Source organism: Bacillus sp. FJAT-27231 (assembly GCF_001183975.1).
In the GTDB taxonomy this organism is placed as follows: Bacteria; Bacillota; Bacilli; order Bacillales; family Domibacillaceae; genus Pseudobacillus; species Pseudobacillus wudalianchiensis.
Genome location: NZ_LFZU01000001.1, coordinates 2,223,046 through 2,280,076 on the forward strand (window position 1 = coordinate 2,223,046; position 57,031 = coordinate 2,280,076).

The following is a 57,031-nucleotide window of genomic DNA, read 5'->3' on the forward strand; positions in this document are numbered from 1 at the left end:
AATAAACTTTTCAAAAAAGTGCTGAACAACTTTTAAAAACTTGGTATGCTGCGAGAGTTTTTGCTGCAGTTCCTCCTCACCTAAACTGTCTTCAAATGCAGGTATCACAAGAGGGTCTAGTCCCCGCTCTTTACATTGAGTTTTTAGGGTTTCAAAACACACATTCTTTTTTTCCATTATTCTCTATCCCCTAAATATGTAATTATCCTTTAAAATGTTCTACGTTAAAATAATTAATACCTTCTTTTCCCATTATATTAATAATATATCGAATGTAACAAAAGAGAGCTAAACTATACTTAGTCTCCAATTTTTATACATGTTAGCTCCTAGTTACACGAATAACACTGGTCGCAGAGCCCTCTCATTCATTATGCATAGACCACTTATTTTAACATTGTCTTCACAAGGAAAAAACATCATCCAAACAGATAGATGATGTTTCTCTCTTTCACTTCATTAAATAGTGAGCTATCTCTTAAAATAAGGGCCAATTTCAGAATGATCGTTTAATGAGAGCAATTGTGAAACTGTTACAAACTGATATCCTTGCTTTTCTAATGCTGTTAATAGAGCAGGCAGTGCTTCTGCTGTTGTTGGATGAATATCGTGCATTAATACAATCGATCCTGGCTTAATAGTGCGCAGAATAACATCCGTTACGGCCTTAGCATTCCGATTTTTCCAATCAAGTGAATCAACAGACCATAAGATAATAGGCGTTCCGTTTCGCTTTGCCTCATTTTTAACTTTATCATTGTATGCTCCGTACGGAGGTCGCATTAAGGTCGGCTTTGTCCCAGTCGCTTCTTCAATTTTACGGCTTGCTTCTCCTAGCTCCTGTTGAATTTGCACATCTTTTAAAGTTGATAAATCACGATGATTCTGTGTATGACTTCCGATTTCGTGGCCTTTGCTTAATACTTGCTGGGCCACGGCAGGATAATACTCCACTTGGCTGCCTAACATAAAGAATGTCGCTACGGCATGATGAGCTTCTAATGCACTTAAAACACGAGGTGTAGATTCGGCATTCGGCCCATCATCAAAAGTAAGTGCAATATACTTGCCATTAGGATCCAATTTCACTTGTTTTGGATTTTGTTCAACAGCACTCTTCTTCGGCTGCTGGGAGATGTTCAGCTCTTTTACGATTCCCTCTTTTAAGAAGGGACTTATCTTCTCTAACGGAATCACCGCTTTTAATGAACCGGCTGAACTCGTTGCCGCTTCATACTTATCAAAATATAAGATAAAGGATTGTTTATTGATAGACCATTTCCATTTATGATGGTCTTTCAGTGCTTCATCCAATAAATCGTCTATTATATAAAAAGCTACGTCTTCTTGCCCATTTAATTGTTTTACGACCATGGAGCGGATCTCATCTAAGTTTTCTTTTCCGTCTTCTAAAATATCCGTTACCTTTAAAATCTTTTTCTGGGTAATATCTACCACAAAGGTTTTAATAGCTTCTTGTCTTTTTGATCCTCCCGTATATTGATGGGCGGAAAACACAAGGCTATAGAGATGATCATTCACTTTGTTTGTGTCTACTTCAATCGTCAAATTTGCACGCTTTTGCTTTCCAAACAGCTTTTTATTCGCCTGTACTTCAGTAAAAAACTGCTCTTTTTGCTGCTTAACCCACTGTTGAATAGGCTGATCTATTTTTTTGTCTCCGGCAATAGGCAGGCTGATTGCCAATGTGTAATTTCTTGCTTCACTTGTGCGTGTCTCTAGTTGCAGTCCTGGGTACTTGCTTAACTTTTTTGTTTCTACTTTTTCATTCTTCGCATATGTCCCATTTCCCGTAAACTGATTAAACCCTATCAAAACAAAAAGAAAAAATAAGGTAAGAACGACCCAAGCAGGCCAGCGTAATCGTCTCATTATTTTAAATCCCTTCAATAATAAATAGATCATATGTCTCTCTATAAACTGTCATAATGGCACAAGATTCTTCTAATATCTAGAAAAATATCCATCTTGTAACCTCTCGATTTTATGCTATTTTCCATTAAAGGTCAATGAAACAAATGAAAAAATTCGACAATATCTATCCTTAAATGATCAATTAAGGATATTTTGTCAAAAATAAAAAAAGGACGTTTCACAAAACGCCCTTTAAGTCACAAAACGATTGACCTATTCATCTGGTGAAGACATTCCACCCGCTCCTGATGAATCGGTGTCTGCATGGGTGAGGAAGTTTTTCTTTTCCTCCGGTTGAACAGTTGTTTCTCTTTCAATAATAGAAGGGATTTCAGAGAGCGTGTCTTTGCCGTCTTTCATGTGTATCGCCTCCTCATTGATTTATTTATTTTTTCCCGTTTTCTCCCTTTTCTAAACACGATCATTATTGTGAATTTACACTCAATTTTATGAATGATTGCTCATTCACAAATTCTTTTTCTTACCAGCTGATAGATTAAAATTGATTGATTAAAATTGATTGATGAATGTGTTTCGTGCTTTTTGATAGGATTCTTGCAGCTCTTCTATAATTTGCGATATTGTTTGGACTTTATGAATCGTGTTAATTCCCTGTCCAGCTGACCAAATATTTTTCCATGCTTTTGGGACAGTCCCATTCATTTTTGAAAAATCAACTTTCTCCTTTTTCTCTAATTGATTCGGGTCTAACCCTGCCTGCTTAATACTCGGTTTTAAATAATTGGCGTGTACTCCACTGAAAGCATCTGTGTAGATGATGTCATCAAGTGTAGAGTCGATAATCATCTCTTGGTATTCCTTTTGGGCAAAGCTTTCCTCTGCTGTAATGAACCTGGTTCCCATATAAGCAAGGTCTGCTCCGAGAACTTGGGCTGCGACAATATCTTTTCCAGTCGAAATAGCACCTGATAAAATCGTTATTCCGTTCCAAAATTCTTTCACCGCTCCAATAAAAGCAAAAGGATTGATCGTCCCGGCATGTCCACCCGCTCCCGTACACACCAACACAAGGCCGTCTACTCCTTTCTCAGCTGCTTTTTTCGCATGTGAAACGGTAATAACATCAGCAAAAACAAGACCTCCGTAATCATGGACGATCTTTACGACAGGGCGCGGATCACCTAATGATGTAATGACGATTGGCGGCTGATATTCCTTAATAAGCGCCAAATCCTCATCATATCGTTTATTTGAGCGGTGGGCGATGAAATTTACTGCCCACGGGGCGATGGCTTCATTCGGCCTTTGCTGCTTTGCCTCTTCTAACTCCATCGTAATGGTCTCCATCCATTCCTTTAACACGTCGACTGTCCGGGCATTTAACAGCGGAAATGAACCGATGACACCTGCCTTGCAGCCCTCAATGACCATTCTTGGGCTGGATACCAAAAACATGGGAGCCATGATGACAGGTAAGGACAGCTGTTCTCCTATCCACTTTGTCACGCTTTCTTCCTCCTTTCTTTTTATATGTAACTATTTCGTCAGTGGCTAAGTAATCTCCTGTTTTTCTAAAACAACGATCGTAAAGTTGATTCGTATAAAAGTACAAAAAAGTCTTCCCTAACTAGTTGTATAGAGAAGACTTTAAAGTTTATATTAGTTACTTTTTTCGTATTGCAGCCAATCCGAACCGTTGATTTGGTTGGATACATCGATAATTTTTTTCTTTACTCTTTCTGCTTCAGCACCTTCTAATTTTTTTGGCTGATAATTATTCCGGTAGGAAACGGAAGAGATAGAGAATGGCACAACGTTGATTTCCTTCTTGTCTGTCAGCTTCCCATTCTGCAAATGGAATGTCTGCTGGAACACATACGTATCTTTGTCACTTGGATTCCGATTGCCGCCGAACATAAAGTTGCCGAGGCTGTAGACTATGAACTTGCCGTTATATTCTTCTACCCCTTGGACGACATGAGGGTGATGTCCAAGGACTAAATCAGCACCGTGATCAATTGTGTAATGAGCCAATGTTTTTTGCGATGCTTCCGGCACATATTGTCTTTCTACTCCCCAGTGGAAATGAACAAGAACAATTTCCGCACCTTTTTTGCGAAGTTCTTTAATGTCCTTCGCTACTTGGTCACGTAGTTCAGCCGTATCATCCCAGCCTTCGTAACCGAGAGCTCCTACTTTTACCCCTTTTACTTCTGTTAAATATTTATTCTCGTAGCCAAAGTAGCCTATATTCTCTTTCTTCAACGTATCAATCGTATCCTCATAGCCCTTTTGCAAATAGTCGTGAATGTGATTATTTGCCAGGTTTACAGACTCGATTCCGCCAAGCTTTAAAATTTGCGCATACGATGGATCGCCTTTAAAACGAAACTTTTTAACGGCTTTTTCTTTAGCATTCGTTAACGTTGTTTCTAAATTGACTGTTGACAAATCGTCCTTCTTAAAAATATCATCTAATTCCGCTACAAAATAAGAGAGTCCATTCTTATTTGCCTCATCTGGAAAAGAGCCAGCATATTGAAATGTTTCATCTGTTCCTAATGTAAAATCCCCAGCAGCACTGATGGTGATCGCTGTTTCCTTCGCCGGTGCCGGTTCTTCTTTATTCGCTTCTATTTGTTTAGCTTTAGCCGTTCCTTTATCGACTTCGCTGCCGCTGACTGTCTCAGCGGAATCTAAATTAAAATTATATATGGAGACACCAATAACCAGTATACATAGGACAAAAAGTGTGATCTTGACCGATTTCTTTAACCGTTTACTCTTTCTTCTCCCATTGCGGCTGTTCAAATCTTTGTTCATTTTATTGCCAATATCCCCTTTATATGATTATTTTTCCACCTCCTAAAAATATACTACAACTTTTGCTAAATAACTATCACTATTTTAGTAGATTCTTGGAACTTCCCTTTCCCTTTCTAGTTATTTTTTCGCTAGCTTTCTAAGGACAAACTCATACATGCCAATAACCATGCCTGTGCCAATTAGAACTATCATCCACAGGAGAAACTTTACACTAACATTCCCCATAGGGCTTCGGCGGTGAACAATGGTATAAAGCCCTTCCGAATGATCAGCTATAACTAACAACAGCAATGAAAGAAGCGGAAAGCCCACCATTGCTTTCCATGATAAAGAGTGCAGCGAGCTGTCTTTAAAAAAAGCAGCAGCCGTCTGGCCGATCATCACAACGAACAAAAGTACGGCAAACAAAAGACTTTCCTTAACAGCCTGCAATTTTATTAACGCTACATGTAAGCTATTGTAAAACCGATGCCGAACAACATAAGGGTCCCCCCTAAGAAAGGCATAGCCAAGCGTTCTTGCTGATGGCTGTCGTTTATAAACTTCACACTGATCGACCAGCCAAGAAGCATGATTACACCCATTAGCCAATACACTTTAACGAAAGAACGTCCCCAGCTGTAAAAAGGCTCTATTAACTTTTCCTCTCCATATGAACCTTCCTCTAGATGAAGAACCATCATCCCCCATCCGATTGCCAGCGGAATAATGAGTAACAAAAGATTAAATATGACAACTCCCCATGAAAAAGCAACTTCATTCTCAGCCGCCGCCCTTTTCTTTTCCTGAAAAGCGTCTTCCCTTCTTTTTTCTTTATTCATTCTATGTTCCTCTCCCTAGTTGTAAAGCTTTCTAAAACAATACAACAGATCTGTCTCTGACAGACAGATCTGTTGGGCTTATCTTCTATATTTCTTTTCAGGACCGCCTGCAAAATTGATCTCCAATTCCACTGATCGAGCATCTTTAGGAATATCAAAGGCTTGTTCTACACTTTTTAATACTTCATCGTCAGGCGTTCGTTCGTTAAAAGCGAAGGAAGAGAATATTTCATCCAGTTCTTTCATCGCTGCATCGCCTTGTAAGTTTTGATTTTTTGTTTGATTTACGTATGATGCTTCCGTTCCCTTTTTATCCTGATCATAGTCAACATCAATTGCATCGTCCTTCCCGTTCAAATCAACATCAAGATCAAAACTTGTAAACGGATAGCTGGCATTAGCCCCATCCCCTTTTACCGGTGCTTTTTCCGGCTGAGTCTGCACTTGATCTTGATCGTTATTATTATCGTTATCATTATTGGCACAGCCCGCGAGCAGAAAAGCGGACGCCAATAAAACAGCTAGGATTATTCCTTTCATGCTGTTCACTCCTTCCAAGGATGCTTCTTTTTCTTATCTCCTCATCTTCCTGTTTTTATTCATTATTGTTTGGAAGCAGCCTCTGAAAGAGCGACCTTATATCCCTTTGCCATGATATTTTTAAATCGAGCGGATGGAGTATCCGCCTGACAGCCGCAAAGGCCTTCTTCTGCTTTAGCTGTCAAATTATAAACCGATACTCTTTCTATCCCCGCTCCAATAAAGATTCCTGTTCTCGCCGACTGATCGATGACAACATTTTTAATATGAACATCATCCGCTCGTTGGCCTCCCCCAAATATTTTAATGTCCACTCCTGCCGTTTTAAAATCCTTTATTTGAACGTGATGCAAATGTACATTTCGCGACCGGTATTGGATCGCAATAACCGGTTGCTGCTTGTAGTCATAGTTCGGGTCACCGATAACAGCAAAATAATTAATGATTACATTTTTATAGGCCGATACGACAAGTGCCCTTGGCTTCGACTCTCGATAGAGCGCTGTCCTAATAGGAGCAATGGAAACAAGGCGCACAGCTGTAATATTGTAAGCAGTGAGAGACTCGGGATCTGCCGCACTATGATGGCCAATATGCCTGAAGTTAAATGAACGGTTATCGTTGACTGATACATGCCCAATAATATGAACGTTATTAGCAGCAGATGAGGTTTCGTGAGCTTTTATTTCTACGCCGCCAAAGCACCTGGTTGTTGAGTTATTTAACAGCCAAACGTTTCTAGAACCATCATCTATCTCAATACCATTTGAATTGGAGAACCCTTCCTTATGGGCTTTTCCACTCGGATCACACATATGCGAGTTAGAAATAAAAATGAAATCACTATGGTGAGTCGTAATGCCATCATCTCCAAAACCATATCCTTGGAGATGGTCCAGCCAAACATATTTACTGCCGCCGCGTGCTCTCGTTCCATCCCCTGAATAACTATATTTTGTAGAGGAAACATCAAAGCAGTGCAGCCCCGGGTTCATCGCTTTTACTCTTTTAATCCAACCATACGTAACATGGGCATAAGTTAAGCAGCTTGAACGGTTGCCTCCTGTGCTCGTTCGCGGAATATCACCGAGGCGTTCGACATTCCAATCAAGGGTCATATTTTCTACAGAAAGATGATGGTTTCCTTTTTTATGATCTGAATTTGTGATGAGCCAGCTGCTTTTCGGAGCCTTATCATGAAGCTTTAAAATTGTTCTATCTTTATCTGCTCCAACAAGATACGTAAAGGAAGGAAGCCGAATCTCCTTGACGATAAACACCCCTTTTGGAACATGCACCTTCACTTTTCCTTTTCCAATCGCTTTTCGGAAAGCTTCTGTACAATCTGTTACCCCATCGCCAACAGCCCCAAATTGCTCGACGTTTACTTCTCGAGTTACTTGTTTTGTAAACGTTTCATACTCCTTGTCTAACAACTTTTTCCACGCCGGAAAAACATTTCCCGCTTCGTCTACCAACGTTTCTGAAGAAGCAGCCGGTCTGGAGCGCTCTGATGGCAAGAGGAGATTAATGAAAAAAGATGCCGCTTTTTGAAAAAATCGTCCAATAGAAAGGGAGCGGGTAGTCTCTATATTTGAAGGGATGGGATAGTGTTTTTTGTACTGGGTGAATAAATTGTTTGTTTCCTGAACAATCTGTTTAATAGATGGCTCATTAGAGAAAAATTGGGAGATGAGCTGATCATTTTTGGCAGGATCATGATTTTTACTTAAATGAAGCATACCGTTACACCTGTCCTTTCCAATATCCTTTATATATTGCTATAAAATGTACCCTTGTTTTTTAGATAAAATCAAGTCTCGACCATTCTCTTCTCGGCAAGAGGATTAAAGAAAGAAAAAATAGGGTATAAGTCCGTTTGACAGAATTTATAAAGCAGCCGATATTATACCAGCTCGATCATTTTTTTCTTTTCATTTTTCTGTCAATGCGGGGCATACATAAAAAGAACCTACCCTTTTACACAACAGAATCAATTTTATGAAGAGAAGAGGCGGAGAAGTGTGAATACCATTTCAATCATCATACCAGCTTACAATGAAGAAGATAATATCTCACTAATTTATGAAAGTATCAAAAAAGAATTTACAAAGTTAGCGTATGATTTTGAAATATGTTTTATTAATGATGCAAGCACTGATAACACATTAGAAGAAATTAAACAATTGGCAGCCAAAACACCTAAAGTGAAATTTATTTCGTTCTCCCGCAATTTTGGAAAAGAAGCTGCACTATTAGCTGGCTTGCAGCATGCTAATGGTCGAGCTGTCATCATTATGGATGCCGATCTTCAACATCCTCCCTTTTTAATCCCTAAACTATTGAAAGGTTACGAAGAAGGCTTTGACCAGGTCATTGCGCGCAGAAACCGCGACGGCGAACCGACCTTAAAAAAGTTCCTTTCCTCGGCTTATTACAGGTTGGTTAACCAGATTGTCGATGTTAAATTGGAGGATGGAGTAGGTGATTTTAGATTACTTAGCGAGAAAGCTGTGCAAGCTGTGCTTTCCTTAAATGAAGGTCAGCGTTTTTCAAAAGGGCTGTTCTCCTGGATCGGCATGAATCAAAAAATCATTGATTACAACAATGTGCTGCGAGAGCATGGTGAAACAAAATGGTCGTTTTCTAAATTATTGAACTATGGACTGGACGGCTTTATTTCGTTTAACAACCGGCCCCTGCGGATTTGTTTTTATTCAGGAGCGATCGTTTTGTTTCTGGCACTTATTTACAGCGCTATTACATTTATCCAAATCTTAAATAATGGTATCGATGTGCCTGGCTATTTTACCATTATTACAGCTGTCCTTATTTTAGGAGGCATTCAACTCGTCAGCTTAGGTGTCATTGGGGAATATATTGGCCGAATTTATTATGAGACGAAAAAGCGGCCGCCTTATTTAATTCAAGAAACAAACTTTATGAACGGAGCGCAGTATGAAAAGAACAAGCCAAGAATTTATCAGATTCGTCATAATAGGGGGAATCAATACCTTTAATTATTATGCTGTCTATTTACTGCTTCATATGCTTCTGGGATGGCTTTATATGCCATCCCACGTCATTGCCTTTTTAGTCAGCTTTATTATTTCATTCTTCTTAAATTCTTATTTTACATTTAAAGTGAAGCCGACATTAGCTAAGTTCTTAAAATTCCCGCTATCTCAAGTCGTGAACTTTACAGTGTCTTCTCTTTTTATGTATGTATTTATTGAATACTTCCAGATTAACAGTATGATTACTCCTATCTTGGCTGTATTCGTTGCCTTGCCTGCTACTTTTGTTGTAACGAGCAAAATTATGAAAAAAGAGAGTGTTAGTGCATGAGGAAAAAAAGTGTCACGGTTCTTATTATTAGCAGTCTGCTTTTATCGGCGGCTGCTCATTTCTTTTTTATCCAGGAATGGTTCAATGGTCGATTTATGATCGGTCCAAACGACGGCTTATCACAAATGGCTCCTTTTAAAAAATTTATCTATGATCAATACAGTCAGGGGAATTTTTTTTACTCTTGGTCGTTTGGTTTAGGCGGCGGGTTCTATAGCCAGCTTGCTTATTACTTTTCTACTTCTATTATTTTTTTCATGACGGCTGGAATCGTTTTTTCACTCGAAACCATCGGGCTTATTTCCCACCCTGATTTATTATTTTGGATGAATACGATACTGCCTGTCAGCATTATCAGGCTGTCTCTCATTATCTTAACGGCGGCTTTTGCTTTTAGATATATGGGCATCCGCACGACGGCGGCTTTTACTGGTGCGGCTGTGTATGGCCTATCCGTCATGTACTTCCGGCATGTCGTGTTCTGGGAGTTTTTCACCGATGCTATGCTGTGGCTGCCTCTTCTTGTGATAGGGACAGAAAAAATTATCCGCGAAGGAAAACCAGGATGGTTCATTGTCGCCTGGTCACTTATGTTTTTTAACAATTTTTATTTTGCTTATATTCATTTGATCTTTTTATTTATTTACATAGCATTTCGCTGGATCGTTCCATTATCTCGACAAGAGTACCCGAAGCATAAACAGTTGTTTCTCTTTTTCTTAGGAGGAGTGATCAGCTTTTGTATAGGCGCTGTTTCCTTTATTCCAGCTGTTTATGGATTTCTACATAATTATCGGCCTGCTTATGAGGAACAGATCCCGTTCTTCTTTATTACTGACAACATTTTACATGCAAGCAAGTATATTATTTTGCCAGCTATTTTAGTATTGTTTCTCTTTTTAGTTCCTTTATATAAAGAGCGTACATATCGTTTTTTTGCCCTGCTTACTATACTGTTTATCGTTTTTCACTTTAGCCCATTAGCAGCAAGTGCATTTAATGGATTTTCTGCCCCGCAATACCGTTGGGAATACTTACTTTCCTTTACAGCAGGCGGATGTGTGGCTGCAGGTCTGCAGTCTTTGCATAAAGTCCGGATGAACCAGCTGCTTTTATCGATTATCATCTCTTTCGGCCTTTATTTGTTTATGGCCGAAGCGATGACATACGTTATGGGCCCAAAGCTGATCATGATGTTTGAAGAACAGATGGATATGATTATCCAGCTATTTTTTCTGGCAGCCCTTTTGCTCTGTCTGTACGTATGGAGAAAGCACGCTTCTGCTTTCTTTTTATTACAGCTTGTCATTATCATCTCCGGCCTTGTCATCGTCAATGGGTACGAACAGATGACCATGTCAGAAAAATTCGGCGTTGACCGGGTTTCCCGTGAAACTTTACAAGACCCTGCATACAACGGAGCTGAACAACAACAGCTGATCAAAAAGATCCAACACTCCGAACAGGACCCGCTTGTCAGAATAGATTGGATGAATCCGCTTAGAAACAATACGCCTCTTGTCCAAGATTTTAATGGAACAAGCTTGTACTCCAGCATATTTAACGAGGAGCTGCTATTTTTCTATTGGCGTGATTTACAGATCGATATGGGACGGGAAAGTGTAAGCCGCTATGCCACTTTAGGCAATCGGGCAAACCTTTATGGCCTCTTGCAAACCAACTATTGGATGCGGGAAAAAGCTCAGGCTGCGAATGTCCCTTATGGTTTTGAGCCTTTTGCAGAATCCGCTCATTATGTCGCGTACAAAAACACACTTCCACTTCCTTTTATCCGGACTGCACGCCATGTATTTTATGAAAAAGACTTAAAAAACCGCTCACCGCTAGATAAAGAGCACGCGATGCTGTCGGGAATTGTATTAGATAAAAAGAACGGTAAAAGTGATGTTCTCACAACCGAAAAGAATATAATCGATGCGGCTATTATGAAAGAAAAGAATGCAGCCTACAAAAACGGGCAATTGAAGGTAACCAAAGACAATGGCGGTATCGTCATCACTCCCCGCCTCTCTTCTGAAAAAACAAAAGACTACTATGTCCAGTTTTATATTGAAAACGTTCATGGCAAAGGTTTCGCTGTCAAAGTGAATCAATACCGGACGACAAGAAAGCGAGCCGCTTCTATTTATAAAACGGGCATTCATACTGTGCTTATCCGGGTACCAAAAGAAAAGCACATTGCCATTCAATTGCCTAAAGGCACATACAAGTTAAAACATTTAAAGCTGTATGAAGAGGATTACCGTGAACTCCAGCAAGCAGCAGCCGAAAAAAGGACCCCTGCTAAAGTGAATTGGAACAAAAATAAAATTTCTATTACGTATGACAATCATACCGGTGAACGATATATGGCATTGCCAATTCCTTTTGAAAAAGGCTGGCAGCTAAAAATAAATAAGGAAACAAAAGAGATAGAAAAAGCGAATTTTGCCTTTATTGGTTTTCCTTTAGAAAAAGGCACCAATCATATAGAACTTACCTATCGTCCACCTTTCTTTAACGTGTCGCTCGTCTTGCTGGTTCTCGGATTGCTGGCTGCCGTCTGGCTCATTAGAAATCAGGCAAACAAAAACCAAACGAGCTAAGCTTTTTATGTTTAAAGTAAAGAACTTAATGGTAAACATATAGAGAATATAAAACTCAGGAGGCAGATAACATGGTTACAACAAAAACAGTTGAAAATGCATTACAAGCAAAAAATGAGATCGAGGGTTTACTCGCTCAAGGATATTCTTTAGATGATGTCTATCTTCTAGCCCACGATGAACACCGTGGTGAGGATATATCTGAAGCTCTTCACACGAATGAAGTTGGGATGGAGGAACAAGGAGTATTCAGCAGCATGAGTAACATCTTTAAATCACGCGGTGACGAATTACGAAGCAAAATGGAGTCCCTTGGCTTATCTCAGCAGGAAGCGGAAACGTATGAAAAAGAACTAGACAAAGGCAAACTAGTTCTCATTGCAAACAAACATTAAACACAGGACAAACGAAAAAAGCTGTCATAGAGTGGATATCCCCTCCATGACAGCTTTTTCTGACGTATTTTGCGGCGGAAAGACGGCTGGCCACATCCAGACGTTCTGCCAAAGGCAGGCTTCCCGGCTTACGCAAATTAGCTCATCGCTTGATTACTATAACATACTTCTACTGTATGGAGCAATCTATTTTTTTATTTTACACTCTGGCTCATCCGTCACTAATAGCACGTAACAGTCACACCATCAACTAGACGCGTGTTTATCTTTTAGGCTTCGTTAAAGATGATCGTTGTTTTTTCAATAGTGAATTAGAGCAGAAGGCGTCCGCCTGCAGCAAAAATCAACAATCAAGTATAACAGAGCCATTTTTAAGACAAAGGCCGCAGTGAATAAAGGAGAACGATCGATATGGAAAAAGAAACAAAAACAAATGATGAATTATCGGAACGTTTTGAAGCTGCTTTTAATCGTATCCACAACAGACTAAAAGCAACCGTTAAACAAAGTGACAGTGATGCTTTTGTCGAGCTGCTTCACATCAGTGCGCGCAACCACGCAAGCGTCCGGGCTCACCTTGATGAACTAAAGCAATATGCTAAGCTAAGAAACGCTATCGTTCATCAAAAAACAGAAGCCAACTATTACATAGCTGAACCTCATCAAGAAATCGTAGAACGTATTGAACAAATTGACAAGATGTTATCCGAACCAGCAGAAGCGATGTCCATTGCCTCTTCCCCCGTTCACATTGTAGAACTTGATACTCCGCTTGTACAAGTGCTGGAAATGATTCGCGACGATAAAATGAACGAATACCCTGTATATGAAAAAGGCAAATGTCAGGGCTTGTTAACCGGAAAAGAAATATTGAAATGGATGGCTAATACACATGCTAATGGGAAAATAGATATTGCCTCGGTTCAAGTAAAGGACATTCTTCCGGAAAAGAATGAGTACATTATTGCTTTTGTGAAAAGAGATGCGAACATTTTTGATATTGAATTTACATTTGAGGAACATCAATCCCGTAATAAAAAACTGGAAGCGATCCTTATCACCCCCGATGGAAGTTCAGATGAGCTGCCGGTCGGCATTATTACCTCTTGGGATTTGACGAAAAATAATGATGTTATTTTGGAACAATAAAAAAGACAAGCGGCTATCCAGCTTGTCTTTTTTATTGTTTTCAGATATTTCCATTCCGATCAACAGGGTTTATAGAGGTAGGATAGTCCTCTAACTATACCTGTTTTAAAAATAAAACGCTTGAGGTGGCTTAATATGTTTTTGCTCCTATGTACCGCTTAGACCAATATGTACTCTTCAGTGAGCTGATCGTTACCCCTTCTGAAGTTGAGCTATGTATAAATTGATTTCCGCCTAGATAAATACCAGCATGTGAGGCGCCTTTTTGATAGGTTTCAAAGAAAACGAGATCCCCAACTCTTGGGCTGCTTACCTTTGATCCTCTGGAATAAATGCCAGCTACTGTTCTAGGCAAGGAGATGTTAGCGCTATTTTTATAAACATATGTTAAAAATCCGCTGCAGTCAAAACCTGCTGGTGTTGTACCGCCCCATTTATAAGGAACATTCATGAACCGTTTCGCATAAGTTATCGTGTTCGCCTTGCTTGATGCACTTGTCGTTGGTTTTGCTGAGGCAGTTGATTTACCTAATACTCTAAATGTGTTCTTTCCGACTATACCATCCGCTGTCAGCCCATGAGCTTTTTGCAGCTTCATAACCGCTGATTTCGTTAACGGCCCAAAAGTTGTATCGAGTGAAGACTGATAATACCCTTTTGTTTTTAATACTTGCTGAAGTTCCTTTACATCTTGATGTTTCATCCCGCTTTTTAACGTTTGATCCCCTAATGCTGCTTCTCCTGCAGCCGGGCTTGCCAATAAAGCACCGGCCATCGTTGCTGCTACTAACCACTTTTTCACACTTCTAACCTGCTTTCTTTCAATATATTTTCTATTTGTCTCCTATTCTACCATTTAAAAATTTCTACTATATTTTAATTATATTACAAATATATTAAACGCTTGGAAAAGTTTTTCATCTTTTCACTTTCCTTCCTTGAAGTCTCCGCATAGAATGTATCGAGACAAAAGTCCAAGATAAAAAGAAAGGTGGAATCATTGTTGAGTCAAAAAGTAAATCCTGCTGATCCAAACACCATTCCAAAGTTCGTCGAAGAAGTAAAAAAACCTCCCATTGCGAGACCAGCCGCTGGTGACTCTTATTATGAAATAAGGATGAAAGAAGCAAAACATCAATTTCATCCTGCTTTTCCACGAACGACTATTTGGGGCTATAACGGCGTCCTTCCAGGACCAACGATTGAAGCGCGCAAAGGAAAAACCGTTGAAGTAAAGTGGTTAAATAATCTTCCCAAAAAACACTTCCTGCCTGTAGATTACACATTGCACGGAGCAATCGGCAACCCGGAGGTTCGATCAGTAGTTCACCTTCATGGAGCTAACGTCGATTGGGAAAGCGATGGCTATCCAGAAGCCTGGTACACAAATAACTATGAATTTACCGGACCCGCATTCAGAAGAAAAGTGCATGCTTACACGAATCATCAGCAAAGTGCCACTCTCTGGTACCATGATCACAGCATGGCACTCACCCGCTTAAATGTGTATGCCGGCCTGGCGGGTTTTTATCTGCTTCGGGATACCAATGAAGAACGGTTGAATCTTCCAGCGGGTGATTACGATATCCCATTAATGATCCAAGATCGCTCCTTCAATGAAGATGGCTCTCTCTTTTATCCAGATACCCCTGATCCTGATTTGCCAGTCTTCCCTTCTATCGTACCAGGATTTCTTGGAGAAACGATTACAGTGAACGGAAAGGTTTGGCCTTACTTACGGGTAGAGCCACGTAAATACCGCTTCCGGATTTTAAATGCTTCTAACCGCAGAGAATATAAGTTTAGTCTGTCAAACGATGAATCGTTCTACCAGATCGGAACAGATGGCGGGCTGCTGTCAAACAGAACGGAGCTTACTTCCTTTGAATTGCTGACGGCTGAGAGAACGGATATTGTGATTGACTTTTCTAAATGGAAAGGAGAACAAATTACCCTTCTTAACACGAACGAAGCGGAAGACAGCCACACGAGAACGGTCATGCAATTCCGTGTAGATCTTCCGTTAAAAGGAGAAGACAAAAGCGAAGTACCAGAAAGATTGTACCCGAATATGGATTTACATGAACATATGGCCCATACTATTCGCAATCTGCCGCTAGGTATCTCCTTCGATGAATATGGACGGCTAATGCTAATGCTGGACGGAAAAATGTGGCATGATCCCGTTACCGAAAAGCCTTCGCTTGACAGCATTGAAACTTGGAACATTATAAATGCCACTCCTATCCCGCATCCAATTCATATTCATTTAGTCCAATTTAAAATTGTCGAACGAAGGCCTTTTAATGTAGATTTGTTTAATCAAACAGGTGAAATAGAATTTACAGGTCCACCTGAAGAGCCGCGAATTTACGAGCGAGGCTGGAAGGATACAGCCAAGACAGATCCCGGCATGGTGACAAAGCTTGTGATGCATTTTAAAGAACATACCGGAAACTATGTGTGGCACTGCCATTTCCTCGAACATGAAGACCATGACATGATGCGCCCTATCCGCATTATTAACGATGCTCATCCAGTCGCACCGCCCCATGCAGATGAGGAGCCTCATCAGGATGACGCGCCTTCAAATGGCAGCTAGTAAATAACAAAACAGGAGAACTCCGTAATGAGTTCTCCTGCTCTCTCATCTATTGTTTATCTGCAAAGTTGCTAGGCATGACGACAGCAATGACCTCTCCACGAGCACAAAGGATGTCATTAGCGAATACTTCTGTCTGCACTTTCCACTTCTTCGGATGAATTTCCTCTACCACTCCAACTGCTTTTAATGGAATACCTTGCGGAGTTGGCTTCATAAAGTCAACATGTAAAGACCCTGTCACAAACCGCGGCGGCTCTGCTCCATCTCCTAGCTCATGTCCATTTTTCCGGTGCAAGGCTAAAGAAGCTGAACCCGTCCCATGACAATCAATTAATGATGCAATAACCCCTCCGTAAACAAATCCGGGAATAGCCGTGTGATCTTGCTCTGGCGTATATACTGTGACAGTCTGCTCCCCTTGCCAGCCCGTCCGAAAATGATGCCCCGCTTCATTCAACCGGCCGCACCCGTAACACCAAGCAAAATCATCCGGGTACTCATCTTGAATCGCTTTTACGATTGTTTTCTCCATTATCATCCCTCCCTTCAAAATAGTATAGCACATTTCCAATTGATGGGTATTTGTTCATTTCCAATAAAAAAGAACTGCACACAAAAAAGCCGTTCCATCATAGCGGAACAACTTTTCTTTATTTAAAACGAAGTGCCCTTACTTGGAAGATTTCACATATTCGTGAACCATTTCCGGTGTCACCAATTTACGCGTAGGAATCAGTCTTTGATTGGCAAGAAGATTGATTTGCTCGGTGACTTCGTTGATTTGCTCCGTTGTGAATTCCTTTCCTTCCTTGCATAAAGCTACTGCTTCTTCAATATACTTTTCTCTTTGCTGATCAAGGCTGACAAACTTCTTATATAATTGGTTTTGCTTTTGGGCATGAAGCTCGAGATCCTTATGTACACTCATCCTTTGTCCACTCCTATTATATAGATATTCACTCTACTTTATATTAACAAGTCCCGCTAAAATACTAAAGAAGGAAATGTTAGGTCGTGGCAATCCGCAAAGCATATGTGGCGTCTCCCTCTTTCCACTTCGCGTGGATACTAAAAATATAGGTTCCTTTTTTCTTAGGTAACATAATGTTATTATGTTTTACTCTCTTGAAATTTGCTTGTTCATTTTTCAAAATTCCCACCTCGAGATCATCAGGACGGTATTTAAAATCAATAACTAACACCGCACCTAGAGGAACAGCAACAGCATTTATGTGTTTGACAAGCTCTTCCGGCCCGGCTGTGTCGACTGCAATGCCTTCCCCATTTTTATGCCAGGAATAGGGGCCGATTTCATACATGATCTCTTTCTCCCCTACCGTTAAAACAGGCTGGGGCGGCCCTTGAATTCCTGCTTCACATGCTGATAGGAAGATACATAAAAGAACAGCCAACAACCACTTCTTCATTTTTACCCCTCCTTCACTTCTTGAACGTCCACACAAAATGCAGCTTTATTTTACGGTTCCGCTATAGATGAAAAAATAGACGCCTATTAAGTACTGCACTTTCTTAACGGGCGTCTATAGTATTAAACTTTCTTGACAAATTCGGATTTCAATTTCATGGCCCCGAAACCATCAATTTTACAATCGATATCATGATCCCCATCTACAAGACGGATATTTTTTACCTTTGTTCCTATTTTTAGAACGGATGAACTCCCCTTTACTTTAAGATCTTTAATCACTGTCACCGTGTCCCCGTCGCTTAAAATATTTCCGTTCGCATCTTTTATGATCTTTTCCTCTTCTGCTTCTGTCTCCAGCGTCCATTCATGCGCACATTCAGGACAGATGAAAAGCGCTCCATCCTCATACGTATACGCCGAACTACATTTCGGGCAATTTGGTAAATCAGACATGATATATTCCTCCATTCGATGATTTTCCATTATGTAAACAACTAACGTTGAAAGAATTCTATGTGCCATTAAACAGGGCCATAAACACATAGGTAATTCCTCACATTCTTCTATACTGTCATACTATTCGCTCGTTGACAACTCTTCCTTTGTAATCCTTTAAAGGAGCATTATGACAAATAAAAATAAACGGCCCCAATCTGTTCTGCCTCATCCATTTTTAGAAAAAGAAGCAATTAACGACTGTTTAAATTGCTTTACTTCAGGTGTCTCTATTTTTGTCACGACATATGTGAACGAGTTAGGAGGGATGACGTTATCCGGCTGTATTTCCAGTACTCTTTTGTTTTGCAGCTCTTCTTCAATCATGGATAGAGGTAAATAAGAAACGCCAAGCCCTTCTTCAATCATCTTCTTCGTCACTTCAACCTGGGTGACAGGCATAATGCGGGTTCTTGGATAATGTTTTTTAATGTTACGTAAAAGCGGTTCCCAGTAGGCTGGATGATTATTCGTCAAGAGCCGATAAGAGTGGAGCACCTCTTTTTCATTCCTATTCGCCTTTTCACGATAGGGAGCGACAAAAATGACTCGTTCTTCGTGAACTGTTTCACAACAAATTTCCATCTGAATCGGCTTTAACCTCGTTAAGCCAATATCCGCTTGGCCACTGCTTATTTCTTCCCCAATCTTAAAAGAACTTACGACATTTACGATCACTTCAATATTTGGATAATCATGTATAAACGAACGCAAAAAAGAGGGCAGGACAGAAGCAGCAATTTGTGGAGCTGCAGCGATCGTCAGCTTGCGATGATATCCTTGCTTCCATCCCTCAAATCTCTCCATTTCCTCTTCATATTTCTCCACAATTTCTACCGCTGATGAAAGAAATGTAATGCCGGCAGAAGTAAGAAAAACATGCTTTCCTTTCCGCTCAAATAGCTGAATATGCAAGTGCTCTTCTAATTTTTTAATATGTTTTGTTACCGCTGGCTGTGTTAAAAAAAGTTCTTCAGAAGCCTTGCGAAAGTTTTCATAGTTAGCCGCTGCAATAAATGTTTTCAACCACTTTATATCCATTCCATTACCGTCCTTTTCCTTAATAACAAATCGTTATTAAAGATGAGCAATTTTGTTAATTTTCATTGTACTCTTATTACTTTATAATTCATATCACACTAACTAGTTGTATCTTTACTGAAGGCGCTGTTATATTTCGTTATTGTTTTTTACTGCAGGCCAACACCTTATGCTCTAATCAACCTCTAAAAAAGAATGATAAAGGAGGAAGTAGAAATGAATGATGTAAAAAACCATGTGAAAGAAAAGTTTAATGAGAATGCCCCGTATTATGACCAGCAGCGAAGAAAATTAATTCCTTGTTTTGATGACTTTTATTCTGTTCCATTATCGTTGATCAATTTTGAAAAAGAGCAGCCTTCTGTGCTGGATATAGGGGCAGGTACAGGCTTATTTGCTTCCTTTGTGAAAGAGAAATGCCCTGGTGCTCACATCACGCTCATTGACTTGTCCGAAAACATGATGTCTCTCTCTAAAGAACGGTTTAAAGGGGATCCACAGGTCGATTATGTGATAGCTGATTATACAGTGCATGAATTTAATAAACCATTTGATCTCATTATCTCTTCACTTTCGATTCATCATTTAACCGACACAGAGAAGAGAAAATTATACGATAAAGTGTTCTCCCTGCTTCACCAAAATGGAATCTTTATCAACGCTGACCAAGTTCTTGGACATACCCCGTTTATTGAGTCTCTGTACAAAAGAGATTGGAAACACAAAATTGAAGCTAGCGGTTTAACCACAGAGGAAATTCAAGCAGCTTATGAACGGACAAACCTTGACCAAATGGCCTCTCTTCAGGACCAACTAAGCTGGTTACAGGAAAGCGGCTTTGTCGATGTGGATTGCATTTATAAATATTTTAATTTTGTTGTCTTGTTTGGAAGAAAGCTCTAAGCTGAAAAAGAAGAACATTTATTTCTCTATTCAAACTGCTCGGCTAATCATGTAAATAAAACCAGTTTTCATTTCCAAGGCTGATTGCAAACGTTTGTCTTTCGAGGAGCGACAAGACCGAGTGTTTGTAATCAGCCTGTAGCCTGAAATGCTCATTTCTTACTCAGCTGTTATCACAAAGCTTGCATACGGTTCTTTATCAACCGTTACGTTTATTTTCCACTTACCTGACTGATCAAGCACAAATTTTGCCCCGCTTTGTGCATTTTCAATCACCGCTTCGTAAAGCTTAACCTTTTTTCCTGTCTCCTGGTGCAGAGCCGTCATATTGTACAGTTTCCCATTTACTTTTTCAGCGTCAGCGAGAAAATACAGCTGATAGTGCCGGCCTTGTCCGACGGCAAACGCCGGCTCTCCGCTTTCTCCGTTTAATTTAATCATCCCGAACTTTCCCTCTTCCCCATATAAAGTCTGGCCATCCACCTCAAATACCGTGCCTGGCTTTCTCTCCTTGGCTGTACTTGTTGTGTTCGTTTCCGTGCACCCTGCTAGCATACATACGAAAGCAAGCAACAAAAAGCCTATTTGTCTTATCTTTTTCATTATTTCCCTCTCCTTTTTCATTTCGTAGATAAAACACTAACTGCCTTGACGACAAACTTCCATTTCCTGAATGAGAAAATCATTCTTCATACGCATATTAAAACGTTTATCTACATAGAAATGAGCAAAGCTTTATGTTGGACAAGAAAGGACGAACTCAATGAATAAAAAGTTTACTTTTTTCCTGTTCCCGGCTCTCTTTATTCTTCTTGCAGCGGCATCCAGCTTCGATTTTTCCTCTCGCAGTCTCTTGGAAGAAAAGACCTCTTTAACTACTATTGAACCAGATAGTGAACCTGTGTTGGCTGAATCAACAGACCAAAATAAATTCATTCAATCTAAAAATTTCAAAGTAGAGGAGGAATTAGTTCAGCGCGAGGAAGTAGATGATTATATGGTTGAAACCTATCGTGAATATGAGGTCTACACTGATAGTCAAGGGACTGAACAAGAAAGGATTCCAACCTCGAATTACAGCTACATCCGCTATCATAAATGATTCCATTGATGCTTAGTTACGTAACACGATGATCCTTTATTTGAGTTTTGTATATGTTGACGACGGCAATAAACTATTTAAGGGAGTTACTTTTTTCATGAACAGTAAACAAAATGCTCAGAGTTCTTTATTCTCTGAGCATAAAAATATACCTCTAAAAAAGACAAAAAACTTAATGATTCCTTTTCTGCTTAATAAGGACATACAGATTCACTTTGCATTTCCCTTCTGGATCTTCGACGGGGTTATTTAAATTAAATTCAAGATTATCCCGATCTTCATCTGCCTGATACACACTTTTGAGCAGCCACTCTCCAAACATATATTGATAAGCTTCGTTCAACTTCTCAGCTGTATCATAAAATGAATACAAAACATATAAACCGCTATCTAATGTTTTAAATTGCATTTCTTTATATTTTTTCCTTTCAACATTTTTCGGGATGGTCACACAAGCATCATGACGGCGCTGCTGCTCTTCGACTAAATCACGATTGTCTAAGGATACTCCTATAAAAGACTGCTGGGGCAAAAAAGCCCATTTTGAATAGCCCAATTGATCAATGTTCCCCAATGGTCTTGAGACTCAAAATAACTTCCAGTACGGCGAATGAACGCTACTTCATATTTGGGTAACCATCTGATTTTTCTCTCCGTTTTTTAGCCCCCTGTAAAATCGTTTCATTGTCCTCTTTACTTTTCTATAAGAAGGGTGTCCTATTATTTGATTGCAGTAGCGATATTCTCTTTATGAAAGACGTTCTCCTGTTCAAATGCAGTCATTTCACAATAAAAAAAGTACTTGCCGACCCATTTTCATTCAACCAAGGAGCATCAATTTTGCAATGCGGATACCTTTTTTCTTCATTATTACATACGCAAATTTCTACGTTTTATGACATTTTCGTCTGGCCGCCATGTCGACTATTCGCCTCTGTCAACGTATAGGTTGTGCAGCTCCAATGATGCCGATCGGTTTTTTTGTTCCCTTGCCAGTCTGCTTTTAATAGTTCCCGGGCAATGAACTGATTAAAAACTCCGTGTCCCACTAAAAAAACGTGTTCATATTTGGCCGCTAACATGATTAAGCGATCACTCGCCTTAGTCGCTCTTTCTTTTATTTCCTTTATAGATTCTTTCTCTCCTTTGTATCCCATCAGCCAAGCACAGCGGTGATAAACCGCCCAAAAAGACGGAGGAGCCTTTACATTAAAAAAAGCAAATTTTGAAACGGGCATTTCCGCTTCCCGAAAAAGTGAATCTGAAATCATCAAACAATTTGTATCAAGCCTCACTGCTGATTGGATAGACCGACATAAAGTGCTGGAGATCAGCAGCTTTGCTTCTTGTGCTTTCTTTTTCGTTTGTTCCGGCACAGCGATTTCTTGAATAATCCCTGCTTTATCATAATCATCAACCCATTTGGCAAATTCAGAACAAGAAATAGCTGACTTGTCTGTGTGACTGGATTTCCCATGCCTCATCAGCGTAATTTCCATCCTCTCACTTCCCTTATACCTTTTACTTAAAAAACATTTCCCGGAAAATATTGTTTGAATATTCTTTCAAATTTATCTAACTTTCAATTTTAATTTTAGATTTCACTGTATTTATTTTCCGATACTGGAAACCATTTTTCAAGGATATGCTCGCTTATTTGTATTTTTCTTCTTCCATTATGTTTGTTCTAAAGTCTACCGGGAATAGAGTAATATTCCTTCATTTAAATTTAATAACTAGGAGGTTTTATCATGAGAGACAACGGCATGGAAGATAAACTAAAAGGTATGGGAAACAAAATGAAAGGTGAAGCAAAAGAAGCTTGGGGAAATGCGACAAATGACGAACGAACAAGGGCAGAAGGAAAAGTTGATCAGCTAAAAGGAAAATTCCAAGAAACAGTGGGAAAGGCAAAAGACAAACTAAATGACTAACCCTAAATAAAACAGCTGTTTTAAACATCTTCGTTTAAAGCGGCTTGTTTTGTTTTTTCGACATTTTATTCATCATTGACGGATTAACTCGAAAATTTTCCTCTTAAAAAGCCAATCTTGAGAACGGGCTTTTTTTATTTTTTGCCTTATAATAAAAAAGAATATGGCAACTGGAGGAATGTTTATGGCTATTTGGGAACGCTTTAATTTTTCACGCACAGCAACAGTGAACACATTAGAGAAAATTGATGAAAAGAAATGGGATCAGCAGCCTGATGGGTTTTCCAATACGATCAAATGGAATGCTGGTCATATTTATCTCGTTATGGAGGCTTTAATAACGAAAGCTGCTCCTGACTTGGAAACAAACATTCAGGAATACGCTCCATTTTTCAGCCCGGGTACGAAGCCTTCGGAATGGCCTGATACGGTACCTTCAAAAGAACAAGTGATCCAACTGCTCGTTGATCAGCAAAAACGAATTCAAGAACATTTTGAAGGCCGTCTGTCAGATCAACCAGCCAATGAAATTATGATCGGCCCACTCAAACTGGAAACCATTGATGACTTGCTGAATTTTCTTTTGTTCCATGAAGGAATGCATTTAGGAACGATACAAGCACAAATGAGGCTAGTATAACAAACAAAGGCTTGCCTGGAGAAACGTTCTTTCCAGGCAAGCCTCTTCATTTTTATTTACCCTTTTATCCCTTGAAGCCACTCAGCGTAACACTCTGCACACATCGTTTCCTCGCGCTCTTTATTTTCGTAAAAAAAAGAAATATGGTGGACTCGCTGCTCCTTCAAGTCGTCGTCACAATAAAAGCATGTATGATTCATTTTGCTATCATCCTTTTGTATGAAATGTCTTTGGGAGGACAACTTTATTTTTCCCGTTCTGTTTCGAAAAATTACAGAAAAAAAGGGTTTCATAAAAAGGGATAGCCATATTGACTAGTTACATGCGCATGTCGACGTTGAATCAAAATGTAAACCGCCAAGAAAGGCAACTTGAAAAATTTGGTCAATGTCACCGTATTGAAAACAAAAAGATCATCATTTTACCCATTAATTGTTTAGGACAAGGGTAAGAGGAAAATTCGGCAGACTCCTTATCCCTGTTTGTATGGACGCTTATACTGCCCCGATTTATCCTACTCATTTTGAATAAAAAGCAGAGCTCATTCACATATGAATGAGCTCTGCTTTTTATCCAGTCAATCCCTTTCTCTTGCCCTCTGCGTATCTCTAATATTCTTCTGAATCGTGATGGCTGAAAATAAGCTTAAAACAAATGCCATACCATAGAATCCCTTTTCACTTAAAACAATACTAGTCGCATTGTATAAACCGATGGCCATTAAAGCAACAGATATAATAAATGCAAACCAACTAATACCATAATAAATATTTGTGACTGGTATTCCCTCATACTTATCTCTTACTGCTTTTTGTAAGGATACTGCTGAGTAGAGTCCGAATACTAAAATGGCAAAGTAATATCCTTTTTCATTCAGCTGCATCGACGCGTTATACAAACCAATAAGATAAGTGACAGCCCCTACTAATAGCGCTGCCCAAGATGCGCCTTTAAAGGCTGGAGTCGGTTCTCCCTCTTTTCTCTCTACTTTCATTTTTGTATCATCTTGTTTTCCCTTATCTAATAAAATCTCATTTTCATTTGCCATTGAATGTTTCTCCCCCATCTTTTGATCGAATGTAGATCGAAGCAGTTACTTTTTAACGCTTCTTCTTGGATCTACCACATATCATCCATTTGCAATGAATACATTCTTTTCGCTTGGCGATGCATCATCCAAATGGCTCACTTTCTCTCATGTTTTTCAATTTTTTCAAAAGAAAACCACTTTTTCTTTATCATATCAATATTCTTTTTAGATGGGTACCTTTTTATGGATGAACAGTTATTTTATCCTATAAAAAGCATATGAGAATGGAGATAAAGTCTATCTTCCCTACTACAGGATGGCTGAAAACGTTTGTCTTCAAGGCACGATACTTGACGAGAAGCAAAGTGATCATAATGGTCACGAGCCACGAAGAAAGCGAGTATTTGCCAACAAACTGAGCGCATCACTTCTACTTGAGAAGTATGCGCTCTGTGAAATTCTCTCTATCTTTAGTTGTGTTTTTTATGATCCATTCCAGCAATTCCGTTTTTGATTTAGGAATGGTTTCCACTTTTTGTGTTTCTTCCATTTGAAGAGCTGCGTACACTTCCATAATCCACGGTTGTTCTAAATGGCAGTCTGCTAATAGTTGATAATCGCTGAAGATATCGACTGCCTTCCCAAACGCCCGGATGCTTCCTTGCTTCATCACTAATACTTCATCAGCCCATTCATAAGCAAAGTTCACATCATGGGTTGAAAGCATAATCGTCGTCCCCTCATGATGCCAGTCTGTCAGCAAATGCATGATTTTTCTTGCATAGTATGGATCAAGACCAGCTGTCGGTTCATCAAGAACAAGAAGCTTAGGCTGCATGGCTAGAACGCTCGCGATCGCTGCCCGCTTTTTCTGGCCAATGCTTAAAAAGTGAGGTGGTTTATGTTGGAAGCCTAACACCCCCGTCTGCTCCATCGCCTGTTTTGCCGCCTGTTCTATACGCTCCTGCTCCCATTCTAAATTGCTCGGCCCATAGAGAACATCCTCACGAACAGTTGGCGAAAAAAGCTGCGTATCAGGATTTTGGAAAACGAATCCGACTTGTCTGCGCAGTTCCTGCAATTGCTTCCGTTTGTAGGTAAAAGGCGATCCATTAAATAAAAGCTGGCCTTCCGTCGGCCGAAGCAGCCCATTCAGATGAAGAAAAAGCGTCGACTTTCCTGCCCCGTTATTGCCAAGCACGGCGATCTTCCGCCCCGTCGTAATCGTTAAAGAAACCTCATGAAGCGCTTTTGTTCCATCTGTATAGTGATAACTAACCTCTTTTAATTCGATCATTTTATGCCATCCTTTATCGATTGTTAGAAAAATAACCCGATGCTGCACGACAGAAAAAATAATACTAAGATGAGCCCGCATGCAAGAGGATGAAGCGTATATTTAGACGCTCCTTTTTTCTTTACGTCCTCTCCTCCCCGCGCATCTACTGCCATCTGAACCGCTTTAGCTTCTCTCATCGTTTGCACAAATAAATTAGCTGTTAAACTAGACAAAGAGTGGAGCGAAGAACGCCAGCCGCTATAGCCAGCCCGTGATTTTTGTGCTTTATAGGTTTCCTCGGCTTTGACAATCAGCACGAAGATAAATCGGTATGTAACAGCTGTCAGATCAATAAACACTTGGGGAACTCGTATGGTATGCAGAACGAGCTCAATCCCTTGAAAAGGCGTCGTTAAAATAAAAAAGTACATACAGCTAACCGCCGCATAGGCAGACAAGCATAAAACAACCGCCTGTTTCAGGGCGGAAGAAGAAATATAAGCATGCCAGCCTAGAATATCATTGCTTTGAATGAAGGCATCTGTATTGGTTCCGCTCGGAGCGATGGACACAAGGAGAGGCAGAATGCTCATGAGCAAAAAAACGAGCGGCAGGCTCAGTAAATGGACATAGCGCCGCCAAGGAACCCTCGCTCCTAACACGGCAGCCATACCCATTAAAAGAAAGACAAAGATGGACACTATTGTATCTTTTAAAAAGAGTACTAAAAGCAAATGGGAAAGAGCAAATAATGCTTTTTCCACGGGGTGCCAGCCTGCTAAGCGATTATGATGAGCAAAGTAATCAATGGTTCTCATTACAGGCGTTCAGCTGCTTTCTCTTCCAATTTCTTTTTCATCCGGCTGGCGCCAATAAAGTAGCCGATAAATAAAGCACCGACCGTTGCTTGCAGTACAAACAGCAAGCTTTCAACTTCTCCGCTTGGCGGCTCCCAAAGAGTGTCAAACCAAGGTGTGTAACCTGGATTCATTTCTGTAATGGCTTCTTCTGCTTCGCCGTCTGCCCCATTAAATTCAGCAGCTCGATTCGTGACGAGCGGTGCAGCGGCCAGGAGAACGACGAGCATGAATAAAAGAATATTTTTCATGATTTACGCTCCCTTCCCGACAATGCTCAGTTGTTTTAATTCATTTTCGTTGTATTTCATCAGCCAATTCATCACGATCACAGTGAGGATTCCTTCACATACTGCAAGCGAGATTTGCGTAAGCGAGAAAATACCAGCAAACTTAGCAAATGAAGAGAATACGCCGCCAACCTCAGCTGGAAAAGCAAGCGCCAGCTGAAATGAAGTCACTGTGTATGTACCTAAATCGCCAAAAAAAGCAGATAGAAAAACAGCAGCCGCAAAGCTGATATGGAATTTTCTGCATCCCTTATACACAGCATACGTAATGAGGGGCCCCGCGACCGCCATTGAAAATGCATTGGCGCCTAGCGTTGTTAATCCTCCATGGGCTAGCAGCAGCGCTTGAAATAACAAGACGATCGTCCCAAGGACAGTCATGGCCAGCGGGCCGAATAAGACCGTACCGAGTCCTACACCGGTTGGGTGGGAACTGCTCCCTGTAACAGACGGAATTTTTAAAGCAGATAATACAAAAGTAAAGGCTCCCGCCAGACCGAGCATCATTTTCGTCTCTGGATGCTGTTTCATTGTTTTCTGAATCGACCTCACGCCTGCTGTGATAAAAGGAATGGCTAAAACCCACCAAAAAATCGCCCATTTTAACGGAAGAAACCCTTCCATAATATGCATAGCGGCCACTGGCTGCAGTGAACTGATCCAAAAATAACAGGCAAAAGCGATTGTTGCAATGGCTAATTTATGTATATTACGCATATCGTCACCTTCCAAATAGATAAATGTGTGTTTAGAGGCTTATCGGCTGTTTTAAGTTTATTGACTCAAACCAGCTGATTTTTTCCCTAAGCTGAACGACTTCCCCAATGAGAACGATGGCTGGATTTGTAATGTGATGTTCTTTTGCTTTTTGTTCAAGCAACGAAAGCTCTCCGGTAATGGTTCTCTGCTCGGCGGTCGTTCCCCATTCAATTAGAGCAGCAGGGGTAGAGGGCTTTTTTCCGTGACGGATAAGCTGCGTGCAGATATGCGAGAGGTTACCGACCCCCATGTAAAATGCGATCGTATCAATTCCTTGAGCAAGCGCCTGCCAATTAATGTGGTCTTCTCCCTTTTGTTCTCGTCCGTGTGCGGTCACAATCGCAAAGCTTGAAGCGTGATCGCGATGGGTAATCGGAATCCCAGCATAAGCAGGGGCCGCGATCCCTGCTGTAATACCAGGGACGATTTCAAAAGGAATGCCGCTGATCGCCAGCTCCTCCGCTTCTTCGCCCACTCGGCCAAACACACAAGGATCTCCTCCTTTCAAGCGAACAACGATCAAGCCCTGTTCTGCTTTTTCTACGAGAAGCTGATTAATTTGCTCTTGAATAAGGGCGTGCTTACCAGGAAGCTTGCCGCAGAAAATCAGTTCCGCTCCCGGCTTCGCATAAGCGAGTAATTCTTTATTCACTAGCCGATCATATACAATCACATCCGCCTTTTGCAGACATTCCATTCCTTTTACCGTAATCAATTTAGGGTCACCCGGACCGGCACCCACTAAAAATACTTTTCCTGTTGTCATTGCTTTTCCCTCCAATCACGTACGATATCTGTCAATAGCTGCTTTCTTTCAGCAGGAGACGCTTCCTTCACTTTTTTTTCAAAAGCTGGACTGGCCAACTTTTTTAACGTCATTTGTCTGCCAGAGGGATCCGAGCATAGTCGTTTAACGGCAGCCCGGCACTCGTCCAAAAAGGTTACATAAGAAATATACGAATCATCGAACTGCTCCTTCAGCTCCTGAATGATCCTTTTGCTTAACGCCGGACTCGCTCCATGTGTGCTGACAGCTACACATAGCTGATCTTTTTTAAATGAAGCCGGCACGATAAAGCTGCTTTCTTTCGAATCATCCACCCGATTGACGAGCTGATAGGAGGAAGCACTGCGCTGAATAAGCTCGTTCGTTTCCTGGCTATTAGTAGCAGCCATTACGATAAAAGCATCTGTCAAATCAGCCGGTGTGAACTCTTTCTTTCGCCACCTTATGTTGTGATCATTCAGCAACTCCTCCATTGCTTCCGCTATCTCGGGACTGATCACTTCCACTAGTGCCCCTGCTTCGATGAGAGAACGAGCTTTTCGAGCCGCAACCGGTCCTCCTCCCACGACGACTGCTTTTTTGCCGGCAATGTTAAGCATCACCGGATAAAGCATAGCCTTCACTCCCAATACCTTGTTCTTCCTTATACTTCTCACATGCTGCCACAAACCGACCAGCCATTTCCGGCGAAGAAGCAAAATGAAAATGAATGTAACTCGCCGCTACATTGTGAACGAGACAGCCTTCCGCTTTCGTCCCTCTTCTTCCGGTCGATTGCCAAGCAACTGGCAACGGATTACTCGTTGTAAAAGTTGAATAGTGAAATTCATGCCCTCGCGCCTTTTCCCCAACAGGCAAGAGAAAATTCGGCTCTAGTCCCGTTAACTCGCGATAGCCAAGAGCTGCGAGCTTCCTTTGCATCTTGACCTTCCCTGGAATAATGCCTGCCATCGGATACAACTGTCCTTCTGTATCCTCAATCGACTGAGTTAGATACATAAAACCGCCGCATTCAGCAAGTACTGGCATTCCTTTTTCTACAGCTAAACGGATGGATTCTTTTACATGTTGATTTTCAGCGAGCTGGGCAGCAAACTCTTCTGGAAAGCCCCCGCCAATATATAAACCAGCAGCCTCCTCTGGTACAGGTTCACCGGCAAGCGGTGAGAAAAAAGAGAGCTCGGCACCATTTGCTTTTAACAGCTCTACATTTTCCTCGTAATAAAAATTAAAAGCCGCATCTCGGGCAACAGCCATCTTAACAGCGGCCAATTTTTTCTTTGTAAAGATCGAACCTTCCTTCTCTTCTATTAGAGTGGTTTCGGCTATTTTCCAAACTTCATCTAGATCGATCGTTGCCGAAATAAGCTCACCAAGTGTATGAAAGAGCTTATCCAGCTCTCCTCTTTCTACTGAAGGAACTAAGCCGAGATGGCGCTCTGGAATAGCGGCGGCTGTGTTTTTCTTTAAATAACCAACGACCGGCAGCCCGCATTCTTGTTCAATCGCTGCCTTCACAATTTGGTAGTGACTCTCACTTCCGACTTGATTCACAATCACACCGGCAATATTTCCTGCCTTATCCATCACTTGAAAGCCTTTGACGATGGCAGCCGCACTGCGCGCCATGCTGGCACAATTAACGACTAATAAAACTGGGCAATCAAGCAGACGGCTCAAGTCAGCCGAGCTGCCTTCATCTGTGAGCGGATCGCGGCCGTCAAAGTAGCCCATGACCCCTTCTAGAATCGATAGATCTGCTCCGGCTGCGCCTCTTGCATAAACCTCTTTGACGGTTTCCTGATCCATCATCCAGCTGTCAAGATTGCGGGAAGACCTGCCGGTGACTGCCGTATGGTAAGCCGGATCAATATAATCAGGACCGCATTTAAACCCTTGCACAATCTGGCCTCGCGCATAAAAAGCCGCCATTAAGCCAAGGGTAACCGTTGTTTTGCCCGCGCCACTGCTCGTCCCGGCGATCATTATTCTTCTTTGATCCACATTCCTTCCCCCTTCTAATAGGAAATGAGTCCAACTGAAATGGTGACATTTCCTGATTTTTTCTTCGTAAGCAACAGCTCATCATTTCCGCTGCAAAGCATAGCAGCCGGTTCGCTCACTCCGTAAGCACCCGTGAATTTATAGACCGTTTCGGACGGTTGAGAAATCTCTTTTTGATTCAATTCATCTGGCCTAAAGTATGCGAATTCCCACCGGTATTTCCGTACCACTTCAAGCAATCCGGCTTCATCCTTTTTCAAGTCAATCGTTGCGATCGCTTTGACGCTTTTGATGCTTACTTTTAACTCACTCAATGTTTCTTCGATCACTTGTTCAATTTCCTCTGCAGAGGTACCGCGATTGCAGCCAATACCAAGAACGAGCACTTTCGGGCGAAACAACACGCCGTTCGTTAAAATGACCTCTTCTTCTTTTTCCAGCTGCCGGTGCGTGACGACAAGAGCAGCTGCCGGTTTTTCGGCCAGTGCTTCCTGGATGGAAGAGAAAACATGGATCGTGTCCGGCATCGGAGTATCATGCATCCACCAGTTTTTCTCACCGGATTCCTGTACGACTGCTACTTTCTCTTCGTTCACCACCGATGCACTCACTGGCGTCAGCTTTTCATCCGACTCCCAAACCCAGCCGAAGCGGCGGCCGAATAAATCAACCGGAATGGTTTTTTGCACATCAGAAGCAGTGGTAACAACCGGATAGGCTCCAATGAGGGCAGCCACTTCCCGTGCCAGCTCGTTCGCTCCACCGATATGGCCGGAGAGAACACTAATCACATGCTCCCCTTTATCATCAACAACAACCACACCCGGGTCTGTTTTTTTATCCTTTAGAATAGGGGCGATCATTCGGACAACGGCACCGAGAGAAATAATGAGGATGAGCCCTTTATACTTGGCAAACAGCTCCGGCAGCATCAAACGGACAGAGCCTTCGAATAGGGTAATCCCCCGCTCGTTTTCATCCCCCTGCTCAAACTTCTTCATGTAATAAAGGTCGCTGCCGGGAAAGACAGCTTGAATTTTTCGCGCGAGCTGCGTCCCATGCTTCGTAATCGCCACAACGGCATAGTCACCTGCTGCTCTCACCTCTGGCAAATGGGAAGTTTCTGTTTTGACCGTCACGATTTCACCCCCCGGCGGTAGCCGTGTGTGAACTCTTTATCATATAGCTTAGAACGAAAATCCTTTTCATGAATAGCTGGGTCAAGCGCCCAGCCTGCTAAAATCATCGCTTGTTTGCGAATGCCGTTTTTTCTCATATCTTCATCCAGTTTTTCAACTGTCGTACGCACGATTTTTTCATCCGGCCATGTTGCTTTGTAAACGACCGCTACCGGCGTTTCCGGCGCCCAGCCTGCATCCATTAATTCCCTTATTACTTTCTTTGTCAGCGTGGCGCTAAGGAAAAAAGCAATGGTGCAGTGATGCTTCGCTAAATCGGCTAATTTTTCCCGATCCGGAACCGGCGTGCGTCCTTCTGCCCTCGTTAAAATAACGGTTTGGGTTAAATCGGGAATCGTTAATTCCGCACCCGTACTGGCCGCCGCTGCGAAAACAGAGCTGACACCAGGCACGATTTCGATGTCGACGCCTTTTTCTTTTAACAGCGTCATTTGCTCCATAATCGCCCCGTACACAGCCGGGTCGCCCGTATGAAGCCGAACGACTTTTTTGCCCGCCTGCAAATGCTCAATCATCACGTCCACCATCTCTTCTAAATGCATACCGGCTGTCTTTAAAACTTCTGCTTCGGGCTTGGCTTCTTGAAACACGTCTTCATTTACGAGGGAATCAGCGTATAAAATGACGTCCGCTTCTTTGATCAGCCGAAGCCCTCTAACTGTAATTAAATCGGCCGCCCCTGGACCCGCTCCGACGATAAACAGCTTCATTTTCTCACCACCATTAAAGTCAGATACTCCGGCTCAGTGCCTTCGAGTTCTTCCATGCTCCATACAATTTCTTCTTCTGATGTTACTTTGGAAACGACTTTTGCCTTGTCAGTTAAATTCAACTCTTTTAAAATCTGAAGCATTAAATCTATTACTTTAGCGACTTTAATAAAGATAACGCAGTCATGCTCTTCAATCGCTTTTTTCATTGCTTCATAGTCATCCTTCGCTGGCACAATCGCAACGAGATCATCGCCGTCCGCAAGCGGCAATGAAAGCCGTGCGGCTGCTCCGTTGATAGAGGAAATGCCCGGAATGACTTTCATGCTGACGTCTCCGTAGCGTTCCTTCATCACATTCATCATATGTATAAACGTACTATAGAGAAGCGGGTCCCCTTCCGTAATAAAAGCGACATCTTTTCCTTCACTCAGTTTTTCCCAGACCGCTTCTGCTGTTGCCCTCCATTCCCGCTCTAAAATCGCCGGATCCTTCGTCATCGGAAACACAAGGCCGAGCATATCCTTTTCGGATGGATTCACATAAGCATCAATGATTTTCCGGGCATAGCTTTTGCTGCCTTTTCTTTTTTTCGGGTAAGCAATAACCGGTGACTCCTGCAGCGCACGGAAAGCTTTTACTGTAATCAATTCCGGGTCGCCGGGTCCTGCACCTACTCCATATAATGTGCCTGTCGTCATGACTGGTCCTCCTTCAGCCTCTTGGCTGTGATAATATAAACCGGGTTTAACCCTTCCATTCTCGTTAAATGTAAAATCGGTTTGCTTCTCGCTATTTGGGCGAGTGTGATGTCTACTTGAAAGCCGCGTTCTTTAAGAGCCTGCTGTGCCTCATACAAATTTTCAAGAGTGACGACATTCATCACAATTGTCCCGTCATCTTTTAAACGGCTGCAGCACTCATCAAAAATCCCATCGATATTTCCAGCCGTCCCGCCGATGAATACCGCATCTGGATCAGGAAAGCTTTCCAATCCTTCAGGGGCTTTTCCATGCACTGCTGTAATATCTGTCCGGAATTTCGCGAAATTTTCTCTGGCATTTTCAAGGTCTGCTTCATTCTTTTCAATCGCATAGACAGCCCCTTCTGAAGCAATTTTGGCAGCTTCGATGGCAACTGAGCCGGTACACGTGCCGATATCCCAGACGACACTATTTTGATGAAGGTTCATCTGGCCAATCGTGAGCACCCGGATTTCCTTTTTCGTCAGCAAGCCTTTATCCGGCTTTCTTTGGGCAAACTCTTCATCCGGAATCCCGAGCGGCCATCTCCTCGGCTTCTCTTCCTGCTTTAAAATGACTACGTTCAATGGCGCGAATGCTGCCTTTTCCATCTCTGCTAATGACAGCCAGCGGCAGCGTTCCTGTTCGCCGCCAAGGTTCTCAGCTACGAATGCTTTATACTCGTTCATGCCGAAAGAAGTTAAATATCGGGCAATCGATTGAGGAGAATTCACTTCATCCGTTAGCAAAGCGACCTTTTCTTTGCCATCGATCCGCTGGGCAAGACCTGTTATCTTACGCCCATGCAAGCTGATGACGGCTGCATCGCTCCAGCTTTCGCCCATTCTGGCAAAAGCGAGCTGCACAGAGCTCGGCTGCGGATAAATATCCGTTTCTGCTTCTTTGGACAAATAACCGCCTACTCCGTAAAACAGCGGATCTCCCGAGGCGAGTACCACGATTTTTCCTTGCTGTGGTTCTCGCAGCTTTTCTTTTAACTCCCGCAAATTCCCTTTAATCGTGAAAGTCTCTCTCTCATAATCAGGAAAAAACGCTAGCTGCCGTTCTCCTCCGGCTAACAAGTCTGCCTCGTTGATCCATTTTTCATAAAGAGCCGGCAGCCCTTTGCGGCCGTCGTCCCCTATTCCAATTATCTTGATCCGTTCCCTCATGACGTTCCGCCTTTCCTAAACATTCACCTTTAAACGTGTATAAAGTAGTTTCAATTTCCAGCCCGCCGCCTACTTCCTTGAGCGCATGCTCACAACAGCTGGCGCACAGAATCTCGAAAAAACGATAGTGGCCGGCTGCCGCCATTAACTCCCCAGCATGGGAAGCGGTATTTGCTCCTCTTACCTCTTCTGCTTCCTCCGGGGAGGCTCCAGCCTGAAGTGCGGTTTCAGCCAAGAAGTTAAAATCGACAGGCGCGCTTTTTGAATGGACCATCATCACTCCCTGGGCAACTTTAGAAAACTTGCCCATCATGCCGACCATGGATACCCTCTTGATGCCGAGCCGTTTGCAATGTTTGAGGGTAAAACCGATAAAGTCCCCCATTTCAATGAATGCTTCTTCTTTTAATTCCGGCAATTGCTGGATGGCGTATTTCTCGCTCCGCCCGCCTGTTGTGATCGCCACATGATCACAGCCGCCAGCTCGTGCGACTTGCACCGCCTGAATAATGCTCGCTTTATAAGCGGCTGTAGAGAAAGGCATGACGATCCCGCGTGTGCCTAAAATCGAAATGCCGCCGATAATGCCAAGCCGTCCATTGAGCGTTTTCTTGGCCATCTCTTCACCGCCGGGCACCGAAATAATGATCTTCAACCCTTCTGTTCTATTGAAATCCGTTAAGATTTTCTCAGCTTCGGATAAAATCATTTTTCTTGGCACCGGGTTAATCGCCGCTTGGCCGACCTCGACGGCCAGCCCCGGCTTCGTTGCCCGGCCCACTCCTTCGCCGCCGTCCAGTTCAATGCCGGGTTCTTTTTTTAAGATCACTTCCGCATAAATAATAGCCCCGTGCGTAACATCGGGATCGTCCCCGGCATCTTTTTTAATCGCCGCTATCGCCCGGTCTTCTTGTACTTCGCACTGCTCAACGGCAAAAGTGGCGAACACTTTTGCGGGAAGATAGATCGTCGCTGTTTCCTGTTTTTCTCCGGACAACAGGGAAACGAGTGCCGCCTGGACAGCAGCAGTAGCGCAGGCACCGGTCGTATAGCCTTTTCTGAGCGGCTTTTCTTCTTTCTTTTCTTGCGCTTTCATTGTCATCCTTGTTGTGCAAGCAGGGACAAAGCGTTGACAGCAGCCACTGTCACTGTGCTTCCGCCTTTTCTTCCGATGTTCGTGATAAACGGAATATCGAGCTTTGCGAGCTCTTCTTTTGACTCAGCTGCTGAGACAAAGCCGACAGGCAAACCGATAACCAGGCTTGGTTTGGCGATTCCCTCTTTCACAAGGCGAATCAGTTCAAGCAAAGCGGTCGGTGCATTGCCGATCGCATAGATACCGCCGTCCGCTTCCGCTGTAGCTTTACGCATGGATACAATCGCTCTCGTTGTATTCAATTTTTTCGCCTCTTCCATAACGTCTTCATCAGAAATGTAAACGTGGATACTGCCTCCGAACTTTTCAATTCTTGGCTTGCTGACACCTGACTGTACCATTTGCACATCGCAGATGATTCGTTCTCCGTTACGGATGGCTTCGATGCCGGCTTGGATGGCATTCGGATGAAACAGCATGCTTTTTCCAAGCTCAAAATCAGCTGAAGCATGCACGACACGCTGTACGACTTTGTATTCTTCAGCTGTCAGTGAATGCGGGCCAAATTCCTCTGTAATCATGTCAAAGCTAAGTCCTTCAATTTCCATCGGCTGAACCGTTTCCGGCTTAAAATCTGTTTTAAAATCCAACTCGTTCTCCCCCTTTAATCTCCAATGCAGAAAGCATATCCCGTACTTCTTCAAAGCTTGAACAGCGGTTTTTGTAGTCGATCGCCGGCCGTTCGATCACAATCGTTTCGATTCCCAGCTCTTTGGCCGCTTCGATTTTTTGATCAACCGATCCTCGCTGTCCGCTCGCTTTTGTCACCATGCATGTGACGTTGTATTGTTCGTATAGTGCCTGATCAAAGGCTTTCGTAAAAGGCCCTTGAATAGCGACAATGTTTTTCTGCGGCAAGCCAAGCTGTTCACATTTCTCCATATTGTCTTTTCGCGGCAGCATCCGGCACACAAGGCGAATGTCCTCAATCGGCAGCAATTTTTCAGTGAAAATTGCCAATGTCTTGCTGCCTGTCGTCAGCATGACCGTTCCTTTCGTCTTGGCTGCTCTGTCAGCGGCTTCTTCATATGTAGACACGTACGTAATGAGCGGTGATTCTTGAAAATTTTGTTCTTTTCTTTCAAAGCGAATGTAAGGAACGCCAGCTCGTTCTGCCGCTTCCATCGCATTTTTAGACGCTTCTTCTGCAAATGGGTGGCTCGCATCCACAATAGCCGCTGCTTCTTTTTCTAGAACAAAGGCCTGCATCGCTTCGGCATCCATTCGCCCAGCAAAGGCCGGAACAGCCACCTGCTCTAATTCTTTCACCGCATTCTCGGTTACGACAGAGGCAATGAGCGGATACCCTTCCTGCTGCAAAGTGACCGCAAGCTCCCGCGCATCACTTGTCCCCGCTAAAAAGAAAATCATTTGACTGTTGCCGCCTCACTTTCTCCCTCATGGCTATGATCATGATGATGATCGTGGTGGTGATCATGATCGTGGTCATGATGATGGTGATGATCAATATGCTCCATCGCTTCAAATCGGTATTGGCATGTATCGCAATTCATGTACACTTCACCTTTCAACACTTCCTCTACTCGGTCTTTCACGACGATTTTTAACTTAGGGTGAAAACCAAAGTACTCGGCAAGCGAGAAAGAAATTCCCGGATAAGCTACACGAAACTGCTCTGTCATATTCTCCAGCCGCTTGATTAAAACACCGGTAAACAGGAAGTAGGGAAGAATAATCACTTTTTCTGCACCAAGACGGATCGTTTTCTCTACTGCTTCCTCCAAGCTTGGCGACGTGACGCCGATAAAGGCCGTTTCAATAATGGGAACTCTCAGCTTCTCCCACAACAACCGGGTGATCTTGAATAAATCACTATTGGCATCGGCATCGCTGCCGCCCCGTCCGAGTAAAATCACAGCCGTCTTCTCATCCGACCCTTCTTTGTAATCACCCGTTTCTAGCACACGGTTTTTACAAATATCCACCGCTTCGTAATGAATCCCAATTGGCTTGCCGTATGTAAACCGAACCGCCGGGTATTTCTCCTTCGCCTCGTCGATTTCATGAGGAATATGTATTTTAGAATGTCCCGCCGGCAGCAGCATAAGGGGAACAAGCGCGACAGACGTCGCTCCTTTTGTCACGCATGTATCGATCCCTTTTGCAATGTTCGGCTGCTCAAATTCTAAAAAGCAAGTTTCGTAGATGACATCCTTCTCAAGCTCTGGGATAAGCTGATCAATAAATTGCCTGATTTGTTCATTTCCTTCTCGGTCCCGGCTTCCATGGCCGACAAATAAAACTGCCTTCATTTGCTTTCCGCTCCTTTAATCCCCACACGGTGCAGGTTCAAGATTTATTTTTGGTTCCATATCACGATAATCAAAGCTTTGAATCTTTTTCACACGTTTAAAGTATTTAAAAAAACGTTCATTCGGATGGCCTTTTTCTTTATATTCCGCAATAATCTCCTCCAACAGCAGAACGAGGGCTTCTGGTTCCACTCCTTCAGCAACAGGCTGTCCAGCGTGAGCTGTCCGGCCGACGGTCTTGGCTCCTAGGAATAAATCAAACTTTCCTTTGCGAAATACGATGCCGATGTCATCTGTCACTGCCCCGTAGCAGGCCATTCCGCAGCCGTTCAATCCAATTTTCAGCTCTTTCGGCATGTCTAGACCGTCAAACTTCTCATGCAGCTGTTCAGCGTATGGAATCGCATCTTTCTTTTCGCCATCACAGAAGTCACAGGCTTTCACCGTTGCAACATCCCCAACAGGCGAAAGCAAGAAGCCGACATTCTGTAAGGAAACGGTTATTTGCTCGGGAGCTTCTGTCGGCACGCGCAAAATTACTTGATGATGAGGTGTGTACTCGATAGACCCTTTTTCTCCTGCTGCCTTTGAGAGCACGAGCAGCTGCTCAGCTGAAAACATCTTATTCGCTACTCCCGGGCTAACTGCTACTTCGAAAATGGATTCAATTTTCTGCTTGAACAGCGGCTGGCTCGTCTCCTGTTTCTCTTTTCCATCTAAAAGACGAAGTGCCTGCATTCCGAGCTTGTACAAATCTGTTTTCTCCTCTTGGCCTCCGTGAAGAGCCCATGGCTCATTTTTCGGCTTTAATCGTTCATGCGGTCTTAGCGGCTGCTTTTCCGATGTCAATGTATATTTACGCTGATAGCCTCGTGGCGTGATCATTTTGTTGTCATAAAGGAACGTTGTTGAATTACCGATGATGACCGTGGTCAGCATGCCAATATCGTGATCGAGCATATTCTTAAGATCGGTTATGACCACTTGCTCTCTTTCCCGGTAAGCACTTTTTACGAGGCCGACCGGTGTGTCCGGTGAACGATGCGTTAGTAAAATGCGCTGTGCTTCTGCAATTTGTCTCGTTCTTCTGCCGCTCTTCGGATTGTATAGGGCGATGACAAAATCTGCTGCACCGGCCGCATCGATCCGCTTGGCAATTAACTCCCACGGTGTTAAATGATCACTTAAGCTAATCGTACAAGCGTCGTGCATGACGGGAGCGCCAAGGAGAGAGGCGCAAGAATTAATCGCTGAAATGCCTGGAACAATTTCTACGCCGACACCCTCTGCCTCTTTCCAGCCTTGTTCAACGAGCACTTCATAGACAAGTCCTGCCATGCCGTACACGCCGGCATCTCCGCTTGAAATGACCGCCACTGTTTTGCCTTCTTCCGCTAATTTGACGGCTGCCTGTGCACGGCTTACTTCCTCTGACATTCCCGTGCTGATGATCTCTTTTCCTTCAGTAAATTCTGCAATTAAATCGACGTATGTTTTATAACCGATAATGCAGTCACTTTCCCTAAGTGCTTCTTTCGCCCGTTCTGTAATGTGTTCTGCGCTGCCCGGTCCAAATCCGACAACTACTAATTTCCCCTTCACTCCGTTCGCCTCCTGTACTTACTTTACTGTTTGCTTTTCTTTCTCTTTAGCTACACCGGTTACACGTTTATTTTGAAGAATCATTCCCTTTTCCTGATAAGTGTATGTCAGAGCTTCTTCAACCGGCTTGCCTTCTTGAAGATGAGCGGCAACAATTTTCTCCGCGAGCTGTTCATCCACCTCGTGGTACCATGCGCCTTCCGGATAGACGATGACCACACAAGCATCTTTGCAGCGGCCATTGCATCTCGTTCTCGTCGTGTGAACACGGACATCCAGCTCCCGTTTTTTAATTTCCTCCCTGATAGCCTGTGTTACTTCTTCTCCGCCTTTTCTCATACAGCTCGATCCGTTGCAAATCAATACGTGATGGTTTATTTCTGACAAGTCCCATGTCGCCATCTTCCCCACTCCTTTTTAGAAAAAATAAAAAAGTCCTTAACTTCAGAAGAAGTTAAGGACTAAGCGCTATGTATGCAAGCTACTAAAGGAACAAGTAAATAACCGGGCATGCCGGTACCGTTCCATGCAGTCATCCTATTCTTCCCTCCGAAGAATGATGGTTCGAAGAAGAAAGCAGGTCTCCTGGCTTACGGATCGCCTTACTCTTGTCCCTTCCCGGCCTTACGCCAGTGGCTGTTGACAATTTCATCACCGTTTACAGTAGCGGGGGCTGCATCGGACTTTCACCGATTTCCCTATTATCCCGGGGATTGACTCTCCGGGCACTCTCCTCTTGTTATTCAATTTTTATGTAGGTCATCCTAATTTTTCTAAATCTCAAACTCCTTTATTAGATTAGCAGGAAAGTCTTCTATTTGACAAGTACATTTTTTAAATGGGTCTAATGACGCTTCTCCAGCCTCTTGTTTTTAAATGGAATAGGGGTCAAAATAAACGGATGCCAGCCAGCAGTTTGAGCAATGAGCTTTTTTATTTCCTTCATCTTTTTGCCGAGAGAACGATCTTCTTTGTTAAAAATCAAGCCTATCACAGTCCCGCTGTGACCAACGACCACTCCTGCTTCAAAGCGAGCAGCCAGTTCAGCAAAAAGAGAAAAGAAAGGCTTTGGCAAGAAACGCTCATTTAGTATGGCACTTCTTGTACTAGCGGTCAGCACATCTTCAGTTTTGCCGAGAGACAATCCAGCATACATTTGCTCGTACACTTGCCGCATCTCTTCACGCTCTGCTGCTGTGTATTCTCTTTTTATTTCATAACAATCGGCTGTATTTACGCGCCCGCCGCTATCATAGCCAAGCAAAAACAACTCTGGCGGAGAAGAAAAAGATTCTAACAGTTCACCCGTCCGCTGATTGAAGGAAACAATCCCTTCATACATCACACCATCAGTTGGTTCAATGGCAGCTGCAATGCCAGCTATATCAGATGCCTTAAGCTGAACACCAAAACTGTCAGCCGCGGACCGCACTGCCGCTGTAATATCAGCCGAGCTGCTCGCCATTCCTTTTCCAGTTGGCAATTGTGACTGAGCATAGAGCCTGCCGCCAGCACAAACGCCCATCCGGTCAAGTGTCAGTTCCACGGCCCGTATCATTTTTTCCTGTTGGGGGCGGCTGCTTGTCACGACAGATGCGATTTCTGGGACAAACACAACCTGGCTTCTAAGCGGCACCGGCAAAGTAAACAAAAAGGGCTGCTCACCCACTTCCCCCTGCGCCAGTTCACCAAACGTGCCAAAGCACCTGCCTACTCCTTTTTTCATCAGCTGCTTCCCTCCTTCAGAAAGAATGAAAAATTTTGCGATAACTTATTATAGTCCGTTTCTTTCTCTATTCCAATTACGTATTACCTGTTATTTACTAAAGGTTTGTTTTTAATTTGAATTTTACACATAATGAATTAAGATAAAATAAAATATCATTGACACAATAAGTCGCCACTATTTAAAATAAGGTTAACATTTATGGATTGTTCTATTCTGCTTGGAGGGATATATATGTCTGCTCAACATGAAAAATTAAGAATGATGTTAACAGCGGCTCTTTTCGCTGCGATCATCGGGATTTTCGCTCAAATTACCATTCCTTTACCGCTCGTTCCCATTACAGGACAAACGTTGGCGATCGGTTTAGCAGCTACCATTCTCGGCTCTCGATACGGAGCGCTGTCAGCTCTTCTGTATATGCTGATCGGAGCAGTCGGCCTTCCGGTTTTCTCTGGTATGTCTGGCGGAATGGGCATTATTTTTGGACCAACTGGCGGGTACATTATCAGCTTTATTCTCTCTGCCTTCTTTATCGGCTGGTATATCGAAAAAACAAAGCCTGCCGTTTTCCACGCTTTTACCGCTAATATCATTGGCATGATCATTAATCTAGCTTTTGGTACAGTCTGGTTAAAGATTTTTGCCCAGCTCGGTTGGGTAGAAGCTTTTGCGGCCGGATTTGCTCCGTTTATCATTGGCGGAATTATTAAAGCATTGCTCGCTTCATGGATCGGTATCCAAGTTCGGAAACGTTTAACTTCAGCACGTCTGCTTCCGCAATCAGTTCGTAATCATACCGCTTAATGACGTAAAAGAGCTGTCTTACAAGTCAGTCGTTTAAGACTCACTGTAAGACAGCTCTTTTTATTTAGGTTTTATTTGAAACTGAAAGGTTTTTTCTCCAACAAGTTTACCTTGAAGATACGTTCTTTCCGCAAATGTAACGTGATTTGTCCGATCTATGATCAAAACGGTCGACGATCTTGTACCGTAGTGTTCACTGTTGATAAAAAGCGGTGAAAGCTTTCTTTCCCACTCAAGCGACACACCCGTCTTAGGCAGCTCCTCATCTAGAGCCCATTCGTCGTCCTGCAAGAACGAAAACAAACACTCCGGATCAAGCGTCGATGAGTGATGCAAGCATTGTTCAAGATACGCTTTTCCTTTTTCCGATTTTGGCCATGGCGTATTCAAAAAGGCATTGCTTAAGCTGTGTGTGCCGGGAAGAACTGTCTCTATCCCAGCCTTTTTATTGCTATAATACCACAGCTCATCCGCTGTGCCAGCGAGTACATTAAAGCCTGGATATTGATCACTTTGCTGCTGGAGTTCAGTCATGAATATTTCTGGCGGCTGTGAATCAGCCAAAAAAGAGCGGACAATCTCCCCGCGAGATCGCTTTCCCTCCATCTTTTCCGAAGGGTCACGAAAATTTGTGAGTGCCGCAATTCGACCACCTGTTGTGACACCGAGCCACGTCCCCATCTTTTCAAGGTCACGCCCGGCTAAAATACGAGGCGTGTCCTGCCAATAATGAGCTTGTTGGGTAGGACGCACGAAAGATTCATCCCGATTAGCCGCCATTACCAATTTATATCGGTCGTTCGGCTGAAAACAAAAGTTAATTAAACACATAGATTTGCACCTTTCTGGCGATTATGACGGCTTCACTTCAATCGGCTGCGAAGCTAGGCGAATATTATTTTTTTGGAATAGAAATGCAATCGCGTGGCGAAGCCTGCTTTCAATCTTCTGCTTAATTACAATACTTTGTACAGGCACCTCTACCTTAAACACCATCGCCTCATTGCGAAAATCTATGAAACGAACATTTTTAGGGCCTCGCGGCTCAATTTCCTTCTCAGCAATGACTTTATCAGCCGCTTCGTATAACAATTCTTCCACCTTTTCTGTATCTTGTCCAAATGTTACTTCGACTACTACTTCTGCGATGACTTCCGCGCCTGAACGATTCGGCACAATCTGCTCAATGAAATACTGATTCGGCACGATTAAAGAGCCTTCTGTTGCTGTTTTGACAACAGTGGAGCGAAGCCGGATTTTTTCCACTTTGCCAAATTTGCCGTTTACTTCCACGACTTCTCCAACTTCAATCGGCCGTTCAAATAAAATAATAATCCCTGAGACAAAATTCCCCGCTACATTTCGCATCCCAAAGCCAATTCCGATGCCAAGCACACTAAATAAGGCAGCGGCTGCTGTTAAATCAAGACCGACAGTTGCAAAGCTGATGGCCAGCGCAATAATCATAACCGTATAATAAATCAGCCGGTTAAATGTATACGCCACTCCGTTGTCTAAATCATAAAAATCATACACCCTGCTCATCACAAAACGATTGAACAGCTTCACGAGTCTTTGGGCAAGCGACACCGTCAAGATCGCTACAAGAATCAAAAAGACGGTTACTTCCGCATCTCCTGATGTATAGAGCGGGTAAAACAACCATTTCTCTTTGGAGAAATAATAGAGAAATAACAACAGGATGCCGTAAAAAGTAAGCCAATTTAACGTCGTATTTAAAAGCGGAATCAGCTCTCTTTTCCAAGAACCCGGGGCATGTTTCTTTCTTTTAACGACTTTTATAACGAGCCACTTAACTGTTAAAATTAGGGTAGAAAATAGAGCGAAGTCTAAAGATTTGCTCGCTAAATTTTCCGATGAAAAAATGTTTACGATGTTCTCCATATGATCACCACTACTTTATACTCTCTTTCTTTTCCTTTACCTTCATAAAGAAAGTTTAAACAAGAGAGAGCGGCGGTAGCGCAGCGTATCTTACTCAGCGTATAAATGTTCTCCTTTTTCGATCATGGCCTTCATTTCTTCTTCTGGCACGAGGCTGCCTCCTGTTGACCAGACGAGATGAACGGCGCCTTTTCGCTGGTCTTCTGTTAAATGGCTGTCCAGCCACCCGCTTTCTTTTGCACGGATAGGCCCTTCTATTCCCGCCAAGGCAGAAGGCTCCAGCTTTTTACCTTCGAGCGCGGCCATTTGCTTCAAATAAACAAAGAGCGTGTCGTCCGACACCGTAAAAACTCCATCTAAATCATTCGCTACGGCTTTGCCGACGAAGCTTGATGGTCTGCCGACAGCGAGTCCGTCTGCCTCCGTTCTTAATTCAATGCCTATATCCTGTACCGCAATTTCATCGTGCAGTCCCGTCATTAAACCGAGCAGCATGCAAGGAGCTTGAACTGGTTCAGCGAAAAAGCCGTAGACGTGCTCGCCAAACACTCGTTTTAAACCGGTGAAAATCCCTCCCGGGGCACCACCTACGCCACATGGCAAATAAACAATTAACGGATGGTCTGCATCCACAAAGATACCGTTCTCACGAAATTGCTCTTGCAAGCGAAGGGCGGCTGTTGAATAGCCTAAAAATAGCTCTTTTGAATGTTCATCATCGATGAAAAAACTGTTTTCCGTTTTAGCACTCAGCTCTCTGCCTTCTTCTACAGCACGGCTATAGTCATCTTCATACTCGATAACGGTTACGCCTCTGTCCCGAAGCCGTCTTTTCTTCCACTCTTTTGCATCAGCAGACATATGAACCGTCGTCTGAAATCCTAGTGCTGCTCCTGTCATGCCAATGCTTAAGCCTAAATTGCCGGTAGAGCCGACCGCAAGGGAGTAACGAGAGAAAAAAGCTCTCATTTCATCACTAGCTAGTTTACTATAATCTTCTTCTGTCGATAAGAGACCATTCTCGATAGCAAGACTTTCAGCATGCTTCAACACCTCATACATACCGCCGCGTGCTTTTACAGAGCCTGCAACCGGCAACAAGTGATCGGCCTTCAAATACAGGCGGCCCTCCATCTTTTCGTTATGCTGTTTTTCAAGAAAACTCTTCATGTGAGGGATTTCAAATAAAGGTGATTCAATAATGCCGTCTGTTGCTTTCGTTTCGGGGAACACCGTTGCCAAAAAAGGAGCAAATCTTCTTAGCCTGGCATCAGCCTCCTGTATTTCCTCGAGTGTAATCGGCAACTGGTCAGTTTCGGCTTTTAATGTTCGTTCGTTCAGCCACGTAACTTCTTCACCAGCTTTCATCTCGGTGATTAACGGCCATTGCGTCTCAAGACTATTCAACTGTTCATCATTCATTTATACTCCCCCTCTGTACTTATAATGAAGAAATTCCAAGAGAGGTCTCTTGGAATTTTTTCAACTTGTTCTTAAGCAAAAACCGTTTGCTGTAACAATACTTTTACTTCATCCCCTAGTTTCTCATACTGTTCCTGTTCCGCTCTTTCCTGCTTATTCACTAAAGTAAAGGAAGACGGATCATGTAAATTCACCTCAACTACGGCGTCATATAAGTAAGTGGCGTTACCGATCAAATCAATCCAATAGTCGCCGTCTGCTTTTTTGTGAGCGACACAGCGGACTTTGCCGCCATTATTGAATACCTCAATGGTTTCTTCCAGTTTGTTTAAATCAAGTAAGCACGTCACTAAACTTGAAGCAGACATCGCCGTTCCGCAAGCATTTGTAAAGCCAACTCCGCGCTCAAAGGTTCTCACATAAATTTTCCCCGGCTCCATTGGATGCACGAAGCTGACATTTACCCCATCAGGACAAATATCATTTGGGCCGTTCAGTCTTTCAGCAATTTTTTTTTGCTCGTCGGAAGCGATTTGCGCTTGATCCACCATGGCAATTAAATGGGGGTTGGGCACCGCTGCGGCTGAGAAGGCAATGGAATCCGACAGCTCTGGTACCACTTCATTTAATAAGGTGTCTTTGCCTCCTAGATGCATCGGCAGGCTGGACAGCGAAAATAAGACCGGTGAAATTTCCACCCGATACGTTGGCACATCCTCGTACAGCTCCTCATCCTTCGTTACCTGTAAATCCGCTTTCATCGTTTCAACGACAATCTCATCTTTTTTCAACAATTCACATACGTAACGGCCTAAACAACGGAGCCCGTTTCCGCACATTGACGCTTCGGAACCATCGGAATTGAAAATCCTCATCTTCGCATCCGCCTGCTTGCTTTCCATTACGAATAAAATGCCGTCCGCTCCAAGGCTCGACTCTCTATTACATAAAGCGATCGATAAGTTTTTTCTTTCTTCCTCTGTAAAGGAATAACCGTTTGTCCACTCATCTATTAATAAAAAATCATTGCTTGATCCATGACATTTAATCAACTCAATCTGCATGTCTTCTCCCCACAATCCGCTTATGCTTTTTTTATTAGCATACAAAAAATTAAAGCGTTGGTCTATGCTTTCTTATAAATATACAATCGTTCTTTTAATTGAAAAAGCGAAGCCTGGTAAAGCAAGTAGTCCGGATCATATAGCGAAATTTAAATATACAGGTTAAAGAACACACTCAAACAAGTTAAATAACAATATAAACAACACACAAAAAAGCTTTGGAAATTTGAAGCTCTTTAGATTTTATGTGCAGTTTTTATTGAATTTTTTAGTTTCCGTGCAATTAATAGTGATTTATTTTCTCAATAATTATTTGTGTAAATTTCTCCTGTTCTTCATAGTTTGGTGAATGAGCAGATTGCTCAAAATACACCCATTCTTTACTTGGTGCCTGAAGATGATTGAAGAATTCTTGTGTTGGCTGAGGAGGGACTGTTAAGTCATGCCTGCCCATTATGATAGTGATCGGAACATGGACCATTTTTATTTCATTTTTTAAGTCAAATTCTCTTAATTCGTTAATCATAGCTTTCATACTAAACAATTGACCATTCACAAGTTTTACCACATCAAATATCGTGTATTCTTTACTTTTAAGTAATTTCTTCGCCATATCTTTTACTAACTTTCCATCACGAGAAATCCCACCGCCCAACATCTCCAGGTATTTTTGGTGTACCTTGTCAAATTTTAAATTGTCCCAAGGCGGTTTTCCTATTTCCTTTAGCTTTTTTATTGCTTGCTCATTGTTCAGTTCGTTTGCCCTTTTTACCAAAAGGTCATACGATAAAGCTTCCGCTTCGCTCATGCTTACAACCTGAGAAACACCGAAATAGTGGAAGTAATGCTCAGGGTATTTATTGACCGCTAACATACCGAGGATACTTCCCCATGAATGCCCTATTAGAAACATTTTCTCTTTTTGAAATTCTTTTTTTAAATAAATTGTTAGTTCGTTTAAATCATTTAAAAATTGGGGGATATTCATCGTTTCCGTTGGAATTTTTTTTGAATAAGATAAGCCGGCACCCCTTTGGTCCCAATTAACCACAATAAAATGTTTTTCTAAGTCCTGTTGATAATCTCTATTAAAACCAATTTGTGCAGCTCCAGGTCCTCCGTGAACTAATAACAACAAAGGATTGTTTTTATTTTCACCTCTAATTAACAGCCATTGCTCAATTCCGCCAATGATGATTTTTCTTAACTCAGAAATAGCGTTTATATCCTTAATTTTAGGAGTAGTTCTTCTAAACAAATGTTTCTCCCCATTTCTGTCTCAACTTTATTATCTATGAAAATCCATAAGTTTTTTTGCATTCCCAATTTTCAGGTAATTTCACTTATAATACCTAACGTTTATTTCTCTCTTGTTTATTACTTTTTATAGTAATAGATTACGTGTAAATTAAAGGAATTCCTTCTTCTAGTGACTTTTGTTAATCGTTAGCATAATTTTCAAAACCTTATTTTCATTTCAATAAAAAATGTAAATAAATTCAAATGGTTTGCAATTGGCATGAAAAATAACAAAACAATTAGCATCCTAATTCACACGATGACAATTGTCATCGTGTGAATTAGGATGCTAATCAATATGCTAAATCATATAACTATTTACAATGTTTCTCCCCGATAACTGAACTACTTACCAGTAAAAATCTCGCTTTTTGTTATGCATACTGCAAGATAAAGTTGAGCAAAAACAGCAGAGAAACGACCCACAATAATTTGGATACTTCCCGGCCTCTGCCCATCGTTATTTTTAAGATTGGATAAAGAATAAAACCAGCAGCAATGCCATCGGCAATGCTGTACGCAAATGGAATTATCACAATAATAAACAGCGCTGGTATGGCCTCCGTTAAATCCGACAAATCCAAATGACGGATATTTTGTATCATTAAGCTGCCAATCATCATTAAAATCGGAGCAATCGCCATGTCTGGAATCAGCTTCATATAAGGGATTGCAAACACGGACAGCAAGAATAAAACGCCTGTTGTCAACGTTGTGAGCCCGGTCCTTCCCCCGACGGCAATCGCCGCTGAACTCTCTACCGTGGAAACCGTTGGACTCGTACCGAATATACCTGAGGAAAAAGCAGAAAACGCATTGGCCTGCAGTGCCCTTTTAAACTTATCTGGCCGCCCTGCAAATTCCGTATGTCCGTGTACAAGACCGATATTCTCAAAAACGAGCACCATCGTCAAAGAAAATACCGCAGACCAAAATGGAACCGTCACCCACCCTGATAAGGAAAAGGCTGCAAACACATCAGGATATATTCCAAAGGAAAAAGATGTTTCTCCCACTTTCGGCAACAGCCCCGCTACCCAGGCAGCACCAGTGCCGAATAAAATACTCCATAAAAAGCCGCCTTGAATCCCCTTCAAAAAGACAATCAAGGTGACAATTAGCGTCAGCACTGTAATGATGACAGATGGATCACCTAAATTGCCGAGCGCCAAAATCGAGTGCTCTCCCCGCACAATCAGCCCGCCTTTTTCGAGGCCAATGAGCATCAAGAAAAAGCCCAATCCTACTGAAATCGCTTCTTTTAAAATAGACGGGATGGAAGCATTTAGCCAATCGGCCAGTTTTGTTACGGTGACGATCACAAAGATCAAGCCCGATATTACCACGACTCCAAGTGCTTGCTGCCAGCTTAATGCCATCGCCTGAACGAATGTGTACGTGAACATCGCATTCAATCCCATGCCCGGCACAAGCAAAATCGGGGCATTCGCCCAAAACGCCATCACGACACAGCCGACAAACGATGCCAGTATCGTTGCGATGACCGCTCCTTCAAACGGCATGCCCGCCTCCGACAAAATGAATGAGTTAACCGCTACAATATAAGCAATTGTAAAAAAACCGATTACTCCTGCTGTCACTTCCTGCTTTACAGTCGTTCCGTGATCAGCTAATTGAAAAAAACCTCCACTCTTATTCATCAATCATATACCTCTCGTACATCGCCCTCTCCCTACCCGCTGTTGCTGCCTATACAGCTCAGCCACAAAGGGTATTGTACCAAAGCCTGTTAGAAAGAACAACTTCGATGGCGGCCACCCAAAAACAAGCCCATAAAAAAGAGCCAGTCCCTTCACCGCTTTAAAATGGCAGGGGACTGGCCTCTTATTAACCTTCGATTGACCTTACTAAGTTCGCCATTTCAATCGCTGTCGCAGCCGCTTCCCAGCCTTTGTTGCCGGCTTTTGTGCCAGCGCGTTCGATGGCTTGTTCAATCGTATCTGTTGTCAGTACGCCGAAGATCACGGGTACGCCTGACTGCATAGCCGCTTGGGCTACCCCTTTCGTCGCTTCGTTACTGACATATTCAAAGTGAGCTGTAGACCCGCGAATGACTGTGCCGAGTGTGATAACGGCATCGTACTTGCCGCTGTCCGCCATTTTTTTAGCGATTAACGGAATTTCAAATGCGCCCGGTACCCAAGCAATATCCACATTTTCTTCTTCCACTCCATGACGGCGCAGCGCATCTTCTGCTCCGCTTAATAATTTGCCTGTAATAAACTCATTAAAACGGGCCACGACGATGCCCACTTTCAAACCAGTGCCGATTAAATTTCCTTCAAATGTTCTGCTCATGTTCTTCTCTCCCCGATTAAATAGTTAAAAAATGACCTAATTTTGTTACTTTCGTTTCTAAATAACGGCGGTTCTCATCTTTCGGCGGCATTTCTAACGGCACGCGATCGACAATTTCCAGTCCGTAGCCTTTTAAGCCGGCAATTTTACGCGGATTGTTCGTTAACAGCTTCATCTCTTTAATGCCGAGATCGCGTAAAATTTGAGCACCAATCCCGTAATCACGCAAATCGTCCGGAAAGCCAAGCTTCTCATTCGCCTCCACCGTGTCATAGCCTTCTTCTTGCAGCTTGTACGCTTTCAGCTTGTTAATCAAGCCGATTCCACGGCCTTCCTGGCGCATATAAAGCAGCACGCCCCGGCCAGCTTCCTCAATTTGCTGAAGCGCTGCATGCAGCTGCGGGCCACAGTCACAGCGGCAAGAACCGAAGACATCCCCAGTTAAGCATTCAGAGTGAACGCGAACGAGAACAGGGTCCCCATCGCGTACATCTCCCTTAACGAGAGCCACGTGGTCTTTGCCCGTCAAATTCTCCGTATAGCCAACCGCTTTAAAATGACCAAATTCCGTTGGCAGCTCGATCTCCACTTCCCTTGTCACAAGTTCTTCCTTCTTGCGGCGGTATTCAATTAAATGCTGGATCGTCACGATTTTCAAATCGAGCTCTTCTGCCATCAAGAATAAATCTGGAAGTCTGGCCATCGTGCCATCTTCCTTCATAATTTCGCAAATGACACCTGCACCTTGCTGTCCAGCGAGCAGGGCTAGATCCACTGCTGCTTCCGTATGGCCCGCTCTCTTTAAAACGCCGCCCTTTTTCGCAATTAACGGGAAAATATGGCCTGGCCGTTTAAATTCAGCCGGTGTAGCATCTTTCTTCATCATTTCCTGAATCGTCGTCGCCCGTTCAAAGGCGCTGATGCCCGTGTGAGTCGATACGTGGTCAATGCTCACAGTAAAAGCTGTGCCGTGGCTGTCCGTATTATGATCGACCATCATATTCAAACCGAGCTGTTTTGCTTTTTCCTCTTCCACTGGGACACAAATAAGACCGCGGCCTACCTTTGCCATGAAATTCACCATTTCAGCATCGGCAAAGTCTGCCAGGCCGACAAAATCACCTTCATTTTCACGATCTTCATCGTCCACGACGATAATGACTTTCCCTTTTTTAAGGTCTTCCAGTGCTTCTTCTATCGATGCAAACATCTCTTTCACCTCGTTTATGTGGTTAGGCAAAGCCGTGTTTTTCCAATAGCTCCATCGTTACATTTGAAGCTGGTTTTTCTGCTTTACGATTCAGCATGCGCTCTACATATTTTGCGAGCATATCGCATTCGATATTTACCGGATCACCAATTGCTTTTTTCGCTAAAATCGTTTCCTCCTGCGTATGTGGAATGAGCGAAATCGTTAATTCTTTTTCAGATACATAAAAGATCGTTAACGACGTGCCATCGAGCGCTACTGATCCTTTCGTCATCAAATATGGCGCGAGCTCAGACGGATAAGCAATATCCACATAAAGAGCATTTTCAACTTGTTTCTTACCCGTTATCGTTCCCACACCGTCTACGTGGCCTGAAACAAAGTGTCCGCCAAAACGGCCGTTTGCTGCCATTGCTCGCTCTAAATTCACCTTTGATCCTCGATTTATTTTACTTAAGGAGGTATCCTGGAACGTTTCCGGCATGACATCCACTGTAAAACGCTCAGCGGTAAAACTAGTGACAGTCAAGCAGACGCCATTGACTGCAATGCTGTCTCCAAGGCGGACATCCTCCAACACTTTAGAAGCCGCAATCGTCAGCTGCAGCGACTGGGTCCGGGCGAGCACTTCTTCAATCGTGCCGATTTCTTCTATTATGCCAGTGAACAATATTGTCACCCCTCTTTCCGTGAAGCCGTAATCTTAATATCTTGTCCGATCATCTCGACCTTATCAAACGTTAAGGGGATAGACTCATCCATCGTCGGGAATCCTTCTCCCCCAAAAGGTGTAGGAGCCATTTTGCCGCCGATCAGCTTAGGTGCCATATAAATGATCATCTGTTGAAAAGCTTTTTCCTGGAAAAAGGAAGCATTCACTTCACCGCCGCCCTCTACAAGCAGCGTCATAATGCCTTCTTCTCCTAGCTTTTTTAACAAAAGAGGAATGTGGACATCAGCTGTTTCCAAGCGAATCACATCGGCTCCTGCAGCGGTTAACGCTTCTTCCTTTTCAACAGAGGCGTCACAGCCGCAAATAATAATCGTATCAGCTTGTTTGTTTTCAATTACTTTTGCTGTAATAGGTGTACGTAAATGAGTGTCTAAAATGACTCGAATGGGGTGTTTTCCTCCGTGGGGCAAACGGGTGGTAAGGAGTGGGTTGTCCTGAAGAACGGTATTGACACCGACTAAAATTGCGTCATGCTCATGTCTGAGACAATGAACATCTTCTCTTGCCGGCTCATCCGTTATCCAGCGGCTATGTCCTGTGTAGGCGGCTGTTTTGCCATCGGCTGTAATGGCTGTTTTCATTGTGACGAATGGGGTTTGATGTTGAATAAAATGAAAAAATGGTTTTAACAAGCGGTCTGCCCGTTCTTGGCAAACGCCAATCTCCACTTCGATTCCGGCAGCTTCTAACTTCTGAACACCTTTTCCGCTCACTTGCGGGTTCGGATCCATCGTTGCGATAAACACCCGCTTAATTCCCGTGGAAACGACAAGGTCCGCGCAAGGTGGCGTCTTTCCATGATGTGAGCAAGGCTCTAACGTAACGTATAAATCAGCGCCCTCTGCTTCTTTCCCAGCAGCACGGAGAGCATGAACCTCCGCATGAGCTGTGCCTGCTTTTAAATGGGCACCCATCCCGATCACGCGGCCATCCTTCACGACTACCGCACCGACCGGCGGGTTCGGCGACGTCTGTCCCTTAACTCCCTCGGCAAGCGACAAGGCTAACTCCATATATTGTTCCTTTAACATTTCGCTAGTCCTCTCTCTATTCATATGATATTTTCGTCCAATGAATGGTTTACAGCCAATAAACCACGAAAGCCCCGTATATATAAAATATACGGGGCGTAAAAGGCATAGCCAAATAAGCATCTTAAAAACCAATTTTTAAAATGCGTGATCCTTCTCCCATCCAGACTGTCACTGTCGGCTTCGGAATTTCACCGAATCCACCGCCTCAAAACGAACGCGGGTCACGGACTAAGAGCCTCTGCTCATCACCGCCGGTGGGGAATTTCACCCCGCCCCGAAGGATTACCTATTCAAGTTATGTCTTATTATCTCTCTAGAATTGTGATTGTGTCAAGGTTTTTAATGTTCTGATTATGATTAATTTGGACTGAAAAAGAGGATTTTTGATGAATTTGGTCCCCATGGTCCCCAATAGAATAGAACACTTTCCCCTTACGTATTTATTGCTAGTGGCACTATTTCAAATGACTCTTCTAATTGATGTGCTGCTAGTTCAACTAACGATCCGTCTTCTAATACAAGAAAAAGCATTACCCCTTCAACTGGCTCGGAATGCTTTAGAAAAAGGCCCGTTTTTTACACCGAAGATTTATATCATTCTCAAATAGAGAGTTGTCTAACTCTTCGAAGCCTTTGATACTATTTAATGACATTGATAGTCTCTCCTTTGTATATTTTATAGATATAATTCTTCACACAAAAGGGAATACCTTCCTTATTGTTCTTTTCGACAGGTAATTTCCATATTGTCTTCCACATTATTATACTTTGCCAAGGCTAGTTAGATGCGAGGGGACAGGACAATACGCCGATCGCCCTCTTCACTTCTGATCTTTGGCAGAACACAAAGTATACATACAGAGGCGTGGATGATGTGAATAGTCATGAGGTTAAAGCGAATGAGAAACAGATGGATAAGGCTTTGGCAAAGATGAATTGAATAAATGAAAACTCCCGCTGAAGAAACTGGATTCAGTGGTGTACAGAGATAATGAAGTTGTTTAATTTACAATAAAGTTGTTTAAAAACGTCAGTCATGCTATTCAACAATCGGGACATTTTGTTGAATAAAAAAAGGAGTTGTTTGTAGGTTAATCGAAGCTAATCATGAAGATAAAAAAGGATAATGGAGAGGATAAAATGAAGGTTATTGGTCTTATTGGCGGAATGAGTTGGGAATCTTCTGTTGAATATTATCGGATTATCAATGAAGAAGTTAAAAGAAGATTAGGGGGATTACATTCAGCGAAATGTCTTTTATATAGTGTCGATTTTCATGAAATTGAACGTTACCAATCAGAAGGCGCCTGGGAGATGGCCGGTGAAATGTTAGGTAATGCTGCGCGTTCTTTGGAAAAGGGAGGAGCTGACTTTATTGTCATTTGTACTAATACGATGCACAAAGTTATAGATGACATCCAGTCAAAAATTAATGTCCCCCTTTTGCATATCGCAGATGCAACAGCAGCCCAAATTAAAGAGAAAGGAATTAATTCTGTTGGGTTACTAGGCACAAGGTACACAATGGAGCAGGATTTTTATAAATCACGCTTGGAGTTTAACGGTATACAAGTTATTGTGCCAAATGACAATGAAAGAGAGATTGTAAACAAGGTTATTTACGAAGAGTTATGTTTGGGTAAGATTCATCATGAATCAAGGAATTATTATAAAAAAGTTATCCAAGGTTTAATCGAATCTGGCGCTAAAGGGATTATATTAGGCTGTACAGAAATTGGGTTATTGGTAAAGCCGGAGGATTCTGTTGTTCCTCTATTTGACACAACCTACATACATGCTTTTGAAGCTGTAAATATGTCCTTAAAATAAGGTTATGAAATTTTTAAAGATTTTTTAATTCTTCCGCAAACGGGCGCGATTATGGAAGAAAACTTAGATTTTTAAACGACTTTATTGTTATATTTTCCAGTGTAATGAAATACCCTATATCAAAAATTAAATAACATATTTTTAACCCCGTCTTAAATTTAGAACGGGGTTATGCTTGTTTGAGCTTTTAAAATTAAATAACTTTATTGTCATTTTACAAGTGGGAGTTTCGCTTTGTTTGTCTGGTATCCCTTCTAGTGCAAACAGATGAAGGATTTTTTCAAATTACTCTTATGATTTCTATAACAAAGTTTGATGACTTTAATAAATCCTATTGACCTAAAGCCCCCGTTAGCTGAATAAGGATTACTCTATAATCAGTGTTATATTTCGTTATCAAGGATAATTTCTTCTATCCAGTCAAATATAGTTGAACCTTTGTTCATCTTTGCATCTCTTATTTCTTGAATCACTCTTTCTTTATTAGTCGGATGGCAATTTTTCAATATTTCATTCAGTTTAATAATAGTTTCCTCGTATCCTAAATCTCTTTTTGATTTAACAGAATTTCTCCAAATAATTGTGTATTCTTCTCCAGATTCTATATTTCCAAAACCACCATACAAAATGTCATTAAACGCATCTAGATTTCCGTTCCACTCATGTTTTCCAGAGAGAACTACATTTGAAAACTCCTTACAAAAACCCTTAAAATCAGAAAACTTTTCTCCATCAATGATGAAAATTTTGTTCATACCAGCACCTCTAACCACACTATCTTCTTTATTTTATCATAGTCTCTTATTCCACTAACCTATCCGTTAGTTTAAGAAGAAAAGAATCGCCGCATACCCCCATTTATTCACCTACTAAACCATCACCATCTCGATCATCCATATATTTATAGAGCCATGAATCTCGCGTAATTGGCATTTTAAAGCCAGCAGCTTTGGCTTCAGCGATAGTAACACTTCCGTTATGATTGGTATCCACTTTACTAACATCTTCATTACTATTTTTTGTTTCGGCTGCAGGTACATTATCTGTTTTCGGTGGCGTACTGATCGTACCTGTCGTTTTCCCTAAATTTTTGTTCACTTCATCTGGGTTTACATTGTCAAATTCATCTGTAATGGTTCTGCCCTGAATTTTGTATGTGAATTTATAATGGCTCGGAATTTGCGTCTCAGTATTTGGATATTGAATCACTGCTACGAAATCAGTACAACCTCCTGCATCTCGAATCACTTTTTCCATATAAGCTTGATCGCCATACCTATTGAGAATGCTGTCCTGAGGTGTAATGTTATATGCGTTTGATACTCCCCCAAGCGAGTCAGCAATCACATGCCCTTGATCCAAGGTTGGACTCTCTGTACCAGGAACATTCGCTTCATCAGAGTAATATCTTCCTGATGACAATACATGATCAGTAGCCGGATTTTGAAGTATGATATTTTTCGCCTCAACACGAATTAGCTGACCGTATTCATTTGTAAAAGCCCAATATTCCCTGTCACCAAATCCGACATCAACTCTGACATTCGGCTTTCTATAACCTGACATATCACCGCCATCTACTACAATTAGTGTATATTTATTGTAGTCAAAGTCACCATTAACACTTGTTATCGTTGATGTACTAGTGGCAGAAACGCTTGGATTGACTACGCTTTCACTAGTCGTTTTTTCAGTTTCATCGTCAGGTATACTTTTCTTGCTTTCAACAGTGGTTGCTATCTTTTTGCTTACTTCTTGAGTTGTATTTTTTTGGATTTCCGTATTATTTTGTTGTGAACAACTAGTTAATAAAATAAGTAGTGAAAGGAGTAATAAAATAACCCCCCATGATTTTTGATACCATTTTTGTTGCATATTGCACCTCTTTTTATAATCAAATTAGAATCAATTTACAATTTTTATCTATATTAACAAAAATCTTTCATTGTACAAATACCAATACTATTATACTGCTAAAACACTTCAGAAAAGAGAATAAATTTATATAATTTAGAAAGGATTCCAAGCTAAAGCTGAAATCTTTTTTATCTTAACTCTAACAAATTTATATTCACCATATGATAATTCTTA

At 42.3% G+C, this 57,031-nt stretch carries 61 protein-coding genes, 1 pseudogene and 2 riboswitches (1 of these 64 cut by a window edge); of the genes and pseudogenes, 12 read left to right on the top strand and 50 right to left on the bottom strand.

Annotated elements, in window-relative coordinates:
• The 9 genes from AC623_RS10405 to AC623_RS10440 all read right to left on the bottom strand — a co-directional run.
• Positions 1–177, bottom strand: the 5' portion of a protein-coding gene (locus tag AC623_RS10405; protein WP_049662363.1) for an ATP-binding protein. 1,419 nt of this gene lie to the left of the window's left edge; 177 of the gene's 1,596 nt are visible here — the first part of the coding sequence; it begins with the start codon at positions 175–177; its stop codon lies beyond the left edge, outside the window.
• A gap of 294 nt (positions 178–471) precedes the next feature.
• Positions 472–1,893 (bottom strand): polysaccharide deacetylase family protein, encoded by a 1,422-nt coding sequence (locus AC623_RS10410; protein WP_049662364.1) that lies wholly within the window; start codon positions 1,891–1,893, stop codon positions 472–474.
• A gap of 255 nt (positions 1,894–2,148) precedes the next feature.
• The gene (locus tag AC623_RS21465) at positions 2,149–2,295 is read right to left on the bottom strand and encodes a hypothetical protein (protein ID WP_156187025.1); all 147 of its coding nucleotides are present in this window, start codon (positions 2,293–2,295) and stop codon (positions 2,149–2,151) included.
• A 150-nt stretch (positions 2,296–2,445) separates the two neighbouring features.
• On the bottom strand, positions 2,446–3,360 hold the full coding sequence (locus AC623_RS10415; RefSeq protein WP_049666517.1) for an NAD(P)H-dependent flavin oxidoreductase: 915 nt from the start codon (positions 3,358–3,360) through the stop codon (positions 2,446–2,448).
• Between the two features lie 195 nt (positions 3,361–3,555).
• On the bottom strand, positions 3,556–4,719 hold the full coding sequence (locus AC623_RS10420; protein WP_053104121.1) for a CapA family protein: 1,164 nt from the start codon (positions 4,717–4,719) through the stop codon (positions 3,556–3,558).
• Between the two features lie 120 nt (positions 4,720–4,839).
• A complete protein-coding gene (locus AC623_RS10425) occupies positions 4,840–5,130 on the bottom strand; it encodes a hypothetical protein (RefSeq protein ID WP_049662365.1) in 291 nt (96 codons plus the stop codon).
• 35 nt (positions 5,131–5,165) lie between these two features.
• Positions 5,166–5,543, bottom strand: a complete 378-nt coding sequence (locus AC623_RS10430; protein ID WP_049662366.1) for a hypothetical protein — start codon at positions 5,541–5,543, stop codon at positions 5,166–5,168.
• Positions 5,544–5,621: 78 nt separating this feature from the next.
• Positions 5,622–6,083: a YusW family protein gene (locus AC623_RS10435; RefSeq protein WP_049662367.1), complete on the bottom strand. Its 462-nt coding sequence runs from the start codon at positions 6,081–6,083 to the stop codon at positions 5,622–5,624.
• A 62-nt stretch (positions 6,084–6,145) separates the two neighbouring features.
• Entirely contained in the window at positions 6,146–7,825 is a 1,680-nt protein-coding gene (locus AC623_RS10440) for a glycosyl hydrolase family 28-related protein (RefSeq protein ID WP_049662368.1), read from the bottom strand.
• Positions 7,826–8,107: 282 nt separating this feature from the next.
• Between AC623_RS10440 and AC623_RS10445 the strand changes: the two genes are divergently transcribed.
• From AC623_RS10445 to AC623_RS10465, 5 genes are all read left to right on the top strand, one after another.
• Positions 8,108–9,103, top strand: a complete 996-nt coding sequence (locus AC623_RS10445; protein ID WP_049662369.1) for a glycosyltransferase family 2 protein — start codon at positions 8,108–8,110, stop codon at positions 9,101–9,103.
• The gene (locus AC623_RS10450) at positions 9,042–9,431 is read left to right on the top strand and encodes a GtrA family protein (protein ID WP_049662370.1); all 390 of its coding nucleotides are present in this window, start codon (positions 9,042–9,044) and stop codon (positions 9,429–9,431) included. Before AC623_RS10445 ends, AC623_RS10450 begins: the two co-directional genes overlap by 62 nt.
• A complete protein-coding gene (locus tag AC623_RS10455) occupies positions 9,428–12,037 on the top strand; it encodes a YfhO family protein (protein WP_049662371.1) in 2,610 nt (869 codons plus the stop codon). The genes AC623_RS10450 and AC623_RS10455 overlap by 4 nt, the downstream gene beginning before the upstream one ends.
• Positions 12,038–12,108: 71 nt before the next feature.
• Positions 12,109–12,432 carry a general stress protein gene (locus tag AC623_RS10460; protein ID WP_049662372.1) on the top strand — a complete coding sequence of 108 codons (324 nt, stop codon included), beginning with the start codon at positions 12,109–12,111 and terminating at the stop codon, positions 12,430–12,432.
• Between the two features lie 411 nt (positions 12,433–12,843).
• Complete coding sequence (locus AC623_RS10465) at positions 12,844–13,581, top strand: CBS domain-containing protein (protein WP_049662373.1); 738 nt, start codon at positions 12,844–12,846, stop codon at positions 13,579–13,581.
• Positions 13,582–13,711: 130 nt separating this feature from the next.
• On the opposite strand, the gene AC623_RS10470 is transcribed toward AC623_RS10465, so the two are convergent.
• The gene (locus tag AC623_RS10470) at positions 13,712–14,383 is read right to left on the bottom strand and encodes a C40 family peptidase (RefSeq protein ID WP_049662374.1); all 672 of its coding nucleotides are present in this window, start codon (positions 14,381–14,383) and stop codon (positions 13,712–13,714) included.
• A 198-nt stretch (positions 14,384–14,581) separates the two neighbouring features.
• On the opposite strand from AC623_RS10470, the gene AC623_RS10475 reads away from it, so the two are divergent.
• Positions 14,582–16,183, top strand: a complete 1,602-nt coding sequence (locus tag AC623_RS10475; protein WP_053104123.1) for a multicopper oxidase — start codon at positions 14,582–14,584, stop codon at positions 16,181–16,183.
• Positions 16,184–16,232: 49 nt separating this feature from the next.
• Here AC623_RS10475 and AC623_RS10480 read toward each other — a convergent pair whose 3' ends face one another.
• The 5 genes from AC623_RS10480 to AC623_RS10500 form a co-directional block, all read right to left on the bottom strand.
• Entirely contained in the window at positions 16,233–16,718 is a 486-nt protein-coding gene (locus tag AC623_RS10480; RefSeq protein ID WP_049662376.1) for a PaaI family thioesterase, read from the bottom strand.
• A gap of 138 nt (positions 16,719–16,856) precedes the next feature.
• Entirely contained in the window at positions 16,857–17,114 is a 258-nt protein-coding gene (locus tag AC623_RS10485) for a DUF2533 family protein (RefSeq protein WP_049662377.1), read from the bottom strand.
• A 79-nt stretch (positions 17,115–17,193) separates the two neighbouring features.
• Positions 17,194–17,613 (bottom strand): hypothetical protein, encoded by a 420-nt coding sequence (locus AC623_RS10490; protein ID WP_049662378.1) that lies wholly within the window; start codon positions 17,611–17,613, stop codon positions 17,194–17,196.
• 122 nt (positions 17,614–17,735) lie between these two features.
• Positions 17,736–18,068 carry a zinc ribbon domain-containing protein YjdM gene (locus tag AC623_RS10495; protein ID WP_049662379.1) on the bottom strand — a complete coding sequence of 111 codons (333 nt, stop codon included), beginning with the start codon at positions 18,066–18,068 and terminating at the stop codon, positions 17,736–17,738.
• A gap of 210 nt (positions 18,069–18,278) precedes the next feature.
• Entirely contained in the window at positions 18,279–19,151 is an 873-nt protein-coding gene (locus AC623_RS10500) for a LysR family transcriptional regulator (protein ID WP_049662380.1), read from the bottom strand.
• Between the two features lie 216 nt (positions 19,152–19,367).
• On the opposite strand from AC623_RS10500, the gene AC623_RS10505 reads away from it, so the two are divergent.
• Positions 19,368–20,054 (top strand): class I SAM-dependent methyltransferase, encoded by a 687-nt coding sequence (locus AC623_RS10505; protein WP_049662381.1) that lies wholly within the window; start codon positions 19,368–19,370, stop codon positions 20,052–20,054.
• Positions 20,055–20,213: 159 nt separating this feature from the next.
• Here the strand turns inward: AC623_RS10505 and AC623_RS10510 are convergent, their stop codons facing one another.
• On the bottom strand, positions 20,214–20,657 hold the full coding sequence (locus tag AC623_RS10510; protein ID WP_049662382.1) for a hypothetical protein: 444 nt from the start codon (positions 20,655–20,657) through the stop codon (positions 20,214–20,216).
• Between the two features lie 160 nt (positions 20,658–20,817).
• Here AC623_RS10510 and AC623_RS10515 point away from each other — a divergent pair, with 160 nt between their 5' ends.
• Positions 20,818–21,156, top strand: coding sequence for a hypothetical protein (locus tag AC623_RS10515; protein WP_049662383.1), 339 nt, complete (start codon positions 20,818–20,820; stop codon positions 21,154–21,156).
• A gap of 172 nt (positions 21,157–21,328) precedes the next feature.
• Here AC623_RS10515 and AC623_RS10520 read toward each other — a convergent pair.
• Both AC623_RS10520 and AC623_RS10525 read right to left on the bottom strand, forming a co-directional pair.
• Positions 21,329–21,801 (bottom strand): annotated as a pseudogene (locus AC623_RS10520) (AraC family transcriptional regulator).
• Between the two features lie 248 nt (positions 21,802–22,049).
• Positions 22,050–22,655 (bottom strand): phosphoglycerate mutase family protein, encoded by a 606-nt coding sequence (locus tag AC623_RS10525; protein ID WP_049662384.1) that lies wholly within the window; start codon positions 22,653–22,655, stop codon positions 22,050–22,052.
• Between the two features lie 252 nt (positions 22,656–22,907).
• On the opposite strand from AC623_RS10525, the gene AC623_RS10530 reads away from it, so the two are divergent.
• A complete protein-coding gene (locus AC623_RS10530) occupies positions 22,908–23,090 on the top strand; it encodes a CsbD family protein (RefSeq protein WP_049662385.1) in 183 nt (60 codons plus the stop codon).
• A 184-nt stretch (positions 23,091–23,274) separates the two neighbouring features.
• Positions 23,275–23,730: a DinB family protein gene (locus AC623_RS10535; protein ID WP_049662386.1), complete on the top strand. Its 456-nt coding sequence runs from the start codon at positions 23,275–23,277 to the stop codon at positions 23,728–23,730.
• Between the two features lie 56 nt (positions 23,731–23,786).
• Here AC623_RS10535 and AC623_RS21755 read toward each other — a convergent pair whose 3' ends face one another.
• From AC623_RS21755 to AC623_RS10635, 20 genes are all read right to left on the bottom strand, one after another.
• On the bottom strand, positions 23,787–23,930 hold the full coding sequence (locus AC623_RS21755; protein WP_197090961.1) for a hypothetical protein: 144 nt from the start codon (positions 23,928–23,930) through the stop codon (positions 23,787–23,789).
• A gap of 377 nt (positions 23,931–24,307) precedes the next feature.
• Positions 24,308–24,778 carry an inner membrane protein YiaA gene (gene yiaA, locus AC623_RS10545; protein WP_049662388.1) on the bottom strand — a complete coding sequence of 157 codons (471 nt, stop codon included), beginning with the start codon at positions 24,776–24,778 and terminating at the stop codon, positions 24,308–24,310.
• A 412-nt stretch (positions 24,779–25,190) separates the two neighbouring features.
• The gene (locus AC623_RS10550; RefSeq protein WP_049662389.1) at positions 25,191–26,057 is read right to left on the bottom strand and encodes an energy-coupling factor ABC transporter ATP-binding protein; all 867 of its coding nucleotides are present in this window, start codon (positions 26,055–26,057) and stop codon (positions 25,191–25,193) included.
• A 23-nt stretch (positions 26,058–26,080) separates the two neighbouring features.
• Complete coding sequence (gene cbiQ, locus AC623_RS10555; RefSeq protein ID WP_049662390.1) at positions 26,081–26,857, bottom strand: cobalt ECF transporter T component CbiQ; 777 nt, start codon at positions 26,855–26,857, stop codon at positions 26,081–26,083.
• On the bottom strand, positions 26,857–27,147 hold the full coding sequence (locus AC623_RS10560; protein WP_049662391.1) for an energy-coupling factor ABC transporter substrate-binding protein: 291 nt from the start codon (positions 27,145–27,147) through the stop codon (positions 26,857–26,859). The genes cbiQ and AC623_RS10560 overlap by 1 nt, the downstream gene beginning before the upstream one ends.
• A gap of 3 nt (positions 27,148–27,150) precedes the next feature.
• Positions 27,151–27,903, bottom strand: a complete 753-nt coding sequence (locus AC623_RS10565; RefSeq protein ID WP_049662392.1) for an energy-coupling factor ABC transporter permease — start codon at positions 27,901–27,903, stop codon at positions 27,151–27,153.
• 31 nt (positions 27,904–27,934) lie between these two features.
• Positions 27,935–28,711, bottom strand: coding sequence for a uroporphyrinogen-III C-methyltransferase (cobA, locus tag AC623_RS10570; RefSeq protein WP_049662393.1), 777 nt, complete (start codon positions 28,709–28,711; stop codon positions 27,935–27,937).
• On the bottom strand, positions 28,708–29,346 hold the full coding sequence (locus AC623_RS10575) for a precorrin-2 dehydrogenase/sirohydrochlorin ferrochelatase family protein (RefSeq protein ID WP_049662394.1): 639 nt from the start codon (positions 29,344–29,346) through the stop codon (positions 28,708–28,710). Before AC623_RS10575 ends, cobA begins: the two co-directional genes overlap by 4 nt.
• Complete coding sequence (locus tag AC623_RS10580; protein WP_049666522.1) at positions 29,324–30,718, bottom strand: cobyrinate a,c-diamide synthase; 1,395 nt, start codon at positions 30,716–30,718, stop codon at positions 29,324–29,326. The genes AC623_RS10575 and AC623_RS10580 overlap by 23 nt, the downstream gene beginning before the upstream one ends.
• 32 nt (positions 30,719–30,750) lie before the next feature.
• Complete coding sequence (locus AC623_RS10585) at positions 30,751–31,875, bottom strand: cobalt-precorrin 5A hydrolase (RefSeq protein WP_049662395.1); 1,125 nt, start codon at positions 31,873–31,875, stop codon at positions 30,751–30,753.
• Positions 31,872–32,645: a precorrin-4 C(11)-methyltransferase gene (gene cobM, locus AC623_RS10590; RefSeq protein ID WP_049662396.1), complete on the bottom strand. Its 774-nt coding sequence runs from the start codon at positions 32,643–32,645 to the stop codon at positions 31,872–31,874. Before cobM ends, AC623_RS10585 begins: the two co-directional genes overlap by 4 nt.
• Positions 32,642–33,346, bottom strand: coding sequence for a precorrin-2 C(20)-methyltransferase (cobI, locus tag AC623_RS10595; RefSeq protein WP_049662397.1), 705 nt, complete (start codon positions 33,344–33,346; stop codon positions 32,642–32,644). The genes cobM and cobI overlap by 4 nt, the downstream gene beginning before the upstream one ends.
• Positions 33,343–34,560, bottom strand: a complete 1,218-nt coding sequence (locus AC623_RS10600; RefSeq protein WP_049662398.1) for a bifunctional cobalt-precorrin-7 (C(5))-methyltransferase/cobalt-precorrin-6B (C(15))-methyltransferase — start codon at positions 34,558–34,560, stop codon at positions 33,343–33,345. The genes cobI and AC623_RS10600 overlap by 4 nt, the downstream gene beginning before the upstream one ends.
• A complete protein-coding gene (locus AC623_RS10605; protein ID WP_049662399.1) occupies positions 34,493–35,656 on the bottom strand; it encodes a cobalt-precorrin-5B (C(1))-methyltransferase in 1,164 nt (387 codons plus the stop codon). The genes AC623_RS10600 and AC623_RS10605 overlap by 68 nt, the downstream gene beginning before the upstream one ends.
• A gap of 2 nt (positions 35,657–35,658) precedes the next feature.
• Entirely contained in the window at positions 35,659–36,306 is a 648-nt protein-coding gene (locus AC623_RS10610) for a precorrin-8X methylmutase (protein ID WP_049662400.1), read from the bottom strand.
• A complete protein-coding gene (cobK, locus tag AC623_RS10615) occupies positions 36,296–37,087 on the bottom strand; it encodes a precorrin-6A reductase (protein ID WP_049662401.1) in 792 nt (263 codons plus the stop codon). The genes AC623_RS10610 and cobK overlap by 11 nt, the downstream gene beginning before the upstream one ends.
• Positions 37,084–37,989 carry a sirohydrochlorin chelatase gene (locus tag AC623_RS10620; RefSeq protein ID WP_049662402.1) on the bottom strand — a complete coding sequence of 302 codons (906 nt, stop codon included), beginning with the start codon at positions 37,987–37,989 and terminating at the stop codon, positions 37,084–37,086. The genes cobK and AC623_RS10620 overlap by 4 nt, the downstream gene beginning before the upstream one ends.
• 15 nt (positions 37,990–38,004) lie before the next feature.
• Positions 38,005–39,591, bottom strand: a complete 1,587-nt coding sequence (gene cobJ, locus AC623_RS10625; protein ID WP_049662403.1) for a precorrin-3B C(17)-methyltransferase — start codon at positions 39,589–39,591, stop codon at positions 38,005–38,007.
• Positions 39,592–39,609: 18 nt separating this feature from the next.
• The gene (locus tag AC623_RS10630; protein WP_049662404.1) at positions 39,610–39,993 is read right to left on the bottom strand and encodes a (2Fe-2S) ferredoxin domain-containing protein; all 384 of its coding nucleotides are present in this window, start codon (positions 39,991–39,993) and stop codon (positions 39,610–39,612) included.
• A 156-nt stretch (positions 39,994–40,149) separates the two neighbouring features.
• Positions 40,150–40,339: riboswitch (cobalamin riboswitch) on the bottom strand.
• A gap of 96 nt (positions 40,340–40,435) precedes the next feature.
• Positions 40,436–41,317 (bottom strand): GHMP family kinase ATP-binding protein, encoded by an 882-nt coding sequence (locus AC623_RS10635; protein WP_049662405.1) that lies wholly within the window; start codon positions 41,315–41,317, stop codon positions 40,436–40,438.
• A 234-nt stretch (positions 41,318–41,551) separates the two neighbouring features.
• Between AC623_RS10635 and AC623_RS10640 the strand changes: the two genes are divergently transcribed.
• A complete protein-coding gene (locus AC623_RS10640; RefSeq protein ID WP_049662406.1) occupies positions 41,552–42,124 on the top strand; it encodes a biotin transporter BioY in 573 nt (190 codons plus the stop codon).
• Between the two features lie 60 nt (positions 42,125–42,184).
• On the opposite strand, the gene AC623_RS10645 is transcribed toward AC623_RS10640, so the two are convergent.
• The 10 genes from AC623_RS10645 to ribD form a co-directional block, all read right to left on the bottom strand.
• Complete coding sequence (locus tag AC623_RS10645; RefSeq protein ID WP_049662407.1) at positions 42,185–42,955, bottom strand: NRDE family protein; 771 nt, start codon at positions 42,953–42,955, stop codon at positions 42,185–42,187.
• Positions 42,956–42,976: 21 nt separating this feature from the next.
• Positions 42,977–44,029 carry a mechanosensitive ion channel family protein gene (locus AC623_RS10650; protein ID WP_049662408.1) on the bottom strand — a complete coding sequence of 351 codons (1,053 nt, stop codon included), beginning with the start codon at positions 44,027–44,029 and terminating at the stop codon, positions 42,977–42,979.
• A 90-nt stretch (positions 44,030–44,119) separates the two neighbouring features.
• Entirely contained in the window at positions 44,120–45,451 is a 1,332-nt protein-coding gene (locus AC623_RS10655) for a D-serine ammonia-lyase (RefSeq protein ID WP_049662409.1), read from the bottom strand.
• Positions 45,452–45,522: 71 nt separating this feature from the next.
• On the bottom strand, positions 45,523–46,515 hold the full coding sequence (gene dapF / locus AC623_RS10660) for a diaminopimelate epimerase (protein WP_049662410.1): 993 nt from the start codon (positions 46,513–46,515) through the stop codon (positions 45,523–45,525).
• Between the two features lie 283 nt (positions 46,516–46,798).
• Complete coding sequence (locus AC623_RS10665; protein ID WP_049662411.1) at positions 46,799–47,773, bottom strand: alpha/beta fold hydrolase; 975 nt, start codon at positions 47,771–47,773, stop codon at positions 46,799–46,801.
• A gap of 415 nt (positions 47,774–48,188) precedes the next feature.
• Positions 48,189–49,475, bottom strand: a complete 1,287-nt coding sequence (locus AC623_RS10670) for an NCS2 family permease (protein WP_049662412.1) — start codon at positions 49,473–49,475, stop codon at positions 48,189–48,191.
• A 187-nt stretch (positions 49,476–49,662) separates the two neighbouring features.
• Positions 49,663–50,133 (bottom strand): 6,7-dimethyl-8-ribityllumazine synthase, encoded by a 471-nt coding sequence (ribH, locus tag AC623_RS10675; RefSeq protein ID WP_049662413.1) that lies wholly within the window; start codon positions 50,131–50,133, stop codon positions 49,663–49,665.
• 16 nt (positions 50,134–50,149) lie between these two features.
• A complete protein-coding gene (locus tag AC623_RS10680; RefSeq protein WP_049662414.1) occupies positions 50,150–51,343 on the bottom strand; it encodes a bifunctional 3,4-dihydroxy-2-butanone-4-phosphate synthase/GTP cyclohydrolase II in 1,194 nt (397 codons plus the stop codon).
• A gap of 22 nt (positions 51,344–51,365) precedes the next feature.
• Positions 51,366–52,013 carry a riboflavin synthase gene (ribE, locus tag AC623_RS10685; protein WP_049662415.1) on the bottom strand — a complete coding sequence of 216 codons (648 nt, stop codon included), beginning with the start codon at positions 52,011–52,013 and terminating at the stop codon, positions 51,366–51,368.
• A 5-nt stretch (positions 52,014–52,018) separates the two neighbouring features.
• Positions 52,019–53,107, bottom strand: coding sequence for a bifunctional diaminohydroxyphosphoribosylaminopyrimidine deaminase/5-amino-6-(5-phosphoribosylamino)uracil reductase RibD (gene ribD, locus AC623_RS10690; RefSeq protein ID WP_082174395.1), 1,089 nt, complete (start codon positions 53,105–53,107; stop codon positions 52,019–52,021).
• A 147-nt stretch (positions 53,108–53,254) separates the two neighbouring features.
• Positions 53,255–53,396, bottom strand: a riboswitch (FMN riboswitch).
• Positions 53,397–54,250: 854 nt separating this feature from the next.
• On the opposite strand from ribD, the gene AC623_RS10700 reads away from it, so the two are divergent.
• On the top strand, positions 54,251–54,940 hold the full coding sequence (locus tag AC623_RS10700) for an aspartate/glutamate racemase family protein (RefSeq protein WP_049666525.1): 690 nt from the start codon (positions 54,251–54,253) through the stop codon (positions 54,938–54,940).
• Positions 54,941–55,323: 383 nt separating this feature from the next.
• Here the strand turns inward: AC623_RS10700 and AC623_RS10705 are convergent, their stop codons facing one another.
• Entirely contained in the window at positions 55,324–55,695 is a 372-nt protein-coding gene (locus AC623_RS10705; RefSeq protein WP_049662418.1) for a barstar family protein, read from the bottom strand.
• A 103-nt stretch (positions 55,696–55,798) separates the two neighbouring features.
• The gene (locus tag AC623_RS10710) at positions 55,799–56,815 is read right to left on the bottom strand and encodes a DNA/RNA non-specific endonuclease (protein WP_049662419.1); all 1,017 of its coding nucleotides are present in this window, start codon (positions 56,813–56,815) and stop codon (positions 55,799–55,801) included.
• Positions 56,816–57,031: the final 216 nt, after the last annotated feature.

What these genes read in the sequence shown, in the direction of transcription:
- AC623_RS10410 (WP_049662364.1), bottom strand. Translation starts at nt 1,893, where the DNA reads ATGAGACGATTACGCTGGCCTGCTTGGGTCGTTCTTACCTTATTTTTT.
- AC623_RS21465 (WP_156187025.1), bottom strand. Translation starts at nt 2,295, where the DNA reads ATGAAAGACGGCAAAGACACGCTCTCTGAAATCCCTTCTATTATTGAA.
- AC623_RS10415 (WP_049666517.1), bottom strand. Translation starts at nt 3,360, where the DNA reads ATGGCTCCCATGTTTTTGGTATCCAGCCCAAGAATGGTCATTGAGGGC.
- AC623_RS10420 (WP_053104121.1), bottom strand. Translation starts at nt 4,719, where the DNA reads ATGAACAAAGATTTGAACAGCCGCAATGGGAGAAGAAAGAGTAAACGG.
- AC623_RS10430 (WP_049662366.1), bottom strand. Translation starts at nt 5,543, where the DNA reads ATGAATAAAGAAAAAAGAAGGGAAGACGCTTTTCAGGAAAAGAAAAGG.
- AC623_RS10435 (WP_049662367.1), bottom strand. Translation starts at nt 6,083, where the DNA reads ATGAAAGGAATAATCCTAGCTGTTTTATTGGCGTCCGCTTTTCTGCTC.
- AC623_RS10440 (WP_049662368.1), bottom strand. Translation starts at nt 7,825, where the DNA reads ATGCTTCATTTAAGTAAAAATCATGATCCTGCCAAAAATGATCAGCTC.
- AC623_RS10450 (WP_049662370.1), top strand. Translation starts at nt 9,042, where the DNA reads ATGAAAAGAACAAGCCAAGAATTTATCAGATTCGTCATAATAGGGGGA.
- AC623_RS10455 (WP_049662371.1), top strand. Translation starts at nt 9,428, where the DNA reads ATGAGGAAAAAAAGTGTCACGGTTCTTATTATTAGCAGTCTGCTTTTA.
- AC623_RS10460 (WP_049662372.1), top strand. Translation starts at nt 12,109, where the DNA reads ATGGTTACAACAAAAACAGTTGAAAATGCATTACAAGCAAAAAATGAG.
- AC623_RS10465 (WP_049662373.1), top strand. Translation starts at nt 12,844, where the DNA reads ATGGAAAAAGAAACAAAAACAAATGATGAATTATCGGAACGTTTTGAA.
- AC623_RS10480 (WP_049662376.1), bottom strand. Translation starts at nt 16,718, where the DNA reads ATGGAGAAAACAATCGTAAAAGCGATTCAAGATGAGTACCCGGATGAT.
- AC623_RS10485 (WP_049662377.1), bottom strand. Translation starts at nt 17,114, where the DNA reads ATGAGTGTACATAAGGATCTCGAGCTTCATGCCCAAAAGCAAAACCAA.
- AC623_RS10490 (WP_049662378.1), bottom strand. Translation starts at nt 17,613, where the DNA reads ATGAAGAAGTGGTTGTTGGCTGTTCTTTTATGTATCTTCCTATCAGCA.
- AC623_RS10495 (WP_049662379.1), bottom strand. Translation starts at nt 18,068, where the DNA reads ATGTCTGATTTACCAAATTGCCCGAAATGTAGTTCGGCGTATACGTAT.
- AC623_RS10500 (WP_049662380.1), bottom strand. Translation starts at nt 19,151, where the DNA reads ATGGATATAAAGTGGTTGAAAACATTTATTGCAGCGGCTAACTATGAA.
- AC623_RS10505 (WP_049662381.1), top strand. Translation starts at nt 19,368, where the DNA reads ATGAATGATGTAAAAAACCATGTGAAAGAAAAGTTTAATGAGAATGCC.
- AC623_RS10510 (WP_049662382.1), bottom strand. Translation starts at nt 20,657, where the DNA reads ATGAAAAAGATAAGACAAATAGGCTTTTTGTTGCTTGCTTTCGTATGT.
- AC623_RS10515 (WP_049662383.1), top strand. Translation starts at nt 20,818, where the DNA reads ATGAATAAAAAGTTTACTTTTTTCCTGTTCCCGGCTCTCTTTATTCTT.
- AC623_RS10525 (WP_049662384.1), bottom strand. Translation starts at nt 22,655, where the DNA reads ATGGAAATTACGCTGATGAGGCATGGGAAATCCAGTCACACAGACAAG.
- AC623_RS10530 (WP_049662385.1), top strand. Translation starts at nt 22,908, where the DNA reads ATGAGAGACAACGGCATGGAAGATAAACTAAAAGGTATGGGAAACAAA.
- AC623_RS10535 (WP_049662386.1), top strand. Translation starts at nt 23,275, where the DNA reads ATGGCTATTTGGGAACGCTTTAATTTTTCACGCACAGCAACAGTGAAC.
- AC623_RS21755 (WP_197090961.1), bottom strand. Translation starts at nt 23,930, where the DNA reads ATGAATCATACATGCTTTTATTGTGACGACGACTTGAAGGAGCAGCGA.
- yiaA (WP_049662388.1), bottom strand. Translation starts at nt 24,778, where the DNA reads ATGGCAAATGAAAATGAGATTTTATTAGATAAGGGAAAACAAGATGAT.
- AC623_RS10550 (WP_049662389.1), bottom strand. Translation starts at nt 26,057, where the DNA reads ATGATCGAATTAAAAGAGGTTAGTTATCACTATACAGATGGAACAAAA.
- cbiQ (WP_049662390.1), bottom strand. Translation starts at nt 26,857, where the DNA reads ATGAGAACCATTGATTACTTTGCTCATCATAATCGCTTAGCAGGCTGG.
- AC623_RS10560 (WP_049662391.1), bottom strand. Translation starts at nt 27,147, where the DNA reads ATGAAAAATATTCTTTTATTCATGCTCGTCGTTCTCCTGGCCGCTGCA.
- AC623_RS10565 (WP_049662392.1), bottom strand. Translation starts at nt 27,903, where the DNA reads ATGCGTAATATACATAAATTAGCCATTGCAACAATCGCTTTTGCCTGT.
- cobA (WP_049662393.1), bottom strand. Translation starts at nt 28,711, where the DNA reads ATGACAACAGGAAAAGTATTTTTAGTGGGTGCCGGTCCGGGTGACCCT.
- AC623_RS10575 (WP_049662394.1), bottom strand. Translation starts at nt 29,346, where the DNA reads ATGCTTTATCCGGTGATGCTTAACATTGCCGGCAAAAAAGCAGTCGTC.
- AC623_RS10580 (WP_049666522.1), bottom strand. Translation starts at nt 30,718, where the DNA reads ATGATCGCCGGGACGAGCAGTGGCGCGGGCAAAACAACGGTTACCCTT.
- cobM (WP_049662396.1), bottom strand. Translation starts at nt 32,645, where the DNA reads ATGAAGCTGTTTATCGTCGGAGCGGGTCCAGGGGCGGCCGATTTAATT.
- cobI (WP_049662397.1), bottom strand. Translation starts at nt 33,346, where the DNA reads ATGACGACAGGCACATTATATGGAGTAGGTGCAGGACCCGGCGACCCG.
- AC623_RS10600 (WP_049662398.1), bottom strand. Translation starts at nt 34,560, where the DNA reads ATGAGGGAACGGATCAAGATAATTGGAATAGGGGACGACGGCCGCAAA.
- AC623_RS10605 (WP_049662399.1), bottom strand. Translation starts at nt 35,656, where the DNA reads ATGAAAGCGCAAGAAAAGAAAGAAGAAAAGCCGCTCAGAAAAGGCTAT.
- cobK (WP_049662401.1), bottom strand. Translation starts at nt 37,087, where the DNA reads ATGATTTTCTTTTTAGCGGGGACAAGTGATGCGCGGGAGCTTGCGGTC.
- AC623_RS10620 (WP_049662402.1), bottom strand. Translation starts at nt 37,989, where the DNA reads ATGAAGGCAGTTTTATTTGTCGGCCATGGAAGCCGGGACCGAGAAGGA.
- AC623_RS10630 (WP_049662404.1), bottom strand. Translation starts at nt 39,993, where the DNA reads ATGGCGACATGGGACTTGTCAGAAATAAACCATCACGTATTGATTTGC.
- AC623_RS10635 (WP_049662405.1), bottom strand. Translation starts at nt 41,317, where the DNA reads ATGAAAAAAGGAGTAGGCAGGTGCTTTGGCACGTTTGGTGAACTGGCG.
- AC623_RS10640 (WP_049662406.1), top strand. Translation starts at nt 41,552, where the DNA reads ATGTCTGCTCAACATGAAAAATTAAGAATGATGTTAACAGCGGCTCTT.
- AC623_RS10645 (WP_049662407.1), bottom strand. Translation starts at nt 42,955, where the DNA reads ATGTGTTTAATTAACTTTTGTTTTCAGCCGAACGACCGATATAAATTG.
- AC623_RS10650 (WP_049662408.1), bottom strand. Translation starts at nt 44,029, where the DNA reads ATGGAGAACATCGTAAACATTTTTTCATCGGAAAATTTAGCGAGCAAA.
- AC623_RS10655 (WP_049662409.1), bottom strand. Translation starts at nt 45,451, where the DNA reads ATGAATGATGAACAGTTGAATAGTCTTGAGACGCAATGGCCGTTAATC.
- dapF (WP_049662410.1), bottom strand. Translation starts at nt 46,515, where the DNA reads ATGCAGATTGAGTTGATTAAATGTCATGGATCAAGCAATGATTTTTTA.
- AC623_RS10670 (WP_049662412.1), bottom strand. Translation starts at nt 49,475, where the DNA reads ATGAATAAGAGTGGAGGTTTTTTTCAATTAGCTGATCACGGAACGACT.
- ribH (WP_049662413.1), bottom strand. Translation starts at nt 50,133, where the DNA reads ATGAGCAGAACATTTGAAGGAAATTTAATCGGCACTGGTTTGAAAGTG.
- AC623_RS10680 (WP_049662414.1), bottom strand. Translation starts at nt 51,343, where the DNA reads ATGTTTGCATCGATAGAAGAAGCACTGGAAGACCTTAAAAAAGGGAAA.
- ribD (WP_082174395.1), bottom strand. Translation starts at nt 53,107, where the DNA reads ATGTTAAAGGAACAATATATGGAGTTAGCCTTGTCGCTTGCCGAGGGA.
- AC623_RS10700 (WP_049666525.1), top strand. Translation starts at nt 54,251, where the DNA reads ATGAAGGTTATTGGTCTTATTGGCGGAATGAGTTGGGAATCTTCTGTT.
- AC623_RS10705 (WP_049662418.1), bottom strand. Translation starts at nt 55,695, where the DNA reads ATGAACAAAATTTTCATCATTGATGGAGAAAAGTTTTCTGATTTTAAG.
- AC623_RS10710 (WP_049662419.1), bottom strand. Translation starts at nt 56,815, where the DNA reads ATGCAACAAAAATGGTATCAAAAATCATGGGGGGTTATTTTATTACTC.